52 protein-coding genes and 4 pseudogenes (1 of these 56 only partly in view) are annotated in these 54,840 nt (G+C 72.3%); 31 read left to right on the top strand and 25 right to left on the bottom strand.

The window, feature by feature from the left end; translation table 11 throughout:
* Together ABZ876_RS13935 and ABZ876_RS13930 are read right to left on the bottom strand one after the other, a co-directional pair.
* Positions 1-148: the 5' portion of an SMP-30/gluconolactonase/LRE family protein gene (locus ABZ876_RS13935; protein WP_361779226.1), read on the bottom strand. The gene continues 818 nt to the left of window position 1, outside the view; the window shows 148 of its 966 coding nt (coding positions 1-148); it begins with the start codon at positions 146-148; its stop codon lies beyond the left edge, outside the window.
* Between the two features lie 68 nt (positions 149-216).
* A complete protein-coding gene (locus ABZ876_RS13930; RefSeq protein WP_361779223.1) occupies positions 217-504 on the bottom strand; it encodes an ArsR family transcriptional regulator in 288 nt (95 codons plus the stop codon).
* A gap of 255 nt (positions 505-759) precedes the next feature.
* Here ABZ876_RS13930 and ABZ876_RS13925 point away from each other — a divergent pair, with 255 nt between their 5' ends.
* Both ABZ876_RS13925 and ABZ876_RS13920 read left to right on the top strand, forming a co-directional pair.
* Complete coding sequence (locus ABZ876_RS13925; RefSeq protein ID WP_361779220.1) at positions 760-1,110, top strand: glyoxalase; 351 nt, start codon at positions 760-762, stop codon at positions 1,108-1,110.
* 97 nt (positions 1,111-1,207) lie between these two features.
* Positions 1,208-1,612: a MarR family transcriptional regulator gene (locus ABZ876_RS13920; RefSeq protein WP_361779217.1), complete on the top strand. Its 405-nt coding sequence runs from the start codon at positions 1,208-1,210 to the stop codon at positions 1,610-1,612.
* 2 nt (positions 1,613-1,614) lie between these two features.
* On the opposite strand, the gene pqqB is transcribed toward ABZ876_RS13920, so the two are convergent.
* The 4 genes from pqqB to ABZ876_RS13900 form a co-directional block, all read right to left on the bottom strand.
* On the bottom strand, positions 1,615-2,505 hold the full coding sequence (gene pqqB / locus ABZ876_RS13915) for a pyrroloquinoline quinone biosynthesis protein PqqB (RefSeq protein ID WP_361779214.1): 891 nt from the start codon (positions 2,503-2,505) through the stop codon (positions 1,615-1,617).
* A gap of 53 nt (positions 2,506-2,558) precedes the next feature.
* Positions 2,559-3,689 (bottom strand): hypothetical protein, encoded by a 1,131-nt coding sequence (locus ABZ876_RS13910; protein WP_361779211.1) that lies wholly within the window; start codon positions 3,687-3,689, stop codon positions 2,559-2,561.
* A gap of 128 nt (positions 3,690-3,817) precedes the next feature.
* Positions 3,818-4,219, bottom strand: a complete 402-nt coding sequence (locus tag ABZ876_RS13905) for an SseB family protein (RefSeq protein WP_361779208.1) — start codon at positions 4,217-4,219, stop codon at positions 3,818-3,820.
* Positions 4,220-4,374: 155 nt separating this feature from the next.
* Positions 4,375-5,349: an AsnC family transcriptional regulator gene (locus ABZ876_RS13900; RefSeq protein WP_361779205.1), complete on the bottom strand. Its 975-nt coding sequence runs from the start codon at positions 5,347-5,349 to the stop codon at positions 4,375-4,377.
* A 100-nt stretch (positions 5,350-5,449) separates the two neighbouring features.
* Here ABZ876_RS13900 and ABZ876_RS13895 point away from each other — a divergent pair, with 100 nt between their 5' ends.
* The gene (locus tag ABZ876_RS13895) at positions 5,450-6,265 is read left to right on the top strand and encodes an inositol monophosphatase (protein WP_361779203.1); all 816 of its coding nucleotides are present in this window, start codon (positions 5,450-5,452) and stop codon (positions 6,263-6,265) included.
* A 59-nt stretch (positions 6,266-6,324) separates the two neighbouring features.
* On the opposite strand, the gene ABZ876_RS13890 is transcribed toward ABZ876_RS13895, so the two are convergent.
* The 3 genes from ABZ876_RS13890 to ABZ876_RS13880 all read right to left on the bottom strand — a co-directional run bounded on the left by ABZ876_RS13890 (position 6,325) and on the right by ABZ876_RS13880 (position 10,773).
* Positions 6,325-8,166 (bottom strand): alkaline phosphatase family protein, encoded by a 1,842-nt coding sequence (locus ABZ876_RS13890; protein WP_361779200.1) that lies wholly within the window; start codon positions 8,164-8,166, stop codon positions 6,325-6,327.
* Between the two features lie 178 nt (positions 8,167-8,344).
* Entirely contained in the window at positions 8,345-9,574 is a 1,230-nt protein-coding gene (gene efeB, locus ABZ876_RS13885) for an iron uptake transporter deferrochelatase/peroxidase subunit (RefSeq protein WP_361779197.1), read from the bottom strand.
* Positions 9,571-10,773: an EfeM/EfeO family lipoprotein gene (locus tag ABZ876_RS13880; protein ID WP_361779194.1), complete on the bottom strand. Its 1,203-nt coding sequence runs from the start codon at positions 10,771-10,773 to the stop codon at positions 9,571-9,573. The genes efeB and ABZ876_RS13880 overlap by 4 nt, the downstream gene beginning before the upstream one ends.
* 329 nt (positions 10,774-11,102) lie before the next feature.
* On the opposite strand from ABZ876_RS13880, the gene ABZ876_RS13875 reads away from it, so the two are divergent.
* The 7 genes from ABZ876_RS13875 (at position 11,103) to ABZ876_RS13845 (ending at position 22,317) form a co-directional block, all read left to right on the top strand.
* A complete protein-coding gene (locus tag ABZ876_RS13875; protein WP_361779191.1) occupies positions 11,103-12,101 on the top strand; it encodes a Ku protein in 999 nt (332 codons plus the stop codon).
* A 112-nt stretch (positions 12,102-12,213) separates the two neighbouring features.
* Positions 12,214-12,639: an ANTAR domain-containing protein gene (locus ABZ876_RS13870; protein ID WP_361779188.1), complete on the top strand. Its 426-nt coding sequence runs from the start codon at positions 12,214-12,216 to the stop codon at positions 12,637-12,639.
* 217 nt (positions 12,640-12,856) lie between these two features.
* The gene (locus ABZ876_RS13865; protein WP_361779185.1) at positions 12,857-15,121 is read left to right on the top strand and encodes an FUSC family protein; all 2,265 of its coding nucleotides are present in this window, start codon (positions 12,857-12,859) and stop codon (positions 15,119-15,121) included.
* A 184-nt stretch (positions 15,122-15,305) separates the two neighbouring features.
* The gene (locus ABZ876_RS13860) at positions 15,306-16,757 is read left to right on the top strand and encodes a cytosine permease (RefSeq protein WP_361779182.1); all 1,452 of its coding nucleotides are present in this window, start codon (positions 15,306-15,308) and stop codon (positions 16,755-16,757) included.
* A gap of 55 nt (positions 16,758-16,812) precedes the next feature.
* Positions 16,813-18,213, top strand: a complete 1,401-nt coding sequence (gene lpdA / locus ABZ876_RS13855) for a dihydrolipoyl dehydrogenase (protein ID WP_361779179.1) — start codon at positions 16,813-16,815, stop codon at positions 18,211-18,213.
* Between the two features lie 188 nt (positions 18,214-18,401).
* A complete protein-coding gene (locus tag ABZ876_RS13850) occupies positions 18,402-19,856 on the top strand; it encodes a glyceraldehyde-3-phosphate dehydrogenase (RefSeq protein ID WP_361779176.1) in 1,455 nt (484 codons plus the stop codon).
* 211 nt (positions 19,857-20,067) lie between these two features.
* On the top strand, positions 20,068-22,317 hold the full coding sequence (locus ABZ876_RS13845; protein WP_361779925.1) for an FUSC family protein: 2,250 nt from the start codon (positions 20,068-20,070) through the stop codon (positions 22,315-22,317).
* Between the two features lie 85 nt (positions 22,318-22,402).
* On the opposite strand, the gene ABZ876_RS13840 is transcribed toward ABZ876_RS13845, so the two are convergent.
* The 3 genes and pseudogenes from ABZ876_RS13840 to ABZ876_RS13830 form a co-directional block, all read right to left on the bottom strand.
* Positions 22,403-23,791 carry a diacylglycerol kinase family protein gene (locus tag ABZ876_RS13840; protein WP_361779174.1) on the bottom strand — a complete coding sequence of 463 codons (1,389 nt, stop codon included), beginning with the start codon at positions 23,789-23,791 and terminating at the stop codon, positions 22,403-22,405.
* Between the two features lie 330 nt (positions 23,792-24,121).
* Positions 24,122-24,852: pseudogene (locus ABZ876_RS13835) on the bottom strand (thioesterase domain-containing protein).
* Positions 24,853-25,016: 164 nt separating this feature from the next.
* The gene (locus ABZ876_RS13830) at positions 25,017-25,301 is read right to left on the bottom strand and encodes a hypothetical protein (RefSeq protein ID WP_361779171.1); all 285 of its coding nucleotides are present in this window, start codon (positions 25,299-25,301) and stop codon (positions 25,017-25,019) included.
* Between the two features lie 333 nt (positions 25,302-25,634).
* On the opposite strand from ABZ876_RS13830, the gene ABZ876_RS13825 reads away from it, so the two are divergent.
* Both ABZ876_RS13825 and ABZ876_RS13820 read left to right on the top strand, forming a co-directional pair.
* Positions 25,635-27,980 (top strand): glycosyl hydrolase family 65 protein, encoded by a 2,346-nt coding sequence (locus ABZ876_RS13825; RefSeq protein WP_361779168.1) that lies wholly within the window; start codon positions 25,635-25,637, stop codon positions 27,978-27,980.
* 102 nt (positions 27,981-28,082) lie between these two features.
* A complete protein-coding gene (locus ABZ876_RS13820) occupies positions 28,083-28,268 on the top strand; it encodes a hypothetical protein (protein WP_361779165.1) in 186 nt (61 codons plus the stop codon).
* Between the two features lie 247 nt (positions 28,269-28,515).
* Here the strand turns inward: ABZ876_RS13820 and ABZ876_RS13815 are convergent, their stop codons facing one another.
* Positions 28,516-29,481 carry a pirin family protein gene (locus tag ABZ876_RS13815; RefSeq protein WP_361779162.1) on the bottom strand — a complete coding sequence of 322 codons (966 nt, stop codon included), beginning with the start codon at positions 29,479-29,481 and terminating at the stop codon, positions 28,516-28,518.
* Between the two features lie 159 nt (positions 29,482-29,640).
* Here ABZ876_RS13815 and ABZ876_RS13810 point away from each other — a divergent pair, with 159 nt between their 5' ends.
* Positions 29,641-29,988 carry a tetratricopeptide repeat protein gene (locus ABZ876_RS13810; protein ID WP_361779159.1) on the top strand — a complete coding sequence of 116 codons (348 nt, stop codon included), beginning with the start codon at positions 29,641-29,643 and terminating at the stop codon, positions 29,986-29,988.
* Between the two features lie 591 nt (positions 29,989-30,579).
* Here ABZ876_RS13810 and ABZ876_RS13805 read toward each other — a convergent pair.
* Positions 30,580-31,971 carry a PepSY-associated TM helix domain-containing protein gene (locus ABZ876_RS13805; protein ID WP_361779156.1) on the bottom strand — a complete coding sequence of 464 codons (1,392 nt, stop codon included), beginning with the start codon at positions 31,969-31,971 and terminating at the stop codon, positions 30,580-30,582.
* Positions 31,972-32,191: 220 nt separating this feature from the next.
* On the opposite strand from ABZ876_RS13805, the gene ABZ876_RS13800 reads away from it, so the two are divergent.
* Complete coding sequence (locus ABZ876_RS13800; protein ID WP_361779153.1) at positions 32,192-32,854, top strand: peptide deformylase; 663 nt, start codon at positions 32,192-32,194, stop codon at positions 32,852-32,854.
* A 129-nt stretch (positions 32,855-32,983) separates the two neighbouring features.
* Here the strand turns inward: ABZ876_RS13800 and ABZ876_RS13795 are convergent, their stop codons facing one another.
* Positions 32,984-34,411: an NAD(P)/FAD-dependent oxidoreductase gene (locus ABZ876_RS13795; protein ID WP_361779150.1), complete on the bottom strand. Its 1,428-nt coding sequence runs from the start codon at positions 34,409-34,411 to the stop codon at positions 32,984-32,986.
* Positions 34,412-34,531: 120 nt separating this feature from the next.
* Between ABZ876_RS13795 and trxA the strand changes: the two genes are divergently transcribed.
* Positions 34,532-34,918, top strand: coding sequence for a thioredoxin (gene trxA, locus ABZ876_RS13790; protein WP_361779147.1), 387 nt, complete (start codon positions 34,532-34,534; stop codon positions 34,916-34,918).
* Between the two features lie 69 nt (positions 34,919-34,987).
* Here the strand turns inward: trxA and ABZ876_RS13785 are convergent, their stop codons facing one another.
* Entirely contained in the window at positions 34,988-36,022 is a 1,035-nt protein-coding gene (locus tag ABZ876_RS13785) for a LacI family DNA-binding transcriptional regulator (protein ID WP_361779144.1), read from the bottom strand.
* A 160-nt stretch (positions 36,023-36,182) separates the two neighbouring features.
* Here ABZ876_RS13785 and ABZ876_RS13780 point away from each other — a divergent pair, with 160 nt between their 5' ends.
* From ABZ876_RS13780 to ABZ876_RS13770, 3 genes are all read left to right on the top strand, one after another.
* Positions 36,183-37,607, top strand: coding sequence for an amidase (locus ABZ876_RS13780; RefSeq protein ID WP_361779142.1), 1,425 nt, complete (start codon positions 36,183-36,185; stop codon positions 37,605-37,607).
* 26 nt (positions 37,608-37,633) lie between these two features.
* Complete coding sequence (locus tag ABZ876_RS13775) at positions 37,634-37,852, top strand: hypothetical protein (RefSeq protein ID WP_361779140.1); 219 nt, start codon at positions 37,634-37,636, stop codon at positions 37,850-37,852.
* A 139-nt stretch (positions 37,853-37,991) separates the two neighbouring features.
* A complete protein-coding gene (locus ABZ876_RS13770; protein ID WP_361779137.1) occupies positions 37,992-39,488 on the top strand; it encodes an SPFH domain-containing protein in 1,497 nt (498 codons plus the stop codon).
* 532 nt (positions 39,489-40,020) lie between these two features.
* On the opposite strand, the gene ABZ876_RS13765 is transcribed toward ABZ876_RS13770, so the two are convergent.
* Positions 40,021-40,626, bottom strand: a complete 606-nt coding sequence (locus tag ABZ876_RS13765; RefSeq protein WP_361779134.1) for a GPP34 family phosphoprotein — start codon at positions 40,624-40,626, stop codon at positions 40,021-40,023.
* Positions 40,627-40,875: 249 nt separating this feature from the next.
* Here ABZ876_RS13765 and ABZ876_RS13760 point away from each other — a divergent pair, with 249 nt between their 5' ends.
* Positions 40,876-41,070 carry an antitoxin gene (locus ABZ876_RS13760; protein ID WP_361779131.1) on the top strand — a complete coding sequence of 65 codons (195 nt, stop codon included), beginning with the start codon at positions 40,876-40,878 and terminating at the stop codon, positions 41,068-41,070.
* 137 nt (positions 41,071-41,207) lie between these two features.
* On the top strand, positions 41,208-41,654 hold the full coding sequence (locus ABZ876_RS13755) for a type II toxin-antitoxin system PemK/MazF family toxin (protein WP_361779128.1): 447 nt from the start codon (positions 41,208-41,210) through the stop codon (positions 41,652-41,654).
* Between the two features lie 66 nt (positions 41,655-41,720).
* Here the strand turns inward: ABZ876_RS13755 and ABZ876_RS13750 are convergent, their stop codons facing one another.
* Positions 41,721-42,551: a TIGR02452 family protein gene (locus ABZ876_RS13750; protein ID WP_361779126.1), complete on the bottom strand. Its 831-nt coding sequence runs from the start codon at positions 42,549-42,551 to the stop codon at positions 41,721-41,723.
* Positions 42,552-42,849: 298 nt separating this feature from the next.
* Here ABZ876_RS13750 and egtA point away from each other — a divergent pair, with 298 nt between their 5' ends.
* From egtA to egtD, 4 genes are read left to right on the top strand one after another with little or no spacing between them, the layout of a single operon-like run.
* Positions 42,850-44,166: an ergothioneine biosynthesis glutamate--cysteine ligase EgtA gene (egtA, locus tag ABZ876_RS13745; protein WP_361779123.1), complete on the top strand. Its 1,317-nt coding sequence runs from the start codon at positions 42,850-42,852 to the stop codon at positions 44,164-44,166.
* A complete protein-coding gene (gene egtB, locus ABZ876_RS13740) occupies positions 44,163-45,479 on the top strand; it encodes an ergothioneine biosynthesis protein EgtB (RefSeq protein ID WP_361779120.1) in 1,317 nt (438 codons plus the stop codon). The genes egtA and egtB overlap by 4 nt, the downstream gene beginning before the upstream one ends.
* On the top strand, positions 45,479-46,270 hold the full coding sequence (gene egtC, locus ABZ876_RS13735; protein ID WP_361779117.1) for an ergothioneine biosynthesis protein EgtC: 792 nt from the start codon (positions 45,479-45,481) through the stop codon (positions 46,268-46,270). The genes egtB and egtC overlap by 1 nt, the downstream gene beginning before the upstream one ends.
* On the top strand, positions 46,267-47,229 hold the full coding sequence (egtD, locus tag ABZ876_RS13730) for an L-histidine N(alpha)-methyltransferase (protein WP_361779114.1): 963 nt from the start codon (positions 46,267-46,269) through the stop codon (positions 47,227-47,229). The genes egtC and egtD overlap by 4 nt, the downstream gene beginning before the upstream one ends.
* Positions 47,230-47,592: 363 nt before the next feature.
* Here the strand turns inward: egtD and ABZ876_RS13725 are convergent.
* Positions 47,593-47,739, bottom strand: a pseudogene (locus tag ABZ876_RS13725) (sugar transporter); the annotation flags it as partial.
* A 100-nt stretch (positions 47,740-47,839) separates the two neighbouring features.
* Between ABZ876_RS13725 and ABZ876_RS13720 the strand changes: the two are divergent.
* Positions 47,840-48,055 carry a dodecin gene (locus ABZ876_RS13720; RefSeq protein ID WP_361779111.1) on the top strand — a complete coding sequence of 72 codons (216 nt, stop codon included), beginning with the start codon at positions 47,840-47,842 and terminating at the stop codon, positions 48,053-48,055.
* Between the two features lie 11 nt (positions 48,056-48,066).
* Here ABZ876_RS13720 and ABZ876_RS13715 read toward each other — a convergent pair whose 3' ends face one another.
* Entirely contained in the window at positions 48,067-48,555 is a 489-nt protein-coding gene (locus ABZ876_RS13715) for a hypothetical protein (protein ID WP_361779108.1), read from the bottom strand.
* Positions 48,556-48,758: 203 nt separating this feature from the next.
* On the opposite strand from ABZ876_RS13715, the gene ABZ876_RS13710 reads away from it, so the two are divergent.
* Together ABZ876_RS13710 and ABZ876_RS13705 are read left to right on the top strand one after the other, a co-directional pair.
* The gene (locus ABZ876_RS13710; RefSeq protein WP_361779105.1) at positions 48,759-49,961 is read left to right on the top strand and encodes a hypothetical protein; all 1,203 of its coding nucleotides are present in this window, start codon (positions 48,759-48,761) and stop codon (positions 49,959-49,961) included.
* A 144-nt stretch (positions 49,962-50,105) separates the two neighbouring features.
* On the top strand, positions 50,106-50,396 hold the full coding sequence (locus tag ABZ876_RS13705; protein ID WP_361779103.1) for a hypothetical protein: 291 nt from the start codon (positions 50,106-50,108) through the stop codon (positions 50,394-50,396).
* Between the two features lie 10 nt (positions 50,397-50,406).
* Here ABZ876_RS13705 and ABZ876_RS13700 read toward each other — a convergent pair whose 3' ends face one another.
* Both ABZ876_RS13700 and ABZ876_RS13695 read right to left on the bottom strand, forming a co-directional pair.
* Entirely contained in the window at positions 50,407-50,832 is a 426-nt protein-coding gene (locus ABZ876_RS13700; RefSeq protein ID WP_361779101.1) for a CBS domain-containing protein, read from the bottom strand.
* Between the two features lie 70 nt (positions 50,833-50,902).
* A complete protein-coding gene (locus tag ABZ876_RS13695) occupies positions 50,903-51,358 on the bottom strand; it encodes a TIGR03668 family PPOX class F420-dependent oxidoreductase (RefSeq protein WP_361779922.1) in 456 nt (151 codons plus the stop codon).
* 328 nt (positions 51,359-51,686) lie between these two features.
* Here ABZ876_RS13695 and ABZ876_RS13690 point away from each other — a divergent pair, with 328 nt between their 5' ends.
* Both ABZ876_RS13690 and ABZ876_RS13685 read left to right on the top strand, forming a co-directional pair.
* Positions 51,687-52,169, top strand: a complete 483-nt coding sequence (locus ABZ876_RS13690) for an inorganic diphosphatase (RefSeq protein ID WP_361779099.1) — start codon at positions 51,687-51,689, stop codon at positions 52,167-52,169.
* 36 nt (positions 52,170-52,205) lie between these two features.
* Positions 52,206-52,562 (top strand): hypothetical protein, encoded by a 357-nt coding sequence (locus tag ABZ876_RS13685; protein ID WP_361779097.1) that lies wholly within the window; start codon positions 52,206-52,208, stop codon positions 52,560-52,562.
* A 52-nt stretch (positions 52,563-52,614) separates the two neighbouring features.
* On the opposite strand, the gene ABZ876_RS13680 is transcribed toward ABZ876_RS13685, so the two are convergent.
* The 3 genes and pseudogenes from ABZ876_RS13680 to ABZ876_RS13670 form a co-directional block, all read right to left on the bottom strand.
* Positions 52,615-53,013, bottom strand: coding sequence for a luciferase family protein (locus ABZ876_RS13680; protein WP_361779095.1), 399 nt, complete (start codon positions 53,011-53,013; stop codon positions 52,615-52,617).
* A 99-nt stretch (positions 53,014-53,112) separates the two neighbouring features.
* Positions 53,113-53,333, bottom strand: a pseudogene (locus ABZ876_RS13675) (hypothetical protein); the annotation flags it as partial.
* Between the two features lie 100 nt (positions 53,334-53,433).
* Positions 53,434-53,657, bottom strand: a pseudogene (locus ABZ876_RS13670) (potassium-transporting ATPase subunit C); the annotation flags it as partial.
* A 142-nt stretch (positions 53,658-53,799) separates the two neighbouring features.
* Here ABZ876_RS13670 and ABZ876_RS13665 point away from each other — a divergent pair.
* Both ABZ876_RS13665 and ABZ876_RS13660 read left to right on the top strand, forming a co-directional pair.
* Positions 53,800-54,357, top strand: a complete 558-nt coding sequence (locus ABZ876_RS13665; RefSeq protein ID WP_361779093.1) for a hypothetical protein — start codon at positions 53,800-53,802, stop codon at positions 54,355-54,357.
* Positions 54,358-54,651: 294 nt separating this feature from the next.
* Positions 54,652-54,840 (top strand): hypothetical protein (locus tag ABZ876_RS13660; protein WP_361779091.1); only part of this gene is annotated, 189 nt, incomplete at its 3' end.

Genomic DNA, 54,840 nt, shown 5'->3' with positions numbered 1-54,840 from the left:
CCGGGTCGGCGAGTCCGTCGAGGCGCAGGATCCGCCCGTCCTCCACACCGGTCAGCACCCGCCCGCACGCGTCGGCGACCACGTCCTCCGGCCCCCGGCCCCCGATCGCGACGTACCGGTGTGCGACGAGAGTGGTGCGAGGGTCCATGTGCGCCCGTCCTTCGCCGTCTTGCGAGCAGCCCGTCCTCGCAGGTAGGTACCCGCCCGGCACCTCGTCTACCACCCCTTCTCGAACAGGCGCGCAACCTCGGCGATCCGGAGGTCGTCCCGGCGGTAGTAGGTCCGCCGCCGGATCCTCCTGGTGCGCAGCAGGCCGATGGTGGCGAGGATCCGCAGATCGGTGGCGGCGACGAACCGGGGCACGGCGAGCTTCTCGGCGACGGCGGCCACCGTGACGCCGTCCTCGACGAGGTCGCCGTGCCGCCGCGGCGGGAAGTGCGCGACCGGGTCCTTAAGCCACTCCAGGATCCGCATCCGTCGCTCGCTCACGGGTGTCTTCAGCATCTCGCCCCCTCTGTGCCCGCCCTCCGGACCACTGTGACGTGCCGGTGGGGGCCGGGCCGAGGTACGAACGGGCCGAAGTGCAAGGCCCGGGGCTGCCTCACGCGTGCGGGCACACAGGCCGGGCCCCATCCGTTTCCCGGTCCACGGGCCCGACCGGTCAGTTTTGGAGAAGCCCTCGGGCGCTTGCCCGCCTTAGCGTGAAACCACCGACGGACCGCGTCGGTCCACGCATCCCGTATCTCGGAGGAGTACGCCATGACCACCGGCGTCAAGACGATCATCTACCCCGTCAAGGACCTCGCCCGGGCGAAGGCCGTGTTCAGCGCCCTGCTGGAGGTGGAGCCCTACGCGGACGAGCCGTACTACGTCGGCTTCAGGGCCGCCGGGCAGGAGATCGGCCTCGACCCGAACGGCCATGCCAAGGGGATGACCGGCCCGGTGCCCTACTGGCATGTGGCGGGCATCCGCACCCGTCTCGCCGCCCTGCTGGAGGCCGGGGCCGAGCTGCTCCAGGACGTCCAGGACGTCGGCGGCGGCAAGCTGATCGCCTCGGTGAAGGATGCGGAGGGCAACCTCGTGGGGCTGGTCCAGGATCCGGTCGCCTGAGCCGGTCGCCTCGGGCCGCCCCGCCGCGGCCCACGTTCCTTGCAGGCACACTAGTTGCACAGTAAATAACAGGGCCGTTCTCTGTTACCGTGCGGGTATGGCAGCGAAAACGGCCGGTGCCCGGCTCGAGGAACAGTGGCGGGACATCCTGTCCGTGCACGCCCGCACCCTCTGCGAGATCGACCGGGTACTGCACCCGCACGGGCTCGGCGCCAGCGACTTCGAGGTGCTCGACATCCTGGCCGCCGAAACCGCCGCGCACGGCGACCTGTGCCGGGTGCAGAACCTCGCCGGCCGCGTCCATCTCAGCCAGAGCGCCCTGTCCCGGCTGATCGGACGGCTGGAGAAGGAGGGCCTGGTGGTGCGCTCCGTGTGCGAGGAGGACCGGCGCGGGGTCTGGGTCGCACTGACCGGGAAGGGCCGCGCGCTGCACGCCGAGGTGCTGCCGCTGCAACGCCAGGCGCTGGCCCGCACGCTGAATCCCGACTCGCCCTCGGACTGACGTCAGACGACCAACTCGGCGCCGTCCTCGAGGACTTCCACCCCTGCCTCGGTCACCCGGCGCCGGGCGGCCGACGCCGGGTCGAGCAGCGGATTGGTGTCGTTGAGGTGGGTGTAGATCCGCCGGGGGCCGGAGTGGCGGGCGAGATGCGGCAGACTGCCCTGCGCGCCCGTCACCGGCAGGTGCCCCACGGCCGCCTGAACCGCCTCGCCGCGCACCGCGCCGCCCACCTCGTCGGCGGCGTAGAACATGCCGTCCAGCAGTGCGCAGTCCGCCGTCGCCAGCAGCTCGTCCAGCACCGGCGACCAGGCGCCCACGCACGGCGCGTACAGCAGGACTCCCCCGGTGGCCAGGTCCTCGATGCGGTACGCGAGCACCCAGGGCTCGTCCCCGGCGGCACCCGCGACATACCGGGGCGCCTTGGTGCCCACCGCGTGCGCGGTGACGACGAGTCCGCCCGCCAGGACGAAGCCGCCGTCGGTCAGGGCGTCCGCCCACTCCCACCCGGTGTAGCGGCCGAGCGCCGCACGCAGGGGCGCCAGTGCGGCCAGGACCGGCGGTCCGGCGTACACCTTCAGATCCGCGCCACCGCGCAGCACACCCAGGCCCATGGCGTGATCGGCCTCCGCGTCCGTCAGCAGCACGCCTTTGACCGGGGTGTCCCGGGGCCCCGGACCGGGCCAGAGTGGGGCAGTGGACGCCAGTTGGGTACGGATGTCGGGTGAGGCGTTCAGCAGCCACCAGTCGCGCGAGTTGCCCGTGACGGCGACGCACTCCTGACTGCGGGAGGGCAGTTTGCCGTCACGGGCGGCGGTGCAGAGCGCGCACGCGCAGTTCCACTGCGGGAAGCCGCCCCCGGCGGCCGTACCCAGCAGGACGACCCTCACGACCATTCCCCTCCCTGTCGGGCCACTCCCTGGGATCTTCCCCGTCGCACGGGCCGGGGTTACCCCTCCCTGGGGGGCAGTTCCAGCCGACCTTCGCCGCCCTCGCCGCCCTCACCGGGCCGCCGGTCCCTCGGGCGCCGCGGCGGGACGGGGGCGGCGGTGAAGTCGCGCGGGCCGGTCCACAGGGCGGGTACGGCATCGGAACGGCGGCACAGCTCGAAGGCGAGCGCCTCGTAGTTGACGCGCCAGCCGTGGAAGTGCGGCCACGCCTCCCCGGCCGTCCGCTCTGCGGGGAAGCCCGCCGCCTCCACCATGGTCACGGCTGCCTCGAACTCCGCGAAGGTGAGGTGGATCGGCGCGTTCGGCGCCGGGTCGATGTCGAACGGCAACCGCAGCGAGCGGGCGATGTCGCGCAGGGCGGTGAAGCCGGCCCGCAGCACCAGACGGGCCTCCGGCGGCGCCGTCCGCGGGGCCAGCGAGAGCTGCATGGCAGCCGCGTCCATCACGGAGAGCAGCCCGACCAGCCAGTGCCGGTGGGGGCGGGGCGAGCGGAACGAGATCAGCACCGGGTAGGTGGAGTGGCTCTCACCGATGTCCGAGGCCAGCCGCTCCCAGGCCCGGTAGAGCTCGGACAGCGCGGTCTCGGTCCGGACCAGCCACTGCCGGGCGAGGATCTCCGGGCCCCAGGAGGGTTCACCGGCCCGGGACTGCAAGAGGGTCACCTCCACCTCACGACGGTTGTAGGCGGCGTACAGAGTGGGCAGGTACGCGATCTGGAGGGCGATGACCAGGGGCCCGGTGGCCGCCGCCAGGAAGTCCACGGCGGACAGATGCAGCCGCCGGCCGCTGGCGAAGCCCAGCGTGAGGAGGCTGGATCCGGCCTCGCGGAACGAATTGGCCCAATTCAACGTGGACAGGGCGTGCAGCACCAGCCCGTAGCCCACGAAGGCCCCGCCCAGCCAGGTCCCGAGCATGCCCATCAGGATCAGCGGGCCGAGCCAGGTCTGCGTACGGTCGATGGCCTGGTAGCCGCCGCCGAGGGCACCCAGCCGCAGCAGACGGCGCAGCACCCACCACAGCCGGGACGCGAGCGCCGAGTACAGGCCGCGGGGCACCACCAGAGTGCGCAGGATGCTGGCGAAGACAGCCCCGAGGAGCAGTACGCCGACCACGCCGGAGATCCACTTCATGGCGCCATTGTGAGGCGCGCCCGGTGCGTCCCCGTGGAGCGGATCCCGGGCGGCGTCGCACAGGGCCCGGGCCGCCGCCGGGCCGGGCGTGGTCAGGCGCTGTGCGCGGCCCTGGCCGGGCGGCCGCCCTACGGCCGGGCCAGCAGCGTGCGGATCCCGTCTGAGTTGAGCGTCAGGCCGTGCGGCGAGGCGGCGTCGATGGTGAGCGTGAGGTCGTCGGTGGGCCACTGGGAGGCGAGTGCGCCGAGCGGCACCAGCCGGTAACGCGAGACGAAGGGCAGCAGGTCGGCCATCTCCGTCTCGGACGTGAACACGGGTACCGTCTGCTCGCCGTCCGGCTGCTCCAGGACGGGCAGCGCCACGGCGTTGGGATTGGTGGCGTCCTCATCCGTGGCGTCGTCCGGTACGGGGACGAGCACATCGCTTTCGGCCAGCGTGTCCAGCGCCTCGGTGTCGGCTACGTCCACCGCGAGGATGTCCAGCGCCGCCTGCGCCGGGCTCGGGCGGTGGGTGTTCTCGGGTGTGTCCATGGCAGATCCCCAGGTAGTGGCGGGCGGGCGCCCGGAACCAACGGCTCCGGACAGCGCGTTCCCGTCACGTACCCTCCCGGGACCGGGCCATGCATACCGCGGCGGCGGAATCGGAGGGTCCCGGTCGGCGGAGATCCGGCCCGAAGCCCCCGGGCTCACGCGGCCCGGCCGGCCGGTCCCTTCCCCGGGCGCTTGACGGCGCGGCCGACGAGCACGGTCTCCGTGCCGTCGACTCCCAGGCCGCCGAGGTCCCGGGTGATGAACCGGTAGAGGTCTTCCAGGTCGGGCAGCCAGACCGCGACGTGCAGATTGGACACGCCGGTGGTGGCGAACGCGCCGTGCACGGCGGGGTGGGCCGCGAGCGCGCGCCCCACCGAGTCGAGGCGGTCGGGCGCCACGCGCATCATGACGTTGGCGTCGATGAACAGCCCGAGCCGCTTCGGATCGGCCACGACATGCGTCAGCAGGCGGCCGGTCCTGGAGAGCCGGGCGATACGGCGCCGGACCGTGGAGTCGGGATGGCCTGTGCGGGCGGCGACGGCCGCCGCCGGCGCCCTGGCGTCCTCCTCCAGTGCGGCGAGGATGTCTCGGTCGACGGCGTCCGCCGCCCCCGCCCCGGCTTCCGGCCGCCGTACCGGCGTCAGCGCCGCGCGCTCGGCGTCGCTGAGGACGCGGTGCCGCCAGTCGGACGCCTCGGCGAACACGTGCAGCACGGTGTCCGCGCCCACCGAGGTGACGGACCGGGTGGCGGGCAGATCACGGAACACCAGGTGGTCCCGGGTGCCGGGGCGCGTCCACGAGATGGCGAGGATCTCGTCGCCGGACGCCGACACATCGATGAACGGGACGTCGGAGCGGGCCGCCAGCGCGGCCGTGAGCGCGTCCCGCCTGTCGCCGAGCACCCGGATCCGGAGGAACAGCGCGCCGACCGAGTCCGGCCTGGCGGGCAGCCCGATCACCCGGCAGGCGCCGTCGGCGATCAGGGCCGCCCAGCGCCGGTGCACGGTCCGCGGGCTGATGCCGAGGACCTCGCCCGCCCGCTCGGCGGTCAGCCGCCCGTCGCACTGGAGCGCGGCGACCAGCCGCTGATCGCGCTCGTCGAGTACGTGATGCGCCGTTTCCAGGGCCATACATGGCAGTATCGCTCACTTGTGCGCTTCCGAGGGAGGTCTGGTGGCCGGGGCCGCGGAGGATCGTGCCGTCGATCCGAACCCCGCACGGGAGCCCACGATGACCTACCGGAACCTGCTCGCCCCCATGGCCGCCGCCGCTCGGGAGGTGGGCGAGCTGCTGCTGGCCGCCCCGCGGCCGACCCCCGTCCCGTCCTTCGACGAACTCGCCGCCGTCTACGGGGCGTTGGAGGCACCGGCGGTCGCCGTCATGCGGCGGCACCTGGACGTGCTGCGGCCCGGCGTCGGCTGGGCGGACGAGTGGGAGGACCGCGCCGCGCTGCCCGCCGAGGGCGAGGTGTGGATCGTCGACGTCATCGACGGCGCGGTGCAGTTCCTCCAGGACCTGCCGCAGTTCTGCGTGAGCCTGGCGCTGGTGCGGGACGGCGAGCCGGTGGCGGCGGCACTGCACGCGCCCCTGCTGGGCGAGACCTATCTCGCCGCCCTCGGCGGCGGCGCCACCCGCAACGGGCTGCCGATCGGCCCGTCGGCCAAGACGGATCCGGCCGTCGCCGTCGTGGCCACCACCCATCCGCCGTTCGTCACCCGCCGGCCGGAGGCCGCCGCCCGGGCCGGGCGGTCGCTCGCCGCCGTGCTGCCCCGGGTGGCCGCCGTCCGCAATCTGGGTCCCACGTCGTGGCAGATCGCCGACACGGCGGCCGGACGCCTGGACGCCTTCTGGGAGTTCGGCCGCGACGACGCGAACCTGCTGCCGGGCGCCCTGGTCGCGCGTGAGGCGGGCGCCCTGGTCACCGACGCCGCGGGGCGGCCCTGGGGCGCCGGGGCCGACAGTTTCCTGGTGGCACCGGCGGGGCTGCACCGTCAGCTGGTGGAGGTGCTGGCGGCGCAGTGCGGGCCGGTCACCGGTGACCGGTGAGAGCCGCGGGCGGTGGCCCCGGTCGTTCCGGGGCCACCGCCCGCCCTGTCCGTGCCGGGTCAGGCGTTACGGCGCTCCCTGCGGCGCAGGCTGAGGTAGGTGCCCGTCGCGCCGACCGCCACGAGCGCGCCCGCCGCGATGCCCACCGGGACGGCCGGGAACGACGGGGCGTCCGTGGCCGCCGCCGTGTTCTGCATGGCCGGTCCCGGGACGATGCTGGCGGCGACCGCCTTCACGGGGCGGATCGGACCGACCGACCTCACCGAGCCGTCGGCGTTCAGCAGCACCTGCTTGTTGTTGGGGTGCCGGAAGTCGAACATGCCCGCGATGGAGCCGGCCGTCGCGTCGAACGAGTGGTCACCGATCCGGCCGGTGTGCCAGTTGTCCTCGACGAAACGGATGACAGAGGACTGGTCGGTGAGCGTGTGGTCGACCTTGTTGACCTTGCTGTACGGGGAGACCACGAGCAGCGGCTGACGGGTGCCGGGCCCGCAGCGGTCCGCGTAACCGCCGGCGGCCGCGGGACCGGCCTGGCAGGCGGGGCTGTCGGTGGCCTTGCCGTTGGACCCGGTCGCGGTGTCCTTGGAGCCGTTGCGCGGCTTGGCGTAGGCGTGGTCGTACCAGCCGTCGGAGTCGTCGTAGGCGAGCACGACGGCGGTCGACTTCCACTGCGGCGACTTCTGGATCGCGTTGATCTGCCGGACCAGGAAGTGCTGCTCGTCGATCGGGTCGGAGTAGGCGGCGTGTCCGTCCTGGTACTCCGGGGCCTTGACGAAGCTGACGGCGGGCAGCTTGCCGGCCTTGAGGGCCGCGTCGAAGTCGGTCAGGTCGTAGTTGTGGTTCGCCCGGCCGCCGTGGCCGATCTCGTCGACGCTCCTGGGCGGCAGGTGGTGCGGGTTGGACGTCGACTTGTAGTACTCGAACGGCGAGTGGTGGGGGCTGTAGTCGACCACCGCGGCGCCGCCCACGTTGGTGTGCGTGGTGTCGCACTTGGCGTAGTGGCCCTGCTTGCCGTCCCACGCGGTGGACGGCCGGAAGCCGCCCTGGAACCAACCCCACGTGACCTTCTTGGCGTTGAGCACGTCGCCGACGTTGCGGCCCTGCATCGAGGCGACCGCGTTCTTGCTGGTGTGGTCCTTGCCGGAGCAGTCGTCGTAGGCCGGGTCGGGGTCGTTGACGACCGTGCCGACACCCTCGGCGTCGGGCGACTGGACGGTGTGCGCGTCCGGTGCGGCGGTGCGGCGGGGGTTCTCGGTGCCGGAGGCGGGGTCCATGGAGACGACACCGTGCGTCTGACCCGAGATCAGATTGAGCGCGCCGGGCGTCGAGGGGCCGTAGACCGAGCTGAAGGAGCGGTCGCTCAGGGCGTAGCGCTGGGCGTAGTTCCACAGCGCCGTGACGGTGTTGCCGTCGTAGTAGTCCATGACCAGGCCCGGCTCGCCGAACAGGGTGCCGGAGCACTTGCCCGAGTCGGTGTTCTGCACGAACAGGTCGTTCTTCCCGCCGTTGTACGCGTACTGCTCGGGCCCGTAGGCGTGGTTCTGGTCGCAGGTCATGGCCTGGGACGGGGTGAGCCGCTTGGGCGCGTACTGGTTGGGGTTCCTCGTCAGCAGCCCGGCGGTGCGCAGGTCGTCGACGTCCTTGGGGGTGTTCCTGGACGCCGTGAACCGGGTGCCGTCGGTGTTGGCGGCCTTCGGATAGGTCGCGAAGTAGTGGTCGAAGGACACGTTCTCGCCGAACAGGACGACCACGTGCTTGATGGGTGTGGCCGTCGAGGCGGCACGGCCGTGGTCGGGCGCGGCGGCCCAGGCGGGCGCCTGCGCACCGAGGACCGTGAGCGCTGCGGCTCCCGCGAGCGCGCCGAGGCTGCGCATCGATGCTCGACTTCCTCTGCTGGCCATGGTGGTTCACCCTCCGGGGCACGAATGTCGTTCCGCCATACGGTCAGGGATGCTGCGCCGGCCGGGCGGCAGCGCGGCGGAGAGGTGATGACGTGTGCATGAACAGCGGGTCAGAGAAGCCGGAGGAAACCTTGACCGTGTATTGACCAAGGAGACCCGGCCGGTTGTCCGGACAGGTTCAGCTCAGCATGGCGCGTCCGTACCAGTCGGCCGCGTCACGCACGCCGGGGAGCGCGAAGAAGTAGCCACCGCCGAACGGCGAGATGTAGTCGGCGAGGGGCTCACCCGCGAGACGGCGCTGGACGGGCTCGAACTGGCGCGCGAGGTCCTGCTGGTAGCAGCAGAACAGCAGGCCCATGTCGAGGTTGCCGTTGCGGTCCGTGCCCGCGTCGTAGTTGTAGGCGCGGCGCAGGATCCGCTGGTCGGCCGTGGCCGCCGTGCGCGGGTTGGCGAGGCGTATGTGGCTGTCCAGCGGGATGACGTCGCCCTTGGGGTCGTTCGGGTAGTCGGGGATGTCGTGCTCGGCGTTCCCGTCGAGGGGCGCACCGGTCTCCCGGGCCCGGCCGAACATCCGTTCCTGCTCGGTGAGCGAGACCCGGTCCCAGAACTCCACGAGCATCCGGATCAGCCGTACGACCTGGTAGCTGCCGCCGACCGCCCAGTCCGGCTCGCCCGTGCCCGGCCCCACCCACACCAGGCGGTTCATCGTGCGTGCGTCGGCCGGGTCGGGGTTGGCGGTGCCGTCCTTGAAACCCAGCAGGTTGCGGGGGGTGCCCGAGGGACGCGGCGGGCTGGTGAACCCGTCCAGGCGCCAGCGGACCTGCATACCGCCCCGGGTGTGCCGGGCGATGTCCCGCAGGGCGTGCAGCACGGTGTCGGGGTCGTCCGCGTGCACTTGGAGGCTGAGGTCGCCGTGGCACCACTCGGACCTCAGGTCGTCGTCGGGGAAGGCGGGCATCGCCGTCAGCCGGAGCGGGCGGCGGGCGGCCAGGCCGAAGCGGTCGTCGAAGAGCGCGGCGCCGACGCCGACGGTCACCGCCAGCGCGCCGGACGGGAGTTGGCCGCCCAGAATGCCGGAGTCGGCGGGCGGACCGGTGATGCCGAGGGGCGGGGGCGTGCCGCCCGAGGTCAGGAAACGGGCGCGCGCGGTGAGGGTGCGCAGGAGTTCGGCGAGTTCCCGGCGGCTGCCGGCGGTCACATCGAAGGCGGTGAACGCGGTGAACCGGCGCGTGGCGGCGAGCACCGACTGCTGGTGCGGGCCGTGGAAGGGGGCGACGGGTGGCGCCACCGTGCCGTCGGCGCCGGCCGGGGCGGCGGCACCGCCGGCGGCGAGTCCGGCACCCGCGAGGGCCGCCCCGCGCAGGAAGCCGCGCCGCCCGACGCCGCTCGGGGGCGGCGGGGTGGTCATACCGTCCTCCGGGGATCGCAGAGCGTCGCCACCGGGGCGAGCCGCTCGACCAGGTCGCCGAGGACCGCGTCGAGCTGTTCGCGCGGTGCGCGGTCCAGGCGGTCGAGGGGGGTCCAGTGGCCGCCGTGGCGGAAGCCGTCCACGGTGCGGTCGGCGCGGTCCAGCTCCCGCTCGAGGGCGGGCAGCCCGGGGTCGCGCGTGACCAGCAGGGGGCGCAGCCGGGACAGCACGGCGCGGGTGCCGTCGAGGCCCGCACGGGCGGTGGCGAGATTGCTTCCGCTGCCGTAGTCGGTCCGCCCGGTCAGCTCGAACTGCACGGTGTTCTCCAGGATCTCGTGCGCCCGAAGACCCAGCTGCGCCGGGTCCATGCGGGTCTGCGCCCAGTCGGCGCGCAGGGAGCGGGCCGCCGTGACCAGGGCGCCCGCCGGCCCGCGCAGGCGCTCGGCGGACTGCCCGTGCCAGAGCCCGTACTCGATGCGGTGGAACCCGGTGAAGGACGGGTCGTCGACCCCGCCCGGCAGCCCCGCGTCCGTACCGTTGATCCGCCCGTCCGCGTCACCGAAGGCGTCGTACGCCCCGCCCAGCCGCTCATAGGCGAGATGCGCGGGGAGCCAGTCCCTGCGGGCCCCGTCGAGGTCGCCCCGGTCGACGTCGTCCCGGAGCCGTACGGTGAGCCGGACGACCTCGTCCAGGCCGTGGGCGGCCCAGCTCTGGTAGTCGATGGCGAGAGGGATCAGATCGTGTTCGGTGACCGGGGGCGCCGCGGGCCCCGGTGTTCCCGCGGCGATGCGGACGGTGGGGCCGGTGACGGCGGACGCGTCGTCGGGCAGGCAGGTGAAGGCGTACGCGCCCGCGCCGAGGCGGACCGTCAGCGGCCGGGTGGTGCCGGGCCCGAGTCCTTCCAACTCCGCGTAGACGGCACGGGTGCGGGTGTTCTGGAGGTACACCTCGGCGGCGCCGCCGGAGGTGTTGTGCAGCTCGAAGACCTGGAGACCGGGAACCGGCCGGTTCCAGCCGCGGCCGCAGCCGCCCGGCGAGACCTCGACGGTGGTGTGCGGGAGCCCGTCGGCAAAGGCCCGTGTGCGACGGCCCGGCGCGAGGGTGGTGACGAGCAGCGCCGTCACCAGGGCGAGCACCAGGAGCACACCGCCGGCCGCCAGGAGTCGGGCCGGCCGTGAGCCGAGGCCGGGCACGGGCATTCCTGAGCGCCTCCCTGGACGACGTGCGAACGCGATCACGCGACCGGGTGCCGTGGGGCACCGGCGCGGTCGCCTCATGCTAGGCAGCACCCGGAGCCCCAACAGCCCATGGACGGGGACGGACACCAAGAATTCCCCGGCGGTTCACCGCGCGCTCGCCGAGGGGACGGAGCCACCCGGCACGGTGCCCCGGTCCGCGCCCGCCCGGCGTGGTGTCCGTGGCGGGCGGGTCCCCGCGCGCCGGTCCTCCGGTGGAACGCCTCGCCGTGCCGCCCGCCGGAGCCCTTCGTAGGCTGGTGGCCTCGGGGCACGTCACGGAGAGGTCTGCGATGCCCCGGAGCATCTGGTCAGGAGCGATCAGCTTCGGCCTGGTCACGATCCCGATCAATGTGGTCCCCGCGACCGAGGACCACAGCGTCCGCTTCCACCAGTACCACCTCCGGGACATGGGGCGGGTCCGCGTACGCAAGTACTGCGAGATCGAGGACCGTGAGGTGCCGCAGGAAGAGATCGGCAAGGGGTACGAGATCTCCCGGGACCAGGTCGTCGCCGTCCTGGACGAGGAGTTGCGGGACCTGCCCCTGCCGACGGCGAGGGCCATCGAGATCGTCGCGTTCGTGCCGGCGGAGTCGATCGACCCCATCCGGGTCGGCGAGGGCTACTACCTCCAGGCCTCCGGCACCGTCGCCGCGAAGCCGTACGCGCTGCTGCGCAAGGCACTGGAGCGGGCGTCCAGGGTGGCGGTGGCGAAGTTCGCCTGGCACGGCCGGGAGCGGCTCGGACTGCTGCGTGTGCGGGACGAGGCGATCGTGCTGCATGCGATGCGCTGGCCCGACGAGATCCGGGACGCCGGGACGCTGGCTCCGGGCGAGGTCCGGCTCTCCGACGACGAGATCGCCGAGGCCGAGCATCTGATCGAGCGCATGACCCGGGAGGACCTCGAGGGCCCGGACTTCGTCGACCACTACACGGAGGCACTGGGGCAGGTGATCGAGGCCAAGCGGGAGGGACACGCGCCGCCCGAGGCGCCGGAGCCGGAGGCCGGGGCCGGCGCCGTGCTGGATCTGATGACCGCGCTCCGGGAGTCCGTGGCCCAGGCGAAGGCGTCCCGTGGCGAGGGGGCGGAGGCCGAGGTCCACGAGTTGCCGAGGAAGACCGCGGCCGGGAAGACGGCGAAGAAGGCGCCCGCCGGGAAGACGGCGGCCGGGAAGAGCACGAAGAGGGCCGAGAAGAAGACGGAGAAGCAGACCGCGAAGGAGACGGCGAAGAAGGCCGCGGCCGAGAAGACCGCGGCGAAGAAGGCGGCCCGCCGGCCGCGCAGCGCCTAGGCGACGGCGGGGCCCGCCCCGTCCTCGCGCGGGAGACTTGATCCGATTCGTCTATGACGACGACCTGGGGGAAGCTGTAACCGCGACCGCCCGCTCGACCAGGGAAGACACCATGGCGTTCTTCGCGATATCCGACCAGCATCCTCTGCGACTGCTGTCCGCCACCGACCTGGCACTGGAGCACGAGCGGCTTCTCGAGGAGAACGCCCAGCTACGCCAGGCCGTCTCCTCGCACGCCGTCATCGACCAGGCCATGGGCGCCGTGGTCGTCTTCGGCCGGATCGCGCCGGAAGAGGCCTGGCGTGTGCTGCGCGACGTCTCGCAGCGTACGAACACCAAGCTCCGCGTGGTCGCGGAACACATCCTGAAGTCCGCGCAGGGCGGTGCCCTTCCGGGGCCCCTGGCGGAGGAGCTGGGCAAGGCGCTCGAACGGTACAGAATGTGCTCTCACGCGGCCGAGCCGACGGACCCGGAGGCCGCCCGGGGCCAGGGTCTTTCGTTCGGATCAGGCCGGCGTGATCCGAACGAGAGGCCCTAGGTCCGTCGTCCGCGCAGGGGCACTGACGGAGCGTCAGCTCTGCCGTGCGCCCCCAGAGAGCGCTCTTCCGCCAGGAGGGGTGGCCGGGCCTGCCGTGTCACTCGTCCGGCCCCCTCCCTGTCGACTCGGCGCACGGCAGGGCCCCGCGGTGCCCCTGCCCGGCGGATACTGTCGTCGGGCACGCGGCCCACGGGCCAGGCACGGAGGGTGTGAGCGCATGCGGACACCGGGCCGCATCCGGCCGGGCCGGGCCACGGAGTGGCTTCGTGCCCATGATCCGGAGCTGGCGGCGACCCGCCGGGCCGTGCGCACCGCGCTGGTGATGCCCGCACTGTTCGCCCTGTGCGGGCAGGTGATCGGCTCGGCGGCTATGGCCACCTTCGCGGCGTTCGGTTCGTTCTCGATGCTGCTGCTGGTGGAGTTCACCGGCCCGATGGTGCAGCGGCTGCGCGCTCATATGGGCCTGGCGATGGCCTGGATGGTGCTCATCTGCCTCGGCACGCTGGTGGCCCACATCACCTGGCTCGCGATCGCCACGACGGCCCTGGTCGGCTTCCTGGTCCTCTTCTCCGGCGTGGTCAGCTCCGTCCTCGCGGGGGCGACGACCGCGCTGCTGCTCGCCTACGTCCTCCCGGTGACCTCACCCACACCGACCTCGCAGCTGCCCGAACGGCTCGCCGGAGCGGGGCTCGCGGCGGCCGCCGCCATGCTCGCCATCTCCTTGCTGTGGCCCCGGCCCGCCGCGGACCCGCTCAGCGCGCCCGCCGCCCGTGTCTGCCGCGCGGCCGCGGCGTCGCTGCGCTCGGACGCACCGGGCTGCGACCCCCGCCGGGCCGCCGCGGACCAGGCCGCTCAGACCGCCGCGGCCTCCGAACTGCGCAGTGCCTTCGACGCCGCCACCTACCGGCCCACCGGACTGAGCGCCGACTCCCGCGCTGTCGTCCGTCTGGTCGACGAACTGACCTGGCTCTGCGGCATCGTCGCCGACAGCGGTCCCCCGCCCGAGAGACGTATGGCGCGCGACCCCGGCGCCCAGGCCGTCCGGGTGGCCGCCGCCCTGGTCCTGGACCGGGCGGCCGACCTGCTCGACGACCCGCACGGACTGCCCGACGCGCTGCCCGCCGCCGCGGCCGGCCTGCGCCAGGCCATGACGGCCATGGAACACAGCACCACCACGCGGCTGCCCGTGCACCGGCCGGGACCCGCCACCCGGACGGAGGTCCGCCCCTTCCTCGGCGCCCTGGATCTGTCGTTCCGCGCCCAGGAGCTCGCGTTCGTGACCCTCCAGATCGCGGGCAACGTCGACCTGGCGGCGGCCGCCGGGCGGCGCAGCTGGCCGGAGCGCCTGCTCGGCCGCGAGCCCGGCACCGCCACCTCACCGCTGGCGGCGGCCCGCGAGCGCGCCGCCGCCCATCTCGAACCGCACTCGGTCTGGCTGCACAACAGCCTGCGGGGGGCACTGGGCCTCGGTATCGCGGTCCTCATCGCCCATGTGACGGGTCTTGAGCACTCCTTCTGGGTGCTCCTCGGCACCCTGTCGGTGCTGCGCTCCAACGCGCTCAGCACCGGGCAGAAGGCGCTGCGCGCCGTGGGCGGCACGGTCGCGGGTTCACTCATCGGGTCCGGACTGCTGCACCTCGTCGGCCATCACGGCACGCTGCTGTGGTTCCTGCTGCCTCTGGCCGTGCTGGTGGCCGGGATCGCCCCCGCCGCGATCTCGTTCGCCGCCGGCCAGGCCGCCTTCACCGTCACCCTCGTCATCCTGTTCAACATCGGCCACCAGCCGAACTGGCACATCGCGCTGCTGAGGGTCCAGGACATCGCCCTGGGCTGTGCGGTGAGCGTTCTGGTGGGCCTGCTGTTCTGGCCGCGCGGCGCCGCGGCCGCCATCGACCGGGCCCTCGCGGCGGCCTACACGGACAGCGCCCGCTATCTGAGCGGTGCGGTGAAGGATGCCGTCGGCCGGTGCGGGACCGGACCCGCACCGGCCGCGGACCCGCAGCGGGAGAGGCGTCAGGCCGCAGCGGCCGCCCGACGGCTCGACGACGCCTTCCGCGGCTACCTCGCCGAACGCGGCCCGAAACCAGTGGCCCTCGCGCCCATGACGACCCTGGTCACCGGCGTGGTCGGACTGCGCCTCGCCGCGGACGCGGTGCTGGGGCTGTGGCAGGGCGAACGGCCGACCACGGCGGACCGCGCCGACGCCTGCCTCGTCCTGCTGGGCGCCGCGAAGCGGGTCTCCGACTGGTACGGGATGCTGGCCGCCTCCCTGGACCGCCGCACGGCCGTCCCGGATCCGCTGCCGCGCAGTACCGCGGCCGACGCGGGGCTGGTCGCGTCGATCCGCCGCGATCTGGGCGGTGCACACAAGCAGGCCGCGGGCACGGCGGTCCGCATCGTCTGGACCGCCGACCATCTCGACGCCGCCCGCCGTCTCCAACCGAGCCTGGCCGCCGCGGTGAGGGGGGACGATCCTCCCTGACCGTGCCGGCACCGCCGGCGCACGGCACGCCCGCCCCAGCGCAGAAGGACGAGCCGGGGTACGCGAACGCCGTAGGGCATGACCGCCGGAACACGGCGGGCATCACGCGCGACCGGCGGCCTTGACCTGTGACACTCGGGGGGCGAACGTGGCCGCAGGGATGGCCCAGCTCCCGGGAGGCGTCGTGACCACAGCATCAGAACCTCGGGTGCCGGGTCTCGAGATCCGGTCCATCGACTACGTACCCCTGGACGAGCGGCACGGCAAGCTGTGGCATCTGGGGCCGTTGTGGTTCATGTCGAACGCGCAGATCGCCACCCTCGCGGTGGGTCTGATCGGCATCACCGAGGGCGGCAACCTGCTCTGGTCGCTCGTCGCGATCGTGGGCGGCACCGTCATCGGCACCTTCTTCATGGCCTTCCACTCGGCCCAGGGCCCGCAACTCGGTCTGCCCCAGATGATCCAGTCGCGGCCCCAGTTCGGTTATGTCGGGGCCCTGCTGGTGTGGCTCTTCGCCTTTCTCCAGTACGCGGGGTTCAACGTCTTCAACACGATCCTCGCCGGTGACGCACTGCACACCACGCTGCACGGCGGCGTCAAGTCGTGGGTGGTCGTGGTCACCCTGGCCGCCTTCGCGATCGCCCTAGTGGGCTACGACGTCATCCACCGGGCCGAGCGGATCCTGACGTACACCTTCCTTGTCGTCTTCGGGATCTTCACCGTGGGCGTCCTGGTCAATCTGCACTACCCACCCGGCTCGTTCGACCTCGGCGGCTTCCGGTGGACGCCGTTCCTGGCCCAGTTCGGCGTGGTCGCCGGCTACCAGATCAGCTGGGCCATCTACGTCTCGGACTACTCGCGCTACCTTCCACCGGACGTGACGGTCCGCAAGACGTTCTACTGGACCTACTTCGGCTCGGCGCTCGGTGGTGTCTGGCTGATGACCCTCGGGGCGCTGCTCGCCGCCTGGGCGGGCAGGGACTTCGAGACGATCCGCTCGATCGACGCGGCGGGCGACACGGTGTTCGACGGCTTCGGCGCGATCGTGCTGCTGTTCGCCGCGCTGGGCCTGGTGTCCGTGACCGCGCTCAACATGTACGGCGGATCGCTGACGCTCATCAGCGGTGTCGACTCCTTCACGAGGGTGCGGCCGACACTCGCCGTACGGCTGGTGACCCTCGGGGTCACCGCCGCGCTCTCCCTCGTCGGCGCCCTCGCCGCGACGTCCCACTTCCTCCAGAACTTCAACGACTTCCTGCTTCTGGTGCTCTATCTGTTCATCCCGTGGACCGCGGTGAACCTCATGGACTACTACGTGGTGCGCCGCGGCCACTACGCCATCGCCGAGATCTTCAACCCCCGTGGGATCTACGGACGCTGGGGCCTGCACGGCATCGCCGCGTACCTGGTGGGGTTCGCCCTCATGGTTCCGTTCTTCTCCGTGGGCGATCTCTACGTCGGGCCCGCCGCCCGCGCACTCGGCGGAGCGGACATCTCCCTGTTCGTCGGGCTGCCGGTCGCCGCGCTGCTCTACTGGCTGCTGACCCGGTCGATCGACGTGGAGGCCGAACAGCGGCTGGCCGAGGCCGAGGCGGAGGGGCTGGAGCAGGCGGCGCGCGAGCACCGCGAACCCTGACCCGGCGCAAACGGCGGTTGCACGCCGAGGCGCATCGGAGAAGGATCAGTGCCTTGTGAGCCAACACTTCGATGTTCTTGTTCTGGGGGCGGGGCCCGGGGGCTACACCGCCGCGGTCCGCAGCGCACAACTCGGCCTGTCCACGGCGGTGGTCGAGGAGCGGTACTGGGGTGGTGTCTGCCTCAATGTGGGCTGCATCCCCTCCAAGGCCCTGTTGCGCAACGCCGAGATGGTGCATTTCGTGAAGAACGAGGCCAAGGCGTACGGGATCAGCGTCGGCGGGGAGGTCTCGGCCGACTACGGGGCCGCCTACCAGCGCAGCCGCAAGGTCGCCGACGGCCGGGTCAAGGGCGTTCACTACCTGATGAAGAAGAACGCCATCACCACGTTGGAGGGGCGCGGCGCCTTCACCGACGACCACACCCTGGTGGTGACCTTCCCGGACGGCCGCACCGAAACGGTGACGTTCGGTCATTGCATTCTCGCGACCGGCGCGAGTCCCCGGCTGCTTCCCGGCACCGCGCTGTCGGAGCGGGTGGTCACCTTCGAAAGCCAGATCCTCAGCGACACCCTGCCGGGCAGCATCGTCATCGCCGGTGCGGGCGCGATCGGCGTGGAGTTCGCCTATGTGCTACGCGGTTACGGCGTGGACGTGACCATCGTCGAGTTCCTCGACCGCATGGTCCCGCTGGAGGACGAGGAGATCTCCAAGGAGCTGGCGAAGCACTACCGCAAACTCGGCATCGAGGTCCTCACCGGTACCGCCGTCGAGAGCATCGACGACTCCGGCCCGCGCGTCCGGGTCACCGTCGACAAGGGCGGGGAGCGCCGGGTCCTGGAGACGGACAAGGTGCTCCAGGCCATCGGCTTCGCCCCGAACGTCCAGGGCTACGGTCTGGAGAACACCGGGGTACGCCTCACCGAGCGCGGAGCCGTCGACGTGGACGGACGCTGCCGGACCAGCGTGCCGCACATCTTCGCGATCGGGGACGTGACGGCCAAGCTGATGCTCGCGCATGCCGCCGAGTCCATGGGCGTCGTGGCTGCCGAGACCATAGCGGACACGGAAACCATGGAGCTGGACTACACCATGATTCCGCGGGCCACCTACTGCCAGCCGCAGATCGCCAGCTTCGGCTGGACGGAGGCGCAGGCGCGCGAGCGGGGATTCGACGTCCAGGTGGCGAGGTTCCCGTTCACCGCCAACGGCAAGGCCCATGGCCTGGGGCAGCCCGTCGGCTTTGTGAAGATCATCAGCGATGGCACGCACGGGGAGCTGCTGGGCGCCCATCTCATAGGGCCGGAGGTCACCGAACTGCTTCCGGAACTCACGCTGGCCCAGCAGTGGGACCTGACGGTCCACGAGGTCGCGCGTAACGTCCATGCACACCCCACGCTCGGCGAGGCGGTCAAGGAGGCCATCCACGGCCTGGCCGGACACATGATCAACATGTAGGTCCCGCGGTTCGGGAAACGCCATGCCCGGCGGCCGTCCGCCGCCGGGCTCCGAACCGCCGCGGGCCGGGGCGGCGCTCAGGCAGGGGCGGGCCGTACACCGTCGTGCGGGCCTCAGGACCACCGGGTGAAAGATCCAAGTGGCCGGGGGTTAGCATATGAGCGCCACCTAGCTCGAAAGATACGCCTGTGACTGTCAATGACGACTCGTTCACGAACTGGAAAAACCGCGAGGAGACTGCGGAGTCGATGATCCCGCTCATCGGGAAGCTGCACCGGGAGCGGGACGTCACCGTCCTCCTCCACAGCCGCTCCCTGGTGAACAAGTCGGTGGTCAGCATTCTCAAGACCCACCGATTCGCCCGGCAGATCGCCGGCGAGGAACTCTCGGTCACCGAGACACTGCCGTTCCTCCAGGCCCTCACCACCCTCGATCTCGGGCCGTCCCAGATAGACATCGGCATGCTCGCCGCGACGTACCGCACCGACGACCGCGGTCTGTCGGTGGAGGAGTTCACCGCCGAGGCCGTCGCCGGCGCGACGGGTGCCAACAAGATCGAGCGCGCCGAGGGCCGTGACGTCGTCCTCTACGGATTCGGCCGCATCGGGCGGCTCGTCGCCCGCCTGCTCATCGAGAAGTCCGGCTCCGGCAACGGGCTGCGGCTGCGTGCCATCGTCGTCCGCGAAAGCGGCGGCCGGGCCGCCGAGGACCTCGTCAAGCGCGCCTCCCTGCTCCGCCGCGACTCCATCCACGGGCAGTTCCAGGGCACGATCACCGTCGACGAGGCGAACAGCTCGATCATCGCCAACGGCAACGAGATCAAGGTGATCTACGCCGACGACCCGGCCTCGGTGGACTACACGGCGTACGGCATCAAGGACGCCATCCTCATCGACAACACCGGCAAGTGGCGCGACCGCGAGGGCCTGTCGAAGCATCTGCGTCCCGGCATCGACAAGGTCGTCCTGACCGCGCCCGGCAAGGGCGACGTCCCGAACATCGTCCACGGCGTCAATCACGACACGCTGAAGCCGGACGAGCGGATCCTGTCCTGCGCCTCGTGCACCACCAACGCGATCGTCCCTCCGCTGAAGGCGATGGAGGACGAGTACGGCGTCCTGCGCGGCCATGTGGAGACCGTCCACTCGTTCACCAACGACCAGAACCTGCTGGACAATTACCACAAGTCCGACCGTCGCGGCCGGTCCGCACCGCTCAACATGGTCATCACCGAGACCGGTGCCGCCTCCGCCGTCGCCAAGGCGCTGCCCGACCTCAAGGCGAAGATCACCGGCAGCTCGATCCGGGTCCCGGTGCCCGATGTGTCGATCGCGATCCTGAACCTCCAGCTCGCGCGCGAGACCACCCGGGAAGAGGTCCTCGACTACCTCCGCAAGGTGTCGCTGACCTCCCCGCTGAAGCGCCAGATCGACTTCATCAGCGCGCCCGACGCGGTCTCGAGCGACTTCATCGGCTCGCGCCACGCCTCGATCGTCGACGCCGGCGCCACCAAGGTGGAGGGCGACAACGCGATCCTCTACCTGTGGTACGACAACGAGTTCGGCTACTCCTGCCAGGTCATCCGCGTCGTCCAGCACGTCTCCGGGGTGGAGTACCCGACCTACCCGGTCCCGGCGGCCTGACACGGACGGGCGGTGGTGCCGGTGCCCCGCAGGACGGGGCACCGGCACCACCGACGCCGGCCGGCCTCCGGCGGAAACGGCGGCCCGGAGCCCGAACCGCCGCCCGCCCGGCCGCAGCGCGCCCGTGCTCTTCCCGTGCCGGTGGTCCGTCCATCGCAGCGTGCCATGCTGGGAAGAGATCATCACGGGACGCGGGATCGAGTGGGGCGGAGTGCGAGTGGCGGTTCGGTCGGTTCGGGTCAAGGCTGGGGAACGCATCGCGGCATCGGACCCCGGGCTGCTCCGGCTCACGGCCGGACTCAGAACCACGGTCTCCGTCGCTCTCACCCTCGCCGCCCTGGCTCTCCTGCGCTTCGATGTGTCCCATCTGGTGGCGGGTGCCATCGCGGCCATGGTCGCGACGTTCGCCATCCGCGAGAAGGAACGGACGCGCCAGGCCGTCACGCTGGCCCTGGGCCTCCCCTCGGCGCTTGCCTCGGTGTCGCTCAGCGCGCTGCTGAACTCCCATCGGGTGGCCGGGGACGTCGTCTTCGTCGGGCTCATCTTCTGCGCCGTCTACGGCCGCCGGTTCGGGGAGCGGGGCACGGCGCTGGGGCTGATCGTTTTCCAGATCTACTTCCTCTCCCTCTTCGTCGGCGCGACCGTCCACGCGCTGCCGGGCCTCTACGTCGCCATCGCCCTCGCCTTCGCGTGCAGTGCCCTGGTGCGCTTCGCCCTGCTGCCCCAGTCGCCCTCGGGCATCCTGGACCGCTTGCGCCAGGCCTTCCGAGCCCGCCTGGCGCAACTGATCTCGGCGCAACTCGCCCTGCTCGACGCCGGGCCGGAGGACCTGCCGAGGGCCCTCGACGAGGTGCGCCGCAGGACCGCGGCACTGCACGAGACGGCCATGATGATCCAGGGCCGGCTGGAGGAGGGCACCCCCGACGAGGCGGTGGCCCTGTTGCTGCAACGCCGTATCGCCGATGCCGAGATCGCCGCCGAACGGCTCGGGCTGCTGCTGCTCACCGCGCGCAGCGCCGAACGGGCCGACACGCTCACCCTGCACCTGCCGGGCGCGCCCGCGCCCTCGGGCGGCCCGCTGCCCGAGCGGGACGAGGCGACCGCGACACTGCGCCGCGACCTGGAGGCGCTGCGCCTGCTGGTCCTGCGGTCCGTCGCACAGGACTCGGGAACGGCAGTGTCCCATGTGCGCAACCGGCTCCTCGGCTACCGGGAGGAGGACAACGTGCCGCCCGCGCCGCCCGCCGTCCAGGACGTCTTCCGTGGGATCGGCGAGGCGGGGCGCGCTGTCATGGGGCTGCGGATCGCCCTGGACGGGCCCCAGGACCAGTCCGACGACACCCAGGAGACGGCCCGCTCGCGTGAGGAACTGGACGCGGAGGACGCCGCCATCGACGGCAGCGGGGAGGCGGGCCGCAAGGAGGCGGAGGCCACCGGGTGGCAGCGCCCCACCACGCGCGCGGCCGTGCAGGTGGCCGTGGGATCGGCGCTCGCCATCGTCGGCGGCGAGTTCCTCTCCGATCAGCGCTGGTACTGGGCCGTGCTGACCTGCTGGATCGTGTTCATCAACACCGCGTCCACGGGCGAGATCCTCGTCAAGAGCTACCGTCGGCTGGTGGGCACCGTCCTCGGTGTGGTGGCGGGCATCGGGCTGGCCGGGCTGGTCGGGCACCACACCTGGACGGCGTTCGCGCTGGTGCTGCTGTTCATTTTCGCGATGTTCTACACGGCTCCGCTGTCCTACATGGCGATGTCCTTCTTCGTCACCGCCATGCTGGGCCTGCTCTACACGCTCCTGCACACCTACAGCTCCTCCGTGCTCCTGCTGCGCATCGAGGAGACGGTGCTGGGGGTGGTCTGCGGAGTCGTCGCGGCCGCGCTGGTGCTGCCGGTGCGCACCGATCGCCGTACGAACGAACTCCTCGCCACCGTGCTGGCCCGGCTGGCCGACGTCACCGGCGCCGCGGTCGACCAGTTGAGCGGCGGCTCCGCGGCCGGCCTGCTCGACCGGGCACGCGATCTGGACCGGGCGCTGGCCGACCTGCGTTCCTCGACACAGCCGCTGACGCATCCGATCACGCCGCTGCGGGCCCGCCGGGACACCGCCCGCTATGTGGTCGCGATGCTGGAGACCTGCGCCTACCACGCGCGCTCCCTGGCGGCGACCGCCGGACTGCTGCCCGAGTACCCCTCGATCGCGGCGGACCCCCGGCTGCGCGAGGCGGGCCGGCGTATCGTCCGCAACATCGAGGCGATCGCCGCGCACGTGGCCGACGACCGCTCCACCGCCGAGATCGGGACCGGCCCCAGCATCACGTCCATGCTCAAGCCGGGCACCCTCGGAGCACCGCGGTACGACCGTGTCACGGACCGGGTGCTGCGGCACCTCCAGCGCCTGGACGAGGCGGTGGCCGGACTGGCCCGTCCGTTGCACGTCCCCGCCCGGACGCCGGGGGCGTGACGACGCGGATCGGGTACGGCGAAGGCGGTGTACGGGCCTGGCCGCGCGGCATCCCGGGGGCTCGGCGTGGGGCGGCCGGCGCCCCTCACTCCTCGCGCGGCCTCTCCCGCGAGGGCGCGGTCCTGTGACGGCCCGGCCGCGAGGGCGCCGCCGTACGGCCGACGGCGGCCGCCAGCTTGCGCAGTCTGCGCCAGTCGAGGCGAGGCGGCAGCTCGGGAACGCCGGGCCGGGTACGGGGGACGCGCACGCGCAGGACACGACGTTCGATGCGGCAACGGACGGGAGCCGTCAGGGTCAGCGCCTCGCCGTCGAGACCCACCTCCAGACTGGGTTCGTCCGCCTCGATGACCACTTCGTGCGCCGTCAGCACGGCGAGCCCCGCGGGCTGCGGGTCCAGCACCAGTCCGGCGGCTTCGACCGCACTGTCCACTCTGACGGCAAGGACCCCCAGCTTCCCGGAGTTCAGCCGCTCGCGGCGGCCGAAGCCGAACGGATCGCCCACCCGGTAGGGGTTGTTGCTCACCAGCACGGCCTGCGGCTCGGCGACGGTGGTGCCGCCGACCCGGGCGGTCAGTCGCGGACCGCGCTCGCGGGAGAGCAGCTCCGGCAGCACCTCCAGTGCCGTACCCACCTTGTCATCGCGGTATCCGGGGCTTTGCACGACCGCTCCGTACACCCCGAAGGAGGCGTTGTTGACGAACGGGCGGTCATCGCAGAACCCGAGGTCCACCCGGAGTTCGACCCCGTCGGTGAGCGCGTCGAGGCAGGTGGAGGGGTCGTCCCGGTCCAGGCCCAGGTCCATCGCGAAGTGGTTGCGGGTGCCGGCCGAGATCACCAGGAACGGCAGGCCGTGCTCCGCCGCCACCGCGGCGACCAGCGCCTGTGTGCCGTCGCCGCCCGCGACGCCGAGGAGGTCGGCGCCCTCCGCGACGGCCTGACGGGCGAGGGCGGCGACGTCCTGCTGCCGCTCCGGGTCGAGCAGGACGACACGGGCACCGAGCCGCTCGGCCTTCTCCCGCAGCGCGAACTTCTCCACCTTCCCGCCGCCGGAGCGGGGATTGAGCAGAAGAAACGGGTGTTTCGGCGGTGGCGTCCGGTACTCCTTGACGCGTGCCGGGCGCAGCCCGGTACTGCGCAGCGCGTACCGGCCGCTCCAGACCGCCACGGCCCACAGCGCCCCGGACAGCCCGATCACCCACAACAGGTGCACCTGCACGAACAGCGCGATCACCGCGGCCGGGGTGGCGGCCGCCAACAGGGCCGCGGCCGCACGGGCGGGTCCGCGGCGGGACAGCACCCACCACAGCGCGGCCACGGTGACGGCGAGGCCCGCCAGTCCGGCCGCGAGCAGCAGCAGACCGCGCACGCCTCCTTGGACGAGGGGCAGCACCGCCGCCCACGCCGCGGCGGCGAGCGCTCCCCGGGCCGCCCACCTCTGCCGACGGTGTTCGCGTTCGTTCATCACCGGCCCCATCGGCCCCCATCCCTGGACGTGCCGGGCACGACCAGCGAAACGACAAGCTCCACCGACGGCCACGACTTGACGAGCCATATGTGCCCCAATGTAGGCCGTGACCACACCCTCTCGCGTGGCCGTCCGGCCGCGGCCTGCCCTGGCCGGCGTCCGTGTGCCGCTCGGTGGACCATCGGCTGCGTGACGGGCGGTGTGCCCTTGCGGACACCCAACGCGCTTGCAGGCGGGTGATGTTGCCCTTCGGCGAGAGCCTCGGCGTCGCCGCGCAGAGGGACCGGAACACCTGGGGCGGGGCAGCGAACGGCAGGCCCGACTCCGCTTCGGCGCCGTTCATGCGCAGGACGCGCGGCCCGGCGCGACGGGCCGCCGCCCCGGCCTCGTCCCGGCGGTGAGCAGACGGAAGATCTCCGCCTGGTGGGAGGTGAGGCAGAAGTGGCCGCCCGGGAAGACGCGGAACTCGAAGGATGCGTCGGTGTGCCGGGACCAGGCGCGGGCCTCGTCGAGGGTGACCTTGGGGTCGTCGTCGCCGACGAGGCTCCAGACGGGGGAGCGCAGGCCGGGGCCCGGCTCGTGGACGTAGGTCTCGGCGGCGCGGTAGTCGGCGCGGATGGCGGGCAGGGCCATGCGGATCAGCTCGATGTCGTCGAGGATCACCGAGTCGGTGCCGCTCAACAGCTCTACCTCCTCGATGAGTCCGTCGTCGTCGCGCTGGTGGACGGTCTCGGTGTGCGGGCAGGACGGGGCGCGGCGGGCGGAGGCGAACAGGGCGTGCGGGACGACACCGTGGTCGCGCTCCGGCCGGCGGACGACCTCGAAGGCGAGGGTGGCTCCCAGGCTGTGGCCGAAGAACGCCAGCGGGCCCTCCGTCCACGGCAGGAGGACGGAGGTGATGTGGCCGGCGAGTTCCCCGACGGTGGGGATGCACGGTTCGTCGCGCCGGTCCTGACGCCCCGAGTACTGGCCAGGACGTCCACGGACGCCGGCATCGCGGCCGACAGCGGGTGGTAGGAGCTCGCGGAGCCACCCGCGTGCGGCAGACGCACCAGCCTGTGCCCCGGCAGTCTTGCGGGCGCGGGGCCGTCCGGCCCACCCTTATCGCCCCGGAACTCGGCCGCGGCCGTACCCCTGGCTCGTTCCGGCGGTGAGGTGGGGCGGCACCGTCGGCGCGCCGGGCTTGGGTCAGAGTCCCGCGCTCGAGTGCCCCGCGACGCCTTCCGGCGGGCCGCTAGGTATGTGCCACGACCTCGCCGCCCGTGACCTGGGGGGCGTTCGGCATCAGCGAGGCGAGATGTTCCCGTACGAACTGCGCCGCCCTGTCGCTCGACTCCTCGGCTCCGGCCCGGTCCTGGTAGACACTCGTCGACACCATCACCCCTCCCCCGGCATCGATCCAGTAATAGGCCACGAACCCCTGGACCTGGCGGATGAGCGGCACGAACTCCTCGTTCACCCGGCGTCCCACCTCGGCCCGATCAGTCACCCCTTCGTAACGGCGAACCACTGCGTGCATGGCTGATCTCCTCATAGGTCGCGGGGCGGACTTCTGCGCAGAGGACCTACCCGCCGCGGCAGGTGCGGCGTGCGCAACACGCGCGGTCATCACCGGTAGGGCCCCATGCGGCGACCCGAACGGCGCCTTCCGGTTGCGGCCGGGGAGCCGGTCGCTCTCTGCACGGGCGCGGTTCCGGAGCGCGGTCGCGAGGCCACCGGTGCGACCGGTGGGGATGGAGGGACCCCTGAGCGGGCAGGTATAGAACATGGCGATACGGTGCCTTCCGGACACCGTGCGACACCGGCCCGCCCGGCGCCGCCGCCCGGGCGTGGACGGGGGCGGGGACGTACCGTGATCACCCATCCGGCCTACGAGGTCGAGCCCTGGTGCGTCCGCGAGACCGGGCTGGACCTGGACGTCCTGGCGCAGAGCGAATCGGTCTTCGCGCTCTCCAACGGACACATAGGCTGGCGCGGCAACCTCGAGGAGGGCGAGCCGCACGGGCTGCCCGGCTGCTATCTCAACGGCGTCCACGAGGTACATCCGCTGCCCTACGCCGAGGCCGGCTACGGCTTCCCGGAGTCCGGCCAGACGGTCATCAGCGTCAGCGACGGCAAGATCATCCGCCTTCTGGTCGACGACGAGCAGGCCGATCTGCGCTACGGGCATCTGCGCTCGCACGAACGGCTCCTGGACCTGCGGGACGGGGTCCTGCACCGGGTGTGCGAGTGGGTCTCCCCGGTGGGGAAGGCCGTCCGATTGCGCTCCACCCGTCTGGTCTCCTTCACCCATCGGGCCATCGCCGCGATCGCCTACGAGGTGGAGCCGCTGGGCGAGGAGGTGCGCATCGTCCTTCAGTCCGAACTCGTGGCCAACGCGCCCATGCCGCAGCCCAGCGACGATCCGCGGGTGGCCGCGGCCCTGGAGTCCCCGCTGCGCCCGGAGGAGCACCACGCCGGGGGAACGCGGCTGCGCCTGATCCACCGCACCGAGAGCAGCGGTCTGCGGGTCGCGGCCGCCGCCGACCACATCGTGCAGGGCCCTTCCTCCACCGCGATGTCCGCGGAGAGCTCGGACGACGTCGCCCGGCTCACCGTCATCGCCGACCTCAGTCCCGGGGAGAAGCTCCGGCTGGAGAAGCTGGTTTCCTACGGCTGGTCCGGGCTGCGCTCGCTGACGGCCCTGCGGGATCAGGCGGAGGCCGCGCTCGCCGAGGCAGGCACCACCGGCTGGCGGGGCCTGGTCGACGAACAGCGGGCCTTCCTGGACGACTTCTGGCGGCATTCCGATGTGGAGGTGGACGGCGACCCGGAGATCCAGCAGGCCGTCCGCTTCGCGCTCTTCCACGTTCTCCAGGCCGCCGCACGCGCCGAGCAGCGGGCCATCCCGGCCAAGGGCCTGACCGGCTCCGGATACGACGGGCACGCCTTCTGGGACACCGAGAGCTATGTGCTGCCGCTGCTCTCCTCCGCCTATCCGCGCAGCGTCGCGGCGGCGCTGCGCTGGCGCCAGGACACGCTGCCGGCGGCGCGCGCCCGCGCCCGCCAACTCGGCCTGAGCGGCGCGGCGTTCCCCTGGCGCACCATCGACGGCGCGGAATGCTCCGGCTACTGGCCGGCCGGTACCGCGGCGTTCCACGTCAACGCCGACATCGCCCATGCCGTCCTGCGCTATGTCGCGGTCTCCGGCGACGAGGACTTCGAGCGCGAGACCGGCGTGGAACTGCTCGTGGAGACCGCCCGGTTGTGGCGTTCCCTCGGCCACCACGACTCCGACGGACACTTCCACATCGACGGTGTCACCGGGCCCGACGAGTACAGCGCACTCGCGGACGACAACACCTTCACCAACGTCATGGCCCAGGGAAATCTGCGGGCCGCCGCCGAAGCCGCCGAACGCCATCCCGAGCAGGCCGCCGCGCTCGGCGTGACCGGGCAGGAGATCACCGCGTGGCGGAACGCCGCCGAGGCCATGACCGTGCCGTACAACAGGGCGCTGGGCATCCATGAGCAGGACGCTGGGTTCACCCGCCACCAGGCCTGGGACTTCTCCCGCACCCGGCCCGAGGACTACCCCCTGATGCTGCACTTCCCGTACCTGGAGCTCTACCGCAAGCAAGTGGTCAAACAGGCCGACCTAGTGCTGGCGATGTACCTGCGCTGCGACGCCTTCGACGAGGGCCAGAAGGCGCGCAACTTCGCCTACTACGAGCCGCTCACCGTCCGCGACTCCTCGCTGTCGGCCTCTATCCAGGCCGTCATCGCCGCCGAGGTCGGCCATCTGGGCCTGGCGTACGACTACCTCGGCGAGGCCGCCCTGATGGACCTGGACGATCTGGAGAACAACACCCGCGACGGACTGCACATCGCCTCGCTGGCGGGCTCCTGGATCGCCCTGGTCGCAGGCTTCGGCGGCATGCGGCACGGCGCGGACACCGTCCACTTCACCCCCCGGCTGCCCGGCAGGCTGAGCCGGCTCGCCTTCTCCGTCCGGATCCGCCGGCAGTGCCTCCGAGTGGAGATCACCGAATCCCGGGCAACGTACACGCTCGTGCACGGGGACGGCATGGAGATCACACACTACGGGGAGCCGGTGACGCTGTCCCGCGGCACATCCCAGAGCCGTCCCCTCGAGCCGCCGCCCTGCCTGCCGCCCCCCACCCAGCCACCCGGACGGCGGCCCGAGCGCCCCTGCTGAACGGAGGGCGGGCACCGCGCCGGATGTCGGGTATCCGCAGGCCGTCACCTGGGTGTGTCCAGGAGGTATGCGCCTCCAGCCCCGCGGAGGTGTCGGTCGTACATGGCAGTCGAACCGGGGTCTGGTGGTCATCCCGGTCGTGCCCAGATCGGCGAAGAGGCCATCGCGCCCGGCCCGACCCGGCTCGCGGAGGACCTGGCCGCCGGCCGCCGGCACACACGTCACGCCGAGCTGCTCACGCCCGACACCATGGACGTCGGGTACCGGCTCCTCGTGTCCGACCACTGACCTTCGACGGCCCCGCTCGTGAAAGTGCAGGGCTGGGCTTAACAAAGGCGCCATTGTGGGGGACCGCGGGAGGAACCCCACGATGCAGGCGATGCCTCCATGCCGAAGGCCTCGGCCACGAACGGTTCACCTGCGGACCAGCCGAGGCCGGGCTGCGACACGGCAACGGCCACGGGCGGGGCCCCGGCCACCGGTCACCACAGCGCGCGGGCAGCGAGACGGTCACGTCATGTCAGGGCCGGAACGGTCAGCGCACCCTACCCCGCGGCTTCAGCGGCACAGGCGGCAGTTCCGGCGCGGGCAGCGGAGCGCCGTCGTACCCCTTCACCTCGCCGAAGCGAGAGCCCGTCATCCAGTCGGCCCGGGCCTGCGCGATGTCGTCCTGGGTGCGCCCGATGAAGTTCCACCACATGATCAGCTCCTCCTCGAACGGCTCGCCGCCCAGGAGCATCAGGCCCGCGTCCGACTCCGCGCGCAGGGGGAGTTCGGTGCGTCCGCAGCCGAGGTAGAGCATCGAACCCGGGAGAACGGGAACGCCGTCGACGTGGACCTCGCCGGACATCGACAGCACCGCGTACTCGAAGTCCGTCTCCAGGGGCAGTCGTACGTCCGCGCCGCGCGCCAGGGCCAGATCGGCGCCGACGATCGGCGTGAACGCCGTACCCGGGGACCGTGCGCCGTCGATCTCGCCCAGGATCAGGGTGGCGCTGAACCCGGAGGCCGTGACCACGGGCAGCTCGGGATGGTATTCGAAGCGCGCATCGGTGTGCCGGTGGCTGTCCGGCAGGGCCACCCACAGCTGGGCGCCGTGCAGGAAGCGCGCATGGGACCGCGGGCTCTCCTCGGAGTGGCTGATCGCCCGTCCCGACGTCATCAGACCCAGCCGGCGCGGGCGGATGGTCTGGAGGCCGCCCGTCGAGTCACGGTGCAGCACCTCGCCCTCGTGCAGCCAGCTCACCGTCTGCAGCCCCATGTGAGGGTGCGGGGGAACCTGCACGCCGGGCTCGTCCGCGATGTCGTCGGGACCGTAGTGATCGACGAAACACCAGGCGCCCACCATGCGGCGGCCCAGGTTCGGCAGCAGCCGGCGGACCTCCGTCGACTCACCGAGCCGGACCCGGCGCGGACTGAGGAGCTCACGCACGGGTTCCGTCACCACGAACCCCCGGCCACCGCACACGGCGGGCACCGCCTCGCGATCAAGATTGCTCATGCCGCCCAACCTAGCCCCGTGGGCACGCCCACGTGAGGCCATCCACCCGCCCGTCGAGTCGCTCTTTCCATCGAGTCCCCCGGCCACCCCAGCCACCCTCGCCAGTAGTGGAATATTCAACCAAGGTGCGGGGTTGTGGGGGCCGTAAGGAGGCCGGAAGTGGAAACGACGTACTACGACCACGGGTCCCTCTCGGAGCGCTGGGAGCGGGCCGGGAAGTTCTTCGACGCCAAGGACTACGCCGCGGCGGCGCAGGTCCTCAAGGGGCTGGTCGAGGAGGTGCCGGAGCAGACCGGGCCACGGCTGCTGCTGGCCCGCGCCTACTACCACTCTGCCCAACTGCGGCGCGCGGAAGAGCAGTTGCGCGGCATCGTGGAGCAGGACCCGGTGGAGCACTACGCCCGGCTGCTGCTCGGGCGCACGCTCCAGCGCCAGGGGCGCGTCGACGAGGCCCAGCCGCATCTGCGGATCGCCTCGGCGCTCGCGGGCGACTTCGCGGAGGTGTGATCCCGGCAGGCCGGTCATCGACGGCCCGTGTCCGGTCCCGCCGGGCACGGGCCGTCGTGCACTGCGTGGGCACCGGCAGTGCAGCCACCCGGCGCAGGCACCAGCCCGGCGGCGGCCGGCGCGTCCCGTGCCGACGCGCCGGGTGCCGCGGGACGGCAGCCCAGCGGGGCGGACACCGGTGGTGAGCGGACGCCAGAAGGGCGCGATCCGAGGGAACAGGGCCCGGCGCTCCGCCGGGCGAGCCCGTCCGGCAGGGCCGTGGTGACGACGACGCGGTCGCGGTGTCCGCCGCCGGGCGGCGCGTAGGCGTACGACCCGGTCTCGGGCAGCGCCGCCACCGATCGGCCGGACGGTCCGGCCAGTGTGCGGCGGGCCCTGCGGACGATCCGTCGGTGCCGACGGACGGCCCGCGCAGGTCCCGGTGACCAAGGGCGGCGCGGGAACCGCGCCTTGCCCGCGATTTCGTCGTGCGGGACGGCCGCCCGCAGCTCGGGCGCGGCGCGCGGAGCACCAGCCCCGCCGGATCGCCCGTCCGCGCCGCCGGGGCCCGGCGCCGTGCCGTGTGTTCTCCTCCGGCGTGCGCATGGCGGATCACGCTGTCCGGCCGCCGTGGGTGCGTCTGCCGCGCCGGTGGTCGATCTCGCCGAGGACGACGTCCACGGCGATGAAGGCCGCGAGCGGAATCCCGAGCAGCGGTACGAAGTAGCCGAGGACCGCGACGGCCGCCATGCCGGGGACGAGGATCTGCGGCGGGACCTGCTGCCAGGCGCCGCGCGGGACCGGCCGCCCGAACGCGCCCGCCCGGCCGCGCTGCCACCACATGCGGTAGCCCCAGACGATCAGCAGAACCAGGCACAGGGCGAGGGCCATCAGGGCGAGCTGGCTGACGATCCCGAAGAGGACGCCGGTGTGCAGGTCGATGCCCCAGCGGGTGAGTTTGGCGAGCACCGGGTAGTCGGCGAAGCGGAGGACGTCGGTGACCTCGCCGGTGGCCGGGTCCACGGCGACCGAGTCCTGCTTCTCGGGCCAGCTGCGCTGGATCTGCTTGACGACGTAGGCGGAGGACGCGTCGGCGGGTGGCACGATCTCCACGGGATCGGACAGGCCCTTGCCCCGGGCGGCCGCGAGGACCTTGTCGAGGCCCACGCCGTGCGCGCCACCGCCGGCGGTCGCGGAGCCGTGGCCGGAGTGCTCGCCGCCCATGGAGGCCGACACCGAGGGAGTGGCCTGGTGGAGCGAGGTGCGCAGTTCGCCGATGGCGGCCCCTGCGTACGTCGACCAGGTCAGACCGGTCGCGGAGAGGAAGAGGAACCCGGCCGCGGCCCAGACTCCGACCGTGCCGTGCAGGCCGAGGGTGCGACGGCGGCCGCTCGTACCGCGCAGTTTGCGCCGCGAGCGCCGGCGCGCGAACCACAGGACGAGCCCGCCGCCCGCGATCACCCACAGCCAGCTGGCGGCGAGTTCGCTGTAGAGGCGGCCGTTCTCACCGAGGTGGAGGTCACGGTGGAACTCGTCGATCCAGGTCCGCAGCGGAAGGGCGCCGGTGGAGCCGTACTGCTCCAGTGCGCCGCGCACCTTGCCGGTGTACGGGTCGACGAACACGGCCAGGGTGTGGTCCTTGCCGACGCCGGGGACACCCGACAGCAGCACCCTCGTGGGGGCGTCCTTCGCCGGGGAGGGGCGCACGGCCGACAGAGTGCCCTCGGGATGAGCCTTGCGGGCGGCGGCGACCTGTGCGCCGATCGGCAGCTTGCCGTCGCCGACCGGGACGGTGAGCTCGTGCGCGTACACGATCTTCTCGACCTGGAACGAGGCCGCGTACAGAAAGCCGGTGACGGCTGCGACCAGCAGGAACGGGGCGACGAGGATCCCGGCGTAGAAGTGCAGGCGCAGCACCAGGGGTCTCAGCGGCGCCCATCCGGAGGGCTTGGGTGGGACGGGCCCTGGGGCCTCGCCCGTCGTGGTCGGGGCAGCGGTGGTCATCGGCGGGGTTCTCCGGGGTTCGGGGACGGACTGCGGCCACACGCCCGGGAGTTGGGCGTGACGGTCCAGTAGTCGGAGGGCCGCACGGGCGAGTTCCCGGCGATGTCGGTGACGTGGACCACATTCCTGGGTCGCAACCGCATCCGGGCCTCGGTGACATGCGCCACAGGAGCGTCCCGCCGACCGGTCCGCCGCGCGGCCCGCCTGTCATGCTGGCGCGATGGCACCCGAAGTCGCCCGCACCGGCCCCCACGACCGCCCTCTCGCCGAGCTGGTGGAGCAACTCCTCGCCGCCGGCGGTCCGTTGCCCATCGTCGCCGCTGGTGATCCGGTGCTGCGGCGTGGCACCGAGCCCTTCGACGGCCAGCTCGACCCGGCGCTCCTCGCACGCTTCGTCGCCGCGCTGCGCGAGACGATGCACGCGGCGCCGGGAGTGGGGCTCGCGGCGCCCCAGGTCGGGGTGGCCCTGCGCATCGCGGTCATCGAGGACCCCGCGCCGGTCCCCGAGGAGTTCCGGGTGGCGCGCGGGCGGGTGCCCCAGCCCTTCCGGGTGCTCGTCAATCCGTCGTACGAGGCGCTCGGCACCGAACGGGCCGCCTTCTTCGAGGGCTGCCTGAGTGTGCCGGGCTGGCAGGCCGTGGTGGCCCGGCACGCCCGGGTGCGGCTGCGGGCGCTGGACGAGCACGGAGCCCCGGTGGACGAGGAGTTCGCGGGCTGGCCGGCGCGGATCGTCCAGCACGAGACGGACCATCTGGACGGCACGCTCTATCTGGACCGGGCGGAGCTGCGCTCGCTCTCGTCGAACGAGGCGATGGCCGGCCGGTGGACGCAGCCGACGCCGGAACGGGCCGCCGCGGCGCTGGGGTTCACGCTGCCGTCATGAGGGCCACGCCGCCCGGCCGGCACGATGCAGTGCGGTGGGGTGCGGTGAGGACGAAGCCGTACGGCATGCGGAGGAGAGCCGGGCTCCGGCCCGGAGCCCGGCTCCCTCGGTCCGGTGCCGTGCGCCGGGTCAGCCCCGGTACGCCTCCAGCAGGCGCAGCCAGACCTCGCTGATGGTCGGGTACGAGGGCACCGCGTGCCACAGACGGTCGATCGGGACCTCACCGGCGACGGCGATGCTCGCGGAGTGGATCAGCTCCCCGACACCGGGGCCGACGAACGTGACGCCGAGCAGCGTCTCGCTGTCCAGGTCGACCACCATCCGGGCGCGCCCCCGGTAGCCGTCGGCGTACAGGCCCGCTCCCGCGACCGACGACAGGTCGACGTCCACGGCACGAACCCGGCGGCCCGCCTGCTCCGCCTCCGCCAGGGACAGGCCCACGGCCGCCGCCTCCGGGTCGGTGAACACCACCTGGGGAACGGCCGCGTGGTCGGCGGTGGCGGAATGGGCGCCCCAGGCATTCGTCTCCAGGAGCGGGACGCCCTCGGCGCGGGCCCCGATCGCCGCGCCCGCGATGCGTGCCTGGTACTTGCCCTGGTGGGTGAGGAGCGCGCGGTGGTTGACGTCGCCGACCGCGTAGAGCCACTCGCTGCCCGTCACCCGCAGGGTGTCGTCGACCGACAGCCAGGAGCCGGGCTCCAGGCCCACGGTGTCGAGGCCGATGTCGTCGGTGCGGGGTGCCCGGCCGATGGCGAAGAGGATCTCGTCCGCCTCGATACGGTCGCCCGCGTCCGTGACGACCACGAGGGTGTCGCCTTCGCGCCGGACCGACTCGACCGAGGTGCCGGTACGCACGTCCGCCCCCGCCTCCGTGAGGGCCTCGGCGACCAGTTCTCCGGCGAAGGGCTCCATGCGCGGCAGCAGGCCCTTGCCGCGGACGAGCACGGTGACCTGGGAGCCCAGGGCCGCCCAGGCCGTGGCCATCTCGGTGGCCACCACGCCGCCGCCCACGACGACCAGGCGGCCGGGCGCGGCCTTCGCGCTCGTAGCCTCCCGGCTGGTCCAGGGACGCACCTCGGCCAGCCCCGGCAGGTCGGGCAGCAGGGCCCGGCTGCCGGTGCACACGGCCACCGCGTGCCGAGCGGTGAGCACCCGCTGCCCGTCGGAGCCGCTCACCGTGACCGTGCGTGGTCCGGCCAGCCGTCCGTGTCCCCGGTATAAATCGGCTCCGATGCCGTCCAGCCAGGTGACCTGGCCCTCGTCGTTCCAGTCCGACACCTCGTAGTCGCGGTGGGCCAGGACCGCGGGCACGTCGAGGGGGCCCTGCACCAGGGGCGCGAGGCCGGGGACGCGGCGCGCGTCCGCGCGGGCGATCACCGGGCGCAGCAGCGCCTTGCTGGGCATGCACGCCCAGTAGGAGCACTCGCCGCCGACCAGCTCGCTCTCGACGACCGCGGTGGAGAGTCCGGCCGCACGAGTGCGGTCGGCGACGTTCTCGCCCACGGGCCCCGCACCGAGCACCACGACGTCGTACGCGATGGGTTCCGTTTCCGTCATGGGGCCAGTCTGGTTGTTGGTGTGCTCGATCCGCCACACGGGTACGCGCGCGGAATACATGACCACGACGCACCGTTGTGGTCAGCGGCTCAGCCCCGACATCAGGAAGAGGGAATCGCCATGAGCAGCACCGTGGAGCTCACCAAGGAGAACTTCGACCAGACGGTCAAGGACAACGAATTCGTCCTGATCGACTTCTGGGCGTCCTGGTGCGGGCCGTGCCGTCAGTTCGCCCCGGTCTACGAGAAGGCGGCCGGGGACAATCCCGACCTGGTGTTCGGCAAGGTGGACACCGAGGCGCAGCCCGAGCTGGCCGCGGCCTTCGGCATCCAGTCGATCCCTACGCTGATGATCGTCCGGGACCAGGTCGCGATCTTCGCGCAGCCGGGCGCCCTGCCGCAGGCCGCCCTCGACGACGTCATCGGCCAGGCCCGCCAGCTGGACATGGACGAGGTCCGCAAGGCCGTGGCCGCGCAGGAGGAGAAGGCCGCGCAGAACGGCGAGTGACCCCCCGGCGGACTCCACGGTGGGACCGGCCCCCGCAACGCCGCGCGGCAGTCGCGGCTCGGCGGGGGTTCAGCTCGATGCGCGGTGCACGATCCGCGCCCCGAAGACCTGGCTCACCTCCGGTACGCCGAAGGGATCGCGTACGACGCGGTCGACCAGTTCCGCCAACTCACGCCCGGACGGCAGTTCGATATGGACGGTGCTGAGTCTCGGCCGCACCAGCCGGCCGAGCATCAGATCGTCGGCACCGACCACGGCCGTCTCCCCCGGAATGTCCACACCCTCGTCCTGCAGGGCGCGCATCAGCAGTGTCGCGTACTCGTCGTTGTACGCGAAGACGGCGTCCAGGCCGAGTGAGCGCCAGCGCGCCGCGAGCCGGGCGGCGGACTCCTCCTCGTAGGCGAGCGGCAGTTCGGTGACGGTGGCGCCGGTGCCGCTCAGGGCGCGCCGTACGCCTTCCAGCCGGGGCCTGGAGAGAAACTCCAGGCCGGGCTCCTCGGGCATCACCACACCGACCCGGCGGCGGCCCCGGGCCAGCAGGTGCACTCCGGCACTGTGTCCCACTCCGCCGTGGTCCAGAAGCAGGGCGTGGGCGCCGGCGACGCGTTCGGGCCCCAGGGTGAGGACGGCGCGGGCGCCGGAGCGTTTGAGGACGTGCACACCCTGCGGGCCGAGCCCGCCGCCGGGCACGAGCACCGCCACCGGCCGCAGCTCCGCCCAGGCTCGGGCGGCTTCGTCGCCCTGGAGGCCGATACCGCCGTACTGCACGACGGTGTAGTCCAAACGGCTGAGGGCCCACTGGAGTTCGTTGATGAACTGGCTGTAGAGCGGGCCCACCGGCACGTTCGGTGCGGGCATCAGCACCATGCGGCTGTGCCCGGCGCGCAGGCTGCGGGCGGCTGCGTGCGGGACGTACCCGAGTTCCTTGGCGGCCTCCTGGACACGGCGGCGCGTGGGTTCGCTGATCCGTACGGTGCTGGTGTTGTTGAGGACGTACGAGACGGTCGCGCGCGAGACACCGGCCAGACGTGCCACATCGGCACTCGTCGGCACGGCGGGTGGTGCGGGCGACGAAGGGACGGGCTGTTTCGGTATCTGCACCATGACGTACCGCATCTTCGCAGAACGGCCACGGGGGCTGCCGCCGGGGGTTGCGATCCGACTCGTCAACAGGCCTTTCACCAAAGGACGTTGAGCTTTCCGTTCCAGACGGGAGGGCCACAGGTTACCGTTCGGTAGAAGACGTCCCGCGGAGGTGTGCCCCATGGCTTCGGACCGTAGCGCCGGGGCGGCCGAGTGCGCCCGCGCGCTCGCCGCCGGCGAAGTGACCTCCCGTGCGCTGGTCGAGCGCGCACTGGCCCGGATCGAGGCGGCCCAGCCCCTGCTGAACGCGTTCCGGGTGGTGCGCGCCGAGGCCGCGCTCGCCGAGGCGGAGGCCGCCGACCGGAGGCTCGCGGCCGGGGAGCGGAGGCCGCTGCTCGGGGTGCCGGTGGCCGTCAAGGACGACATGGACGTGGCGGGCGAGCCCACCGCGTTCGGCTGCCCGGGGGCGTTCCCCCCGGTGGCGCAGGACGGCGAGGCGGTACGGCGGCTGCGGGCGGCCGGGGCCGTGATCGTCGGCAAGACCAACACGTGCGAGCTGGGGCAGTGGCCGTTCACCGAGGGGCCGGCCTTCGGCGCGACGCGCAACCCCTGGCATCGGGACCACACCCCGGGTGGCTCGTCCGGCGGGTCCGCGGCGGCGGTCGCCGCGGGCCTGGTGCCGGCCGCGCTGGGCTCGGACGGCGCCGGTTCCGTCCGCATCCCGGCCGCCTGGACACATCTGGTCGGCATCAAGCCGCAGCGGGGCCGGATCTCGACCTGGCCGCTCCCCGAGTCCTTCCAGGGGATCACCGTCAACGGAACGCTCGCCCGGACGGTCACGGACGCGGCGCTGCTCCTGGACGCGGCGAGCGGCAACCACACGGGCGACCTGCACCGCCCGCCCGCGCTCGACGTCTCGGCGGCGGTGGGGCGGGATCCCGGCCGCCTGCGGATCGCGCTCTCGCTGAGGCCGCCGTTCACCGCGGTGCCCGCCCGGCTCGACCCCCGGGTCCGGGCGTGTGTCCTCGCGCTCGCCGAGCGGCTGGCCGCGCTCGGGCACGTGGTGGAGGAGGCGGAACCGCGCTACGGGCAGATCGGGCTGGCCTTCCTGCCGCGGGCGACCGCGGGCCTGGCCGAACGGGTGCGTGAGGTGCCCTTCCCCGAGCTGCTCGACCGGCGCACCCGAGACGCCGCACGGCTGGGCCGGCTGCTCGGCGGGGCTCCGCTGCGCGTGGCACGGCGCGCGGAGGCGGTGCTGCACCGGCGCGTGGGAGCGCTCTTCGAGTCGTACGACGTCGTCCTCGCCCCCACGACGGCCGCTCCCCCGCCGCGCGTCGGAACGCTCGTGCACATGAACGGCTGGAACACCGATCGCGCGATGATCGCCGCCTGCCCGTACGCGTGGCCGTGGAACGTGCTCGGCTGGCCCGGGGTCAATGTGCCCGCGGGCTTCGTGGGTGACGGGCTCCCGGTGGGCGCCCAGTTGCTGGGCCCGGCGCACAGCGAGCCGCTTCTGGTGTCGCTGGCGGCCCAGTTGGAGGCGGACCGGAGGTGGCACGAGTGGTGGCCGCCGCACCCGGCTGCCGCCGACGCACGGGCCGCATAGGCGCGTTCGGGCCGTACGCTGTGACCATGGACGATGCGTCGATGGTGGGTTTGATGGGGCGTGTCACCGGTACCGTCGGACCCGGGCTGGTCGGCGAGGTGATCGTCCGTGTGCGCGGCGGCGCCGAGCACTTCCTCGCCTATCCCGCGGACGGTAAGTGCCGTATCGAGCGCGGCACGGTGGTGATGGTGGTGGAGCACCTTCCGCCGCGGACCGTGTACGTCGAGGCGATGTACGGCAGTTGAGCACGCCTCTCCCCAGGTGAGAGGCGTACGCGTCAAGATTGCGACAAGGATTCGTCAGCGTCTTCACCCCCGCCTTGCGCGGGCGCACACTCCTTTCGTTCGGTGCCGACCCGGCACCAGGCAAAGGGGGCGTTTGCCGATGGTCATCGGCATTGTCGCGGGGGCTGTCGTTCTCGCGCTGGTATTCATCGTTGCGGTCTTCAAGCTGATGTGGCGTGTCGCGGAGCCCAACGAAGCACTGATCATCTCCGGTTCGAAGCATCGGACCGAGGGTCTCGAGGAAGGCATGGGCTTCCGCATCGTCACGGGACGCGGGACGCTGGTGCTGCCGGGTGTGCAGGCGGTGCGCAAGCTCTCGCTCGACCTCAACGAGACCGAACTGCACGTGGACTGCGTGACCCACCAGGGCATTCCGCTGAAGGTGCGGGGCGTGGTCATCTTCAAGGTGGGCGACGACTTCGTGTCGATCGCCAACGCGGCGCGCCGTTTCCTGGACCAGCAGAAGCTGATGTCGGAGCGTGTGCACAACGTGTTCGCGGGTCATCTGCGGTCGATCGTGGGCGGGTTGACGGTCGAGGACATGATCCGTGACCGGGAGAAGCTCACCGGCCAGACCCGGGCCGCCTGCGGCACCGAGATGGAGAAGCTCGGTCTGATCGTCGACTCGCTGCAGATCCACGAGATCGAGGACCCGACGGGCTACATCCAGAACCTGGCCTCGCCGCATGCGGCGGCGGTGCAGCGGGACGCGCGTATCGCGCAGGCGGAGGCGAATCGTCTCGCCACCGAGGCGGAGCAGCAGTCGTTCGCGCGGATGGCGGAGGCGACCCGGGACAGCGAGATCCTCCAGGCCGGCTACCAGGCCGAGCGAGACAAGGCGGCCGCGAAGGCACGGCAGGCCGGTCCACTGGCCGACGCCGCGGCCCGTCAGGAGGTCGTGGTGCAGGAGACCCGTGTCGCGGAGCTGGAGGCGTACCGGCGCGAACAGCAGCTCCAGGCGGACGTCCGCAAGCCCGCGGATGCGAAGGCGTACGAGAAGCGCACGCTGGCCGAGGCCGAGCGCGACGCGCGGATCTCGGCGGCGCAGGCCAACGCGAAGGAGACCGAGCTGGCGGCCGCGGCAGAGGCCACCCGGGTGAAGACGGCCGCGGGCGCCGAGGCCGAGGCGACCAAGACCCGTGGCACGGCCGCGGCGCAGGCGACGCGCGCCACCGGTGAGGCGGAGGCGGCCGCCGCCCAGGCGAAGGGGCTCGCCGAGGCCGAGGCGATCCGCGCCCAGGGTCTGGCGGAGGCGGAGGCTATCAAGGCACGTGCCGCGGCCCTCGCCGAGAACCAGGAGGCCGTGGTGGCGCAGCAACTCGCCGAGAAGTGGCCGGAGATCGTCCAGGCGGGTGCGTCCGCCTTCGGCAATGTCGACAACATGGTGCTGCTCAACGGCGCCGACGGCATGGGCGACGTGTTCGCCAAGGCCCTGACGATGGGCGGCACCGGCCTGGGGCTCGCGCGCCGGCTGCTGTCGTCGATGAACGGCGACGCGACGCCCGCGAACGGCACGCCGGCGCAGACGGCCGCCGGACTCGACGGGTTCGCTCCACCGCGGCCGGAGAAGGTCGCGGTGGAGCAGGACGAGCGCTGAACCCGGCGGCGAGCAGCGGCCGGTAGGACACTGAGACCTCGGGCGTACGGCGATAGGTTGCCGTACGCCCGAGCCGTGCCGGGCGCCGACCGCCGCCGACCAGGCGTCCGGGCGTTTTCCTCACGGACAGGTGCGTTCGCCCAGAGACAGGTGCGTACGAGCCACTCGTCGGGGGTTGTACGTGTCCCGCGCCGGGTCCGGAAGCGTAGCCGGCCGCTCCAACAGAATGTCCTGCGGGCGTATGCGCTCCGGCAATGTACCGAACCAGGCGCGGCGGGCGGCATCCGGGACATCCGAAGGCCGCGCCTGTTCCTGTGTCATTCCGCTCTCCTCGTTCGTCGGCTGGTCATGATGCCCCATTACCGTTCGTCACCCGTCAAGGCGGTGACTGACCGCGTTCCGAGGAGCGGCGCCTGGCGCTGGATCTCACGGTTTGCATGCCGCCGCCCGGCACATCGTCACCTGCCTGACAGGGGACGGGGCGGTCCCGGACCCCGGGCGACACGAGGGTGCCGGCCCCGTCGCCCTCGTGTCACGGGCCTCGCCAGATGTTGTCGAAGGCGGCCTTCTCGACGGCCCGCCGCTGCCGCACGGCCGTCAGTTCCGTGACCGCGTCGTCGACGGCGGCCAGCACGGTCCCCGCCGCGCCCTCGGTGACCTCCGGGACTTCGTCCACCGGTGTCTCCCGGATGCCGATGGCCGTCCCGAGAGCGGCGAGCACGGGTTCCGCGGAGGCCCACCGGTCCGCCGCCCGCCGGCGGGCAGGCGAGTCCGCCAGCACGGCTTCGCCGGTCCAGGCGGGCAGCCAGCGGCGGCGCTGCCGTGCGATCAGGCCCTCCTCCTCGAAAGCTGCCAGATACGCCGAGGACAGGCCCTGGCCCCGGCGCCACAGCCAGTCCTCGACCGACTCGTAGGGCGGCTGCCGGGTGAGCGCATCGGCGGCCTCCCGCAGCAGGCGGTCGTCCGTCACCGGCGGGTCGCTCGGCACGATGAGGACTCCGTCCAGGGTGAGGGCCCGTAGGTCCATGAGATCCAACAACTCGGCTCCCGCGAGCGCGAGCGACAGGTCACCCGTTTCGGCACGACGGCCGGGGGCGGCGTCCAGGGCGACGGTCAACAGGTCCCGTGCAGTGGCCATGCGTGCCTCCACGACGCTTGCTCGACGATCTCCTGGAGGCCATCATGCCTGCGTCCTCGTGGTTGAGTGCCCCGCTCATCCCACCTCGCGTCTCATCCCACCCCGCGTCCACGGCCACCGCATCCCCAGGACGCCGATCGGGCCCCGGTGCCCGGCGCGGCGGCCGCCGCGCCGCCCGGCCGCAGCGGATGCACCCTCGGCATGCTGCGCCGATCCTGGAGGGAGAGAAGATCGGCAAGGAGGGCCACGATGTCCGTGATGGACAAGCTCAAGCAGATGCTGAAGGGAGGCGGGGAGCGCATCGGCCGGGGACACGACGAAGCCGGCCGGCCCGCCGACGACACGATGCGCAACCGGCCCGCCGGGCAGGCCGACAAGGGCCCGGATGCGCTCAGGGACCAGTTCCAGCCTCCGCAGGACCGGGACAACCCTCCCCAGCCGTAGCGCGGGCAGCGCGCGGCAGGGAGTCCCGCTCCTCTCCCCATGGGTCGCCACCGGCCGGGCCCTTCGGCCCGGCTGACGGCGGCTCAGGTCCGGCCCCGCCCGGAGGCCGCAGACGGCCGGGCTCTACCGTGAGCCGCGTGACTGCCATTACCGATGAAGACGTCCCCGGCCGCCACGGCCCCTCCGCGACCACCGAGGCCGACCCCCGTACGGTGGGCCGGGTGCGGACGGAGTACTCCCCCGCGCACGACGGGGACCCGGATCCGGGGGAGATCGTCTGGACCTGGGTGCCGTTCGAGGAGAACGACGGGCGCGGCAAGGACCGCCCGGTGCTGGTGGTCGCCAGAGAGCCGGGCGGCACGCTGCTCGCCGTGCAGCTGTCCAGCAAGCGGCACGACGGGGACCGGGAGTGGGTGCCGATCGGCAGCGGCCCCTGGGACCGGTCGGGTCGCGACTCCTGGGTGGACGTGGACCGCGTGCTGCGGTTGCACGAGGACGGCATGCGGCGGGAGGCGTGCGCCCTGGACCGGATGCGGTTCAACCTCGTGGTGCACCGGCTGCGGGAGCGGTACGGCTGGAACTGATCGGCAGGGCTCGGTACGGCCGGAGCCGAGGGGCCGGGTCGGCGGGCGCCGGGGCGGCGGGTCCGGTCAGACGGCAGCCACGTCGGCGAAGGTCCGTTCGAAGGCGGCCCGTGTCGTCGTACCGGACGTGCGGTCCAGGACGGCGAAGACCACCTCCTGGAAGGCGCCCTCGAACCGCCCCGTGACCAGCAGAGCGCGGAACGCCCCGGCGACCTGCGCCGGCTCGTTGCGGAACACCCCGCAGCCCCACGCGCCCAGCACCAGGCGCCGGTAGCCGCAGGCGGCCGCCGTCTCCAGAACCCGTTCGGCACGGGCGGCGAGGGCGCGGGGCAGCTCGGCCGCGCGTTCCGGCGCCCGGTGCCGCACCACGCCCGCGTTCGGCGCGGCCGCGGTCAGGAAGCCCACCGCGTACGGCGCCTCGAGCAGCCGTCCACGGTCGTCGCGGAAGACGGGGACGGCCGGTGAGTGGATGACCCGGTCCGTGTAGAACGGGTCGCGGTGGGCCCGGTGGTGGTCGTAGAACTCCCGGACCTCGCGCACGCACGCATACAGCGCGGAGGCACGGCACAGCGCCTCCTCCTGGGCCTGTGCGCCGTTCAGGAACCCCCCGCCCGGGTTGCGTGCGGAGGCGAAGTTCAGCACGGCCACCGGGTCACCCGATCGGCCCAGCAGGCGCCGGGCGGCTTCCAGGCTGCTCTCCCCCGTCACCTCGAAAGCCGTGGCCTCCGGGCGTGCCGGCGGCGTTTCCACCGGCCCCGGGCCGTACATCCGCGTCCCGGCGCGGGCGGCCTCGACCGCCGTGGCAAGGGGCACCGTGCGCCCCTCGGGCGTGCGGTAGACGCCCGCCTCGACGATCTTCTGCGTCTCCTGTGCGATCCCGCGCAGCCGCGTGCTCACGCCGCCACCCCCGTGGGCGCCGTAAGCACGCGGCACGCGGTCCCGCCCGGTGCACCGCCGATCTCCCCCGTCGTGCTCATGAACGCATGGTGAGCGATGCTGGTCCTACGTCGCAACAGAGTTTCCCGGCCCCGGGAATTACCGTTTCCGCCCTGGCAAACAGGGAGGAACCAGTCCGCGAAGCTCGACAGTGCACTCTTGTGCGAATGCACGGAAGGGTCTTGGGTGGGACGAGCGACGCCGCCCGGCCATCCGATACCGGGGCGGCGACATGGTGGAATCTCAGGAGGATCCCGACATGTCCGATTCGGTGAGTGACTGTACGGAGCCCCGCTCCGCTGTCACCGAAGCCGAGGTGGAGGCGCTGGTCCACGGCATCTGTTTCAAGACCGGACCGCCCCGCACGCTCGGTGTCGAAGTGGAATGGTTCGTCCACGAGCTGCGCAAGCCGTGGCTCCCGGCACCACCCGAACGTCTCCGCGCGGTGTACACCGCGCTGCGGACCCTGCCCCTGCGTTCGGCCCTCAGCGTCGAACCGGGCGGCCAGCTGGAGCTCAGCTCCGCCCCCGCCACCTCCCTGATGGAGTGCGTAGGGTCCGTCTCCGCCGACCTCGACGCGGTCCGCACCCTGCTGTCCGAGGCGGGTCTCGGCCTCAGCGGCTACGGCCACGAGCCATGGAACGCCCCTCGCCGCTTCCTGCGGGAGCCCCGCTACGACGCCATGGAGCGCTACCTCGACCGCACCGGTCCCGAGGGACGGTCGATGATGTGCTCCTCGGCGTCCGTCCAGGTGTGCCTGGACGCCGGTTACGAGGAGCCGGGCCCTCTGGGGCACGGACGCCGCTGGTGGCTGGCGCACCAGCTGGGAGCGGTGCTGGTCGCGGCGTTCGCGCACTCCCCGCTGTCCCGGGGCCGGTCCACGGGCTGGCGCTCGACGCGGCAGTCCCTGTGGTCCGCCATGGATCCGGGACGCAGCAGCGCCCCGCCCCTCGTGGGCGATCCCCGGGCCTCCTGGGTCCGGCGTGTGATGGACGCGCCCGTGATGTGCGTCCGCACCGGCTCCGGCCCCTGGTACGTGCCGGACGGCTTGAGTTTCCGGGACTGGACCCGGTCCGGGGCTCCCCCGGACCGCGACGACCTCGAGTACCACCTCACGACCCTGTTCCCTCCGATCCGGCCCCGCGGACATCTCGAACTCCGCATGATCGACGCACAGCCCGGCGACGACGGGTGGATCGTGCCGCTCGCCGTGACGGCGGCGCTGTTCGACGATCCCGAGGCCGCCGAGACCGCCTACCGGACCGTCAAGCCCCTGGCCGAGCGCGCGGGCTCGCTGCCGCCGCCGCGCAATGCGCTGTGGGTCACCGCCGCGCGCGAGGGGCTGACCGACCCGGAGCTGCACGAGGCCGCCGTCGCCTGCTTCGCGGCCGCGGCCGACGCCCTCCCCAGGATCGGCGCCACCGACGACGTACAGGAGGCCGTCGCGGAGTTCACCGAACGCTATGTGGCCCGGGGCCGCTGCCCCGCCGACGATCTGCTGCTCCAGTTCCACGGGAACGACACCCGTTCCGGCGGGGAAGACCCCCGTGTCCACGGGAAGGACATGCGCTCATGACCGACGCCCGGTCACCGATCGACCCCGGCACGCTGCGGGAGCGCGCGCTGGATGCGCTGACCAGGGCGCGCGACCGCACCGCGCTGCTGACCACCTGTGTGGAGGACCCCGACCTCACCGCCCAGCACTCCCCGCTGATGTCGCCGCTGGTCTGGGACCTCGCGCACATCGGCAACCAGGAGGAGCTGTGGCTGCTGCGCGCGGTCGCCGGCCGCGACGCCATGCGGCCCGAGATAGACGGGCTGTACGACGCCTTCGAGCACCCGCGCGCCGAGCGGCCCTCGCTGCCCCTGCTGGCGCCGGACGAGGCCCGCCGCTACGCCGCGGAGGTCCGGGGGCGGGCTCTGGACGTGCTGGAGAGCGCGCGGTTCGAGGGCCACGCCCTGACCGAGGCCGGCTTCGCGTTCGGCATGGTCGCCCAGCATGAACAGCAGCACGACGAGACCATGCTGATCACCCATCAGCTGCGCCGGGGCCCCCAGGCGCTCACCGCCCCCGACCCGGCACCGGCGCCGCCCTACACGGGCCCGTCCGAAGTCCTCGTACCGGCAGGCCCGTTCACCATGGGCACCTCGGCCGAGCCATGGGCGCTGGACAACGAACGGCCCGCGCACCAGCGGGAGGTGGCGGCCTTCCACATCGACGCACTGCCGGTGACGAACGCCGCCTACCAGGCGTTCATCGAAGACGGGGGCTACGACGACGAGCGCTGGTGGACGCCCGAGGGCTGGGCCCACGTCCGTACCCACGACCTGAGGGCCCCGCTGTTCTGGCGTCGCGAGGGCGGCCAGTGGCTGCGGCGGCGCTTCGGCGTCACCGAAGCCGTACCGCCCGACGAGCCCGTCCTGCACGTGTGCTGGTACGAGGCGGACGCATACGCGCGCTGGGCGGGGCGCCGGCTGCCCACCGAGGCCGAATGGGAGAAGGCGGCCCGCCACGATCCCGCCACGGGCCGCTCCCGGCGCTATCCGTGGGGCGACGCCGACCCGACGCCCGAGCACGCCAACCTCGGTCAGCGCCATCTGCGTCCGGCTCCGGCCGGCAGCTATCCGGCGGGCGCATCCGCGCTCGGCGTACGGCAGCTGATCGGTGACGTGTGGGAGTGGACATCGAGCGACTTCCTGCCGTACCCGGGATTCACGGCGTTCCCGTACAAGGAGTACTCGGAGGTTTTCTTCGGGTCCGAGTACAAGGTGCTGCGCGGCGGCTCGTTCGCCGTGGACCCGGTGGCCTGCCGGGGTACTTTCCGCAACTGGGACTATCCCATCCGGCGGCAGATCTTCTCGGGCTTCCGCACCGCCAGGGACGCCTGATGTGCCGTCATCTCGCCTGTCTGGGACCCGAGGAGCCGCTCGGGCGGCTTCTGCTGGAGCCCCCGCACAGTCTGTACCGGCAGTCGTGGGCGCCGCGGCGGCAGCGGTACGGGACCGTCAACGCCGACGGCTTCGGGGTCGGCTGGTACGCCCCGGACGACCCCGTGCCGGCGCGCTACCGCAGGGCCGGGCCCATCTGGGCCGACACCTCCCTCACCGACCTGGCGCGGGTCGTGCGCTCGGGCGCCGTCCTGGCCGCGGTGCGCGACGCGACCAGTTGCGACCCCGACCTCGAGGCCGCCGCGGCGCCCTACACCGGGGACAGATGGCTGTTCAGCCACAACGGGGCCGTCAAGGGCTGGCCCGACTCGATGGGCGGCCTCGCCGGGTCGCTGCCGCCGGTGGAACTGCTCTCGCTGGAGTCGCGCTGCGACTCGGCCCTGGTGTGGGCACTGCTGCTGAACCGGCTGCGCACCGGCATGGAGGACGGGAAGGCCCTGGCCGACACCGTGCTGGAGGTCGCCTCGGCTGCACCCGGCTCCCGGCTGAATCTGCTCATCACCGACGGCGAGACGATCACCGCGACCGCGTGGGGCGACACGTTGTGGTACCTCACCGGTCCCGGCGGCCGTGTCGTCGTGGCCTCCGAACCGTACGACGACGACCCGCACTGGCAGGAGGTGCCCGACCGCACCCTGCTCTCGGCCACCCGCACCGACGTCCTGCTGACCCCGCTCAAGGACCCGCGCGACGACATGGCGCCCGCACCATCCGAGGAGTCCCGCACGTGAGCCCGTTCCTTGTCAACCGCACCCTTCCCGAGGACGCCACGGAGGCCGCACTGCGCGCCGACGTACTGCACGGCCTCGCCAACAGCCCCAAGACGCTGCCGCCGAAGTGGTTCTACGACGCACACGGCAGCGAGTTGTTCGAGAAGATCACCGAACTGCCGGAGTACTACCCCACGCGCGCCGAGCGGGAGATCCTGATCGTCCGTTCGGGTGAGATCGCGGCCGCGACCGGCGCTCGGACGCTGATCGAGCTGGGTTCCGGCTCCTCCGAGAAGACCCGCCATCTGCTGGACGCGCTGACCGGCCTGCACACCTATGTCCCGGTGGACGTGAGCGAGAGCGCGCTGAGCCAGGCGGGACAGGCGCTGATCGCCGAGCGGCCCGGCCTGAACGTCCACGCGCTGATCGCGGACTTCACCGGGGGGCTCACGCTGCCAAAGACGCCCGGGCCGAGGCTCGTGGCGTTCCTGGGCGGCACGATCGGCAATCTGCTGCCCGCCGAGCGGGCTGCGTTCCTCACCTCTGTACGGGCCCTGATGTCGCCCGGGGACACGCTGCTGCTCGGCACCGACCTGGTGAAGGACGAGTCGGTGCTGGTCGCGGCGTACGACGACGCGGCCGGGGTGACGGCCGAGTTCAACAAGAACGTGCTGGCCGTGCTCAACCGTGAGCTGGGCGCCGACTGCGACCCGGACGCCTTCGCCCATGTGGCCGTGTGGGACGCCGACCACGAGTGGATCGAGATGCGGCTGCGGTCACTGACGGCGCAGACCGTGAAGATCGCCGCGCTGGACCTGACGGTGGACTTCGCGGACGGGGAGGAGCTGCGCACCGAGGTGTCGGCGAAGTTCCGCAAGGACGGGGTTCGGCGTGAACTCGCTTCGGCGGGGCTGGAGTTGACGCACTGGTGGACGGACGCGGAGGGGAGGTTCGCCCTGTCGTTGAGCGGGGTGCGCTGACCGCGGCACACCCGGGAGGGCCGTGCCCCGGCCTGGCCGGGGCACGGGCGCGCCGCCGGAACATGGGGCGCGCCGCCGGGCCATGGGGTCCGTTCCGCCCGCCCCAGGCGGGCGCCGCGGGCGTCGCCCGGCCGTGTGCGGCGCCCGCCGCCATGGCCGCGACGCCCTCCTCGCCCGCGAGCGCGTCCACGGCCGTGGTCTGATCCGCAGAGCCTCGCGGCCGTCCTGTCCGGGACGGGGAAGTACCCCGGCCGGTCCTTCGGTTCGGGGTTCTGCCGCACGGTCGCCGCCCTCCTGTCAGACGGATCCGGAGGGGGTGCACCAGTCCTGTCCGGCCAGGGGGATTCCCCGGGTACCGCGGGAGGTGAACCGGCCGAGGAACGCGGTCGACGCGCCGTCCTTCATCAGCCACACGGTCACGGTCCCCCGTTCGGTCCCGCCGCCGGGCAGGACTCCGCACGCGGTGAGGGGTAAGGCGGACGCGCATACGAGGGCGAGGAGACGACCCACCGAGGGGCCTGTTCTGCCTTGCGGATGTCTCGCGGACCACCGCCCCGTACGGCACGGTGGAGGCACGTGTGACACCCGCCGCGCCGAGAGGAGCACCCTCATGACCGACCACACCTACCGGGTCACCGAGATCGTCGGCAGCTCGCCCGAGGGCGTCGACCAGGCCGTACGCAACGGCATCGCCCGCGCCTCGCACACCCTGCGGAATCTGGACTGGTTCGAGGTCACGCAGGTCAGGGGCCGGATCGAGAACGGCCAGATCGAGCACTACCAGGTCGGTCTGAAGGTGGGCTTCCGCCTGGAGGACGGTGAGTAGCCCGGCTGCTCTCAGGTACGCCCTTCCCGCTCCTGTGCGTCCGTCAGCGCGGCGGAGGGGACCGCCCATCGGGCGCGTACGACCGTGAATCCGGCCCGTTCGGCTGCCTGGCAGACGAGTTCGTCGTCGTCGACGAGCATACGGACCTCTCGACCCAGAGCCAGTTCGCGGAGCAGTTCCAGCTTGGTGACACGGGCGGGCCTGCGGTCGCCGTCGGCCCGCATGGACACCCGCCCCTCGGGCAGTCCGTGAACGGCGAGCCAGTCGAGGGTGTCGCGCCGGCAGCGCGCGGGCCGTCCGGTCAGATAGACGAGTTCGCACTCCGCGGCGGTCCGCAGTGCGAGCGCGATTCCCTCGGCCAGCGGTGGATCCTGCGGCGCGGCCGCGAAGAACGCCCGCCAGTCACGCGGCTTCCGCTCGAGGAAACGCTGCCGGTGCGTGGTGTCGGCGAGGGTGTTGTCGATGTCGAAGACGGCGACCGGCCTGCTGTTGTTCGTCACCCGGCCACTCTACGAAGACGGCGGCGGCGCGCGGGCGGTGGCATGACCCGGACGGGGCAGTAGGCGGCAGGGTTGCTCGGGCCGGGCCCACTCACCGAGTTCAGCACTGAGTCACGACAGATTCTCGCACAGCAGTGGTATATGACCCAACCATGGCCAAACCTCACGTTGCGGACCGTACGCGGATAACGCAGGGTCAAGGTGTGAGCGCACTCTCGCCCGCCCCCGCCGCCGAACAGGCCGAGGGCACAGATCGTCGCGTCCGCCTTCCCTTTCGAGCCCGGCTCGTGCCCGGTGCCGCACCGGCCCTCGCGCTGTTCGCCCTCATACGTCTCACCGGTCTCGCGGCGATCGTCCTGGCGAACCGCACCATGGGGCACCCGCTGTTCAAGGGCCTGGCCCACTCATGGGACTCCCGCTGGTATCTGCACATAGCCCAGCACGGCTACGGCACCCAGACCCACGTCCTCGCCTCCACCGGTGCCGTGCAGCGCGACTGGGCGTTCTTCCCTCTGTATCCAGCGCTCACCCGTGCCGTGTACACCGTCCTGCCCATCACTCCGGGCGCCTCCGCCCTGCTGATCGCCTGGAGCGCCGCGGCCGTGGCCGCGTACGGCATCTACACGATCGGCCATCACCTGTACGGCCGAGCGGTCGCCACCGCACTCGTCGGTGTGTGGGCAGCCCTGCCCCACTCCGTCGTCCTCGACATCGCCTACACGGAGCCCCTGCTCACCGCTCTCGCCGCCTGGTCCCTGTACGCCGTGCTCAGGCGTCGCTGGCTGTGGGCGGGCGCGCTGGCCGCCCTGGCGGGCCTGTCCCGGCCCACGGGCTTCGCCGTGGCCGCGGCCGTGGGCGCCGTGGCGATCCAGGAGATCGTCAGGCGGCGCGGCCGGGTGCCCGCCGGATTGTGGGTCGGCACCGCGATAGCGCCCCTCGGCTGGGTGGGCTTCGTGCTGTGGGTGGGCGCCCACACGGGTGATCCGTTCGGCGGCTACTTCACCGTGCAGCGCGCCTGGGACTCCCGATTCGACTTCGGTGTCGGCTCCCTGCACTTCCTCAAGTCGCTGCTCGAGCACGGGGGCCGGGCCGTCTACCCGCTGGCACTGGTGATCGTCGTGGCGGCCGTGCTGCTGTTCTGCCTGCTCTGCCTCGACGGCGCCCCACTGGCGCTGGTCGTGTACGCCGGGGTGCTGCTGCTGATCACGGTCGGCGGCTCGGGCCCTTACGCATCGAAGCCGCGCTTCCTGCTGCCCGCGTTCCCCCTCCTGATACCGCTCGCGCGCGGCCTCGCGCGCAGCTGGCGGCTGCGGCCGAAGCAGGCCGTGCTGGTCGGGGCCACTCTCGCCGCCGCCTCCGTGGCCTACGGCACCTATCTCCTGACCGCAGGTCACACCCCGCTGTGAGCCCCGCGGCCACCGTCAGGGCTCGACGGCGACCGGGCGTCCCCGGGCGTGGACGCGAGAACGGCGAACTCCCCCGCCGCTGTCTCGACGCTGCGGGGGCGGGTACTCGGGGCGGTGCCGGAACTCCCTGAGGAGATGACTCGGATGCTGTTCCTCGGACTGCTCCTTCTCGCGGCCACCGCCGCCTTCACCGCTCTGGCGATCGCGGGCAACCTGTCCGGTGGCCCCTACTACACCGTGTCCGTGCTCGATCAGCCCATCGCGACCATGAGCACGCTGGCCGTGTTCGCCTCCGGGCTCGCCCTGGCGCTCCTGTTCTGCCTGGGCCTGGCCACCGCGGTGGCCGCGGCGACCCACCGGCACGGCGCGCGGCCGCACCGGGCACGCCGTACCGCCGCGGTCGACGAGCGGACGGGGCCCGACACCCGGCTGTGAGGCCCCGGCCTCACCGGTTGGGGTCGGCCGTGCTGATGTCCGCGAGGGCGGACCGCGGGTCCTCCGAGGCGGCGAGGTCGCCCAGGCTGACGATGCCGACCGGGCACCCGCCGCTCTCGACGACGGGAAGCCTGCGCACGGCGTGCCGGCGCATCAATTCGACGGCGTGATCGGTGGTGTCGTCGGGCGAGAGGGTGATCACGGGCGGCCGGGTGCACACCGAGCCCGCGGTCACGGTGTTCGGGTCGCGCTCCCCGGCCACCGCCCGGACCACGATGTCGCGGTCGGTGAGCACGCCGAACAGATCGCGGTCGTACGTCACCAGGACGTCACCGACGTCCTGCTCGCGCATCAGGCGGGCCACCCGGGCCACCGGGGTCATGGGCTCGACGGCGACCGCGCCCCGGGACATCACGTCTCGTACCTGCCTGCTCATGGGAACCTCCCGGACCGTCTCGGTCGTCTCGGTCGTCTCGGTCGTCTCGGTCGGAGTGTCGCCCGGCCCGTCATCCGGCCGGGCGGGGCTCCTCAGCGGCGCGCCAGCCGGTCCAGCGGCGGACGGCGACCACGATCACGGGTCCGTCCGGCGGGGCCTCGCGGTACTGGGGGTACTTCCGCGTCAGCAGGGCGATGGCCGCCTCGTACTCCTCCCGGTCCTGCTCCGCGGGCGCGCCGGGCGGCACCGTCCGCGCGTCTCCGTCGGCGCGTACCCACCACAGCCGTTCCCAGTCCTCGTCGTACGCGTCCGCCAGCAGGCAGACGGCCGGCTGGACGGCGATGTTGCTCAGCCGCTTCAGCCGGTAGGAGACCTTGGGCTTGTGGTCGACGGCCATGACGATGCGGTCGTCGCCGCGCCGTGCGAACACCACCGGGGCCAGATGGGGCCGTCCCGTGGAGTCCACGGTCGCAAGGCGCGCCACGCGGGCGTCCGTGAACCGTCGCACTGCCTCGTCCTCCGGCATTCGTGCCACTGTTCCACCCTCCTCCCGCGCGGTGGGGAACTCCACCCGGCCGCACGGCGTGGTGCGGTCGTCAGGACGCCGTCGGCGGCCGGCGCTGACGGGTACCCGACGTCCGGTCCCCTACACGGCACCGCCTCAGGGCCGAGGGATGAGGCCGGCGGACGGCCGACCGGCCGCCCGGATGTCAGGGTCCGGACAGGCAGGGCAGACTGGAAGGACGGATCCGAGCTGAACGGGCCGGCCGGAGGATCGGGCGACCGCCTCCGCGACAGCCGCCCGGCCACCCGGCCCACGACCGGCCCGCCGACCGGCCGGCAAGGAGGCCGTCGTGGAATTCGACGTGATCGTGGAGATCCCTCAGGGATCGCGGAACAAGTACGAGATGGACCACGAGCTGAACCGCCTGCGCCTGGACAGGATGCTGTTCACGTCCACCAAGTATCCGGCCGACTACGGGTATGTCGACCACACCCTGGGCCGGGACGGTGACCCCCTCGACGCCCTCGTCCTGGTCGGTGACCCCACCTTTCCAGGCTGTGTGATCGAGTGCCGCGCCGTCGGCATGTTCGTGATGAAGGACGAGAAGGGACCCGACGAGAAGGTCCTGTGCGTCCCGGCACACGACCCGCGTTACAGCTCCTTGCAGGACATCGACGACGTGCCCAGGTTCGACCGGCTGGAGATCACCCACTTCTTCGAGGTGTACAAGGATCTGGAGCCAGGCAAGTCGGTCGAGGGCTCCCACTGGGAGGGACGCGAACAGGCGTACGCGGAGATCGACGCCGCCCGTCGGCGCGCCGTCGAGGGCTGACGGCCGGACTGGGATCGAGCGAGGAAGGACCGCACCATGACGGCCGATCCCCACTCCGCCTCCGAGACGTTCACTTTCGTCTGCGGGGACTGCGGGCGCGTGTGGGACATGGTTTTCCGGATCGTGTGCTTCACCGACCGCGCCGGGCTGACATCGCAGGCGTACATCGACGAGCGGGGCCGGGTGCTCAGGTCGCCGCCGGTCGGCGCGGTCTGCCCCGGCTGCGGCGGCAGCAGGGTGCACGCCCTGCCGCCGGGTCTCGCCGCCCGGGCGCACGCCGCCGAACACGCCGTCCACGAGCGCTACGGCCCCCGCGCCCACGTGCCGCACCTGCGGCACTTCTCCTCGCCACGGGGAAGGCCGAGGGAACCCGGGAGCCCGCCGTCCGCCTAGACGGTGCCGAACTCTGCGCCGGCCGGAGGGCGTTGGTCAACAATGCCGTGGTTCAGCCGTGGACACCTTCCCGTGCCCGCGGGAGCAGCGTGACGCGGCGGAAGTTGCACTCCTCGCCAGGAGGGCTCTCGGACGGCGGCCGGCTCTGGTGGGCGTGCAGCGCCACGCTCACCAGACTGAGCAACAGGTCGACATCGGTGTCGCAGTCCAGGCGCACGGTCACCCAGCGCGAGCCGGGGACGATGCGGATGGCGGTCGACCCGGCGAGGTCGCCGGAGAAGCGCCGCAGGGCCCCGCTGGTCAGATGCAGGTCCGCCTCGTGGGCGGTGTGGATGTGAACGATCTCGCCGTACGTGGAGCGGAGTGCCCGCCCCGTTCCGCAACTGGCCGGCTCCACCGTGAGGTCGGGCCAGGCCTCGAGTCGCTCCAGGGCGCGCTGGGCCAAAGTCATGAGCCCATCGTCGCCCCCTCACTCCCCGGCTACCAGAGGTTGAGTGTTCCGTAACCGGGACGTGAGGTTACCGACCGTGACGGCGTGGTCCTGGGATCGCTGCTCGAGGCGATAGCCCATGCCGGGCTCGGTGATGAGATGCCGGGAGTGGGCGGTGTCCGGCTGGAGTCTGCGGCGCAGTTGGGCCATGTAGCGGACGCCTGGCGGACCGAGAGCACCAGGATCGGCACGCGGGTCCAGCCGCGCGGCGCCTTGACGATGTCGGCGCCGTCCATGTCGGGCAGCCCGACGTCCGGCAGGGCCGCATCGGGCCGGTGGGCGCCGGCGAGGCTTCCAGGCGGTCAACCGGCGCGGCGAAGGCGGGAGTCGGCGGTCCCGGAACCTCTGCGTGGCCGCCGACTCCCGTACGGGTCAAGGCCCTCAGTCCTTCGCTGTGAGCTCCTTGAGCGCGATGTTGAGCTCCAGGACGTTGACGCGGGGTTCGCCCATGAAGCCGAGGGTGCGGCCGGTCGTGTGGTCGCGGACCGGCTTCTCCACCTGCACGAGGGGCAGGTGGTTCTTCGCGGCGATCCGGCGGACCCGGAGTTCGGCGTAGGCCGGGGAGATGTCCGGGCCAGGCCCGAGCCGGAAGAGGTCACCGCGTCCGTCTCCCGCCGCACGGCTTGATGCGGCGCGGTCGACGAACCAGGCGCTGGACGCTGCGTCGGCGTCAAAAAGCGCCGGGTCCACGTCAGGGCCGTACCAAGACGGCCTTCACCGGCTCCCCCGCTGTCTACCGTCGGGGATATGGAAGGCCTCCACGACGCGCGACACGAGATGGCCGGTGCGCCGGCGGAAGGGCCCGGCCGGACCGTGTCCGACCGTCGCTGGGCGAAAGAGCTGTACAGCTCGATCCGCTGCGCGGCCGCACTCCTCGCGATGCTGCTCCTGATCGACTGGGGTGCCGGCGACGAGACCCCGTGGCGCGTCGCCCTGTGGTGCGGGCTGTCCGTGCTGCTCTTCCTGGTTTTGTGCCCACGGCGGATCTCCGCGGGTGAGGGCCGGCTCGCCTGTCGCGGACTGCTGCACACCCGTCGGGTCCGCACCGACCTGCTGGTGTCGGTGCGCTGCCTGGAGGGCATCTCCCAGCGGCTCGCGTTCCGCGACGCCTTCGGCGGGCGGGTCGAACTCGATCCCCGGGTGCTGGTGAACAATCCAGACATGTGGCACCGCCTGTCCGAGGACGCGCGCAAGTCGGCCGAGTCCGGCCTCCTGCTGTGCGGGGCGACCGAGCTGCGCCGTGTCGAGCAGCGGATCGACCGCGAGACCGCGCTGACCGTGTTCAAGGTGTCGGGGCTGGAGTAGCGGCACGGACCCGGGAGTCTCCGGAACGCCCGCCGTGACGCAGCGTGTTCGTACGGGGAGAGACGGCCCTCCGATCCGGCCTCTCCCTGACGGCCCGCTGGGGCCTCGGGCCCTTGATGCGCGCTTGATTCCGTTTTGATACGAAGCTGACACCGGTACGGCCCTTCTTAACGGAAGCTTGACGCGGTGGCCGACCCCATTCATGGGCCCAGGCGTCACTCTCTGCTTACGCTGGTGCGGCCGTCCGTGTGATGGCCGAATCCCTCACCGAGCCGTACCCAGGAGAGCGCGCCGATGGCCACCACCGAACACCCCCCTGCGAGCCGATTGCGGGCGTGGATGCTTGAGGGGCTGTCCGACATGGGCAAGGGCTCCGCTCAGGGCCCGCACGCCCAGCCCGAACCGGCGCACAAGGGCCAGCGCTGGTGGCGGGTGATGTGCCTGACCGGCGTCGACTACTTCTCCACGCTCGGCTATCAGCCC

Origin of the sequence: Streptomyces sp. NPDC046931 (assembly GCF_040644655.1) — a bacterium.
Lineage (GTDB): Bacteria > Actinomycetota > Actinomycetes > Streptomycetales > Streptomycetaceae > Streptomyces.
This window is presented reverse-complemented; position numbering and strand designations above follow the sequence as displayed.

Bases quoted from the DNA above. Each gene is read 5' to 3' on its own strand.
- ABZ876_RS13765 (WP_361779134.1), bottom strand. From the start codon at position 40,626: ATGGCCACTGCACGGGACCTGTTGACCGTCGCCCTGGACGCCGCCCCC.
- ABZ876_RS13895 (WP_361779203.1), top strand. From the start codon at position 5,450: ATGACCTACCGGAACCTGCTCGCCCCCATGGCCGCCGCCGCTCGGGAG.
- ABZ876_RS13920 (WP_361779217.1), top strand. From the start codon at position 1,208: ATGGCAGCGAAAACGGCCGGTGCCCGGCTCGAGGAACAGTGGCGGGAC.
- ABZ876_RS13905 (WP_361779208.1), bottom strand. From the start codon at position 4,219: ATGGACACACCCGAGAACACCCACCGCCCGAGCCCGGCGCAGGCGGCG.
- ABZ876_RS13900 (WP_361779205.1), bottom strand. From the start codon at position 5,349: ATGGCCCTGGAAACGGCGCATCACGTACTCGACGAGCGCGATCAGCGG.
- ABZ876_RS13775 (WP_361779140.1), top strand. From the start codon at position 37,634: ATGGACGATGCGTCGATGGTGGGTTTGATGGGGCGTGTCACCGGTACC.
- ABZ876_RS13760 (WP_361779131.1), top strand. From the start codon at position 40,876: ATGTCCGTGATGGACAAGCTCAAGCAGATGCTGAAGGGAGGCGGGGAG.
- ABZ876_RS13925 (WP_361779220.1), top strand. From the start codon at position 760: ATGACCACCGGCGTCAAGACGATCATCTACCCCGTCAAGGACCTCGCC.
- ABZ876_RS13870 (WP_361779188.1), top strand. From the start codon at position 12,214: ATGGCGTTCTTCGCGATATCCGACCAGCATCCTCTGCGACTGCTGTCC.
- ABZ876_RS13695 (WP_361779922.1), bottom strand. From the start codon at position 51,358: ATGCCGGAGGACGAGGCAGTGCGACGGTTCACGGACGCCCGCGTGGCG.
- ABZ876_RS13665 (WP_361779093.1), top strand. From the start codon at position 53,800: ATGGAAGGCCTCCACGACGCGCGACACGAGATGGCCGGTGCGCCGGCG.
- ABZ876_RS13720 (WP_361779111.1), top strand. From the start codon at position 47,840: ATGACCGACCACACCTACCGGGTCACCGAGATCGTCGGCAGCTCGCCC.
- trxA (WP_361779147.1), top strand. From the start codon at position 34,532: ATGAGCAGCACCGTGGAGCTCACCAAGGAGAACTTCGACCAGACGGTC.
- pqqB (WP_361779214.1), bottom strand. From the start codon at position 2,505: ATGGTCGTGAGGGTCGTCCTGCTGGGTACGGCCGCCGGGGGCGGCTTC.
- ABZ876_RS13770 (WP_361779137.1), top strand. From the start codon at position 37,992: ATGGTCATCGGCATTGTCGCGGGGGCTGTCGTTCTCGCGCTGGTATTC.
- ABZ876_RS13680 (WP_361779095.1), bottom strand. From the start codon at position 53,013: ATGACTTTGGCCCAGCGCGCCCTGGAGCGACTCGAGGCCTGGCCCGAC.
- ABZ876_RS13930 (WP_361779223.1), bottom strand. From the start codon at position 504: ATGCTGAAGACACCCGTGAGCGAGCGACGGATGCGGATCCTGGAGTGG.
- efeB (WP_361779197.1), bottom strand. From the start codon at position 9,574: ATGACCACCCCGCCGCCCCCGAGCGGCGTCGGGCGGCGCGGCTTCCTG.
- ABZ876_RS13840 (WP_361779174.1), bottom strand. From the start codon at position 23,791: ATGGGGCCGGTGATGAACGAACGCGAACACCGTCGGCAGAGGTGGGCG.
- ABZ876_RS13875 (WP_361779191.1), top strand. From the start codon at position 11,103: ATGCCCCGGAGCATCTGGTCAGGAGCGATCAGCTTCGGCCTGGTCACG.
- ABZ876_RS13910 (WP_361779211.1), bottom strand. From the start codon at position 3,689: ATGAAGTGGATCTCCGGCGTGGTCGGCGTACTGCTCCTCGGGGCTGTC.
- ABZ876_RS13865 (WP_361779185.1), top strand. From the start codon at position 12,857: ATGCGGACACCGGGCCGCATCCGGCCGGGCCGGGCCACGGAGTGGCTT.
- ABZ876_RS13780 (WP_361779142.1), top strand. From the start codon at position 36,183: ATGGCTTCGGACCGTAGCGCCGGGGCGGCCGAGTGCGCCCGCGCGCTC.
- ABZ876_RS13890 (WP_361779200.1), bottom strand. From the start codon at position 8,166: ATGGCCAGCAGAGGAAGTCGAGCATCGATGCGCAGCCTCGGCGCGCTC.
- ABZ876_RS13800 (WP_361779153.1), top strand. From the start codon at position 32,192: ATGGCACCCGAAGTCGCCCGCACCGGCCCCCACGACCGCCCTCTCGCC.
- egtA (WP_361779123.1), top strand. From the start codon at position 42,850: ATGTCCGATTCGGTGAGTGACTGTACGGAGCCCCGCTCCGCTGTCACC.
- egtB (WP_361779120.1), top strand. From the start codon at position 44,163: ATGACCGACGCCCGGTCACCGATCGACCCCGGCACGCTGCGGGAGCGC.
- ABZ876_RS13830 (WP_361779171.1), bottom strand. From the start codon at position 25,301: ATGCACGCAGTGGTTCGCCGTTACGAAGGGGTGACTGATCGGGCCGAG.
- ABZ876_RS13795 (WP_361779150.1), bottom strand. From the start codon at position 34,411: ATGACGGAAACGGAACCCATCGCGTACGACGTCGTGGTGCTCGGTGCG.
- ABZ876_RS13815 (WP_361779162.1), bottom strand. From the start codon at position 29,481: ATGAGCAATCTTGATCGCGAGGCGGTGCCCGCCGTGTGCGGTGGCCGG.
- ABZ876_RS13880 (WP_361779194.1), bottom strand. From the start codon at position 10,773: ATGCCCGTGCCCGGCCTCGGCTCACGGCCGGCCCGACTCCTGGCGGCC.
- ABZ876_RS13820 (WP_361779165.1), top strand. From the start codon at position 28,083: ATGGCAGTCGAACCGGGGTCTGGTGGTCATCCCGGTCGTGCCCAGATC.
- ABZ876_RS13705 (WP_361779103.1), top strand. From the start codon at position 50,106: ATGCTGTTCCTCGGACTGCTCCTTCTCGCGGCCACCGCCGCCTTCACC.
- egtC (WP_361779117.1), top strand. From the start codon at position 45,479: ATGTGCCGTCATCTCGCCTGTCTGGGACCCGAGGAGCCGCTCGGGCGG.
- ABZ876_RS13700 (WP_361779101.1), bottom strand. From the start codon at position 50,832: ATGAGCAGGCAGGTACGAGACGTGATGTCCCGGGGCGCGGTCGCCGTC.
- ABZ876_RS13805 (WP_361779156.1), bottom strand. From the start codon at position 31,971: ATGACCACCGCTGCCCCGACCACGACGGGCGAGGCCCCAGGGCCCGTC.
- ABZ876_RS13685 (WP_361779097.1), top strand. From the start codon at position 52,206: ATGACGGCCGATCCCCACTCCGCCTCCGAGACGTTCACTTTCGTCTGC.
- ABZ876_RS13785 (WP_361779144.1), bottom strand. From the start codon at position 36,022: ATGGTGCAGATACCGAAACAGCCCGTCCCTTCGTCGCCCGCACCACCC.